Annotated in this window: 52 protein-coding genes and 2 pseudogenes (2 of these 54 running past the window's edge); 24 read left to right on the top strand and 30 right to left on the bottom strand. The window is 72.9% G+C overall.

Annotated elements, in window-relative coordinates; translation table 11 throughout:
* Positions 1 to 1,485, bottom strand: partial view of a glycogen debranching protein GlgX gene (gene glgX, locus ACZ4XJ_RS03765; protein ID WP_468495183.1) — the 5' portion only. The gene continues 639 nt to the left of window position 1, outside the view; 1,485 of the gene's 2,124 nt are visible here — the first part of the coding sequence; the start codon lies at positions 1,483 to 1,485; its stop codon lies off the left edge, out of view.
* Between the two features lie 133 nt (positions 1,486 to 1,618).
* Entirely contained in the window at positions 1,619 to 1,906 is a 288-nt protein-coding gene (locus tag ACZ4XJ_RS03760) for a hypothetical protein (protein WP_468495182.1), read from the bottom strand.
* On the opposite strand from ACZ4XJ_RS03760, the gene ACZ4XJ_RS03755 reads away from it, so the two are divergent.
* Positions 1,905 to 2,774 (top strand): S1 family peptidase, encoded by an 870-nt coding sequence (locus tag ACZ4XJ_RS03755; RefSeq protein ID WP_468495181.1) that lies wholly within the window; start codon positions 1,905 to 1,907, stop codon positions 2,772 to 2,774. The genes ACZ4XJ_RS03760 and ACZ4XJ_RS03755 overlap by 2 nt on opposite strands.
* Before the next feature lie 127 nt (positions 2,775 to 2,901).
* Here ACZ4XJ_RS03755 and ACZ4XJ_RS03750 read toward each other — a convergent pair whose 3' ends face one another.
* From ACZ4XJ_RS03750 to ACZ4XJ_RS03735, 4 genes are all read right to left on the bottom strand, one after another.
* Positions 2,902 to 3,702 carry a VOC family protein gene (locus ACZ4XJ_RS03750; RefSeq protein WP_468495180.1) on the bottom strand — a complete coding sequence of 267 codons (801 nt, stop codon included), beginning with the start codon at positions 3,700 to 3,702 and terminating at the stop codon, positions 2,902 to 2,904.
* Between the two features lie 112 nt (positions 3,703 to 3,814).
* Complete coding sequence (locus ACZ4XJ_RS03745; RefSeq protein ID WP_468495179.1) at positions 3,815 to 4,828, bottom strand: DNA topoisomerase IB; 1,014 nt, start codon at positions 4,826 to 4,828, stop codon at positions 3,815 to 3,817.
* Between the two features lie 68 nt (positions 4,829 to 4,896).
* Entirely contained in the window at positions 4,897 to 5,262 is a 366-nt protein-coding gene (locus ACZ4XJ_RS03740; protein ID WP_362877129.1) for an STAS domain-containing protein, read from the bottom strand.
* Between the two features lie 149 nt (positions 5,263 to 5,411).
* Entirely contained in the window at positions 5,412 to 5,639 is a 228-nt protein-coding gene (locus tag ACZ4XJ_RS03735; RefSeq protein WP_468495178.1) for a hypervirulence associated TUDOR domain-containing protein, read from the bottom strand.
* 251 nt (positions 5,640 to 5,890) lie between these two features.
* On the opposite strand from ACZ4XJ_RS03735, the gene ACZ4XJ_RS03730 reads away from it, so the two are divergent.
* Positions 5,891 to 6,202 carry a hypothetical protein gene (locus ACZ4XJ_RS03730; protein ID WP_468495177.1) on the top strand — a complete coding sequence of 104 codons (312 nt, stop codon included), beginning with the start codon at positions 5,891 to 5,893 and terminating at the stop codon, positions 6,200 to 6,202.
* 46 nt (positions 6,203 to 6,248) lie between these two features.
* Here the strand turns inward: ACZ4XJ_RS03730 and ACZ4XJ_RS03725 are convergent, their stop codons facing one another.
* Positions 6,249 to 7,490: a spore photoproduct lyase family protein gene (locus ACZ4XJ_RS03725; RefSeq protein WP_468495176.1), complete on the bottom strand. Its 1,242-nt coding sequence runs from the start codon at positions 7,488 to 7,490 to the stop codon at positions 6,249 to 6,251.
* A gap of 314 nt (positions 7,491 to 7,804) precedes the next feature.
* Here ACZ4XJ_RS03725 and ACZ4XJ_RS03720 point away from each other — a divergent pair, with 314 nt between their 5' ends.
* From ACZ4XJ_RS03720 to ACZ4XJ_RS03670, 11 genes are all read left to right on the top strand, one after another.
* Positions 7,805 to 9,586: an N-acetylglutaminylglutamine amidotransferase gene (locus ACZ4XJ_RS03720; protein WP_468495175.1), complete on the top strand. Its 1,782-nt coding sequence runs from the start codon at positions 7,805 to 7,807 to the stop codon at positions 9,584 to 9,586.
* Between the two features lie 56 nt (positions 9,587 to 9,642).
* Positions 9,643 to 11,694, top strand: coding sequence for a S9 family peptidase (locus ACZ4XJ_RS03715; RefSeq protein WP_468495174.1), 2,052 nt, complete (start codon positions 9,643 to 9,645; stop codon positions 11,692 to 11,694).
* A 112-nt stretch (positions 11,695 to 11,806) separates the two neighbouring features.
* Positions 11,807 to 12,700 (top strand): SDR family oxidoreductase, encoded by an 894-nt coding sequence (locus tag ACZ4XJ_RS03710; RefSeq protein ID WP_362883357.1) that lies wholly within the window; start codon positions 11,807 to 11,809, stop codon positions 12,698 to 12,700.
* 5 nt (positions 12,701 to 12,705) lie between these two features.
* On the top strand, positions 12,706 to 13,188 hold the full coding sequence (locus ACZ4XJ_RS03705) for an MSMEG_6728 family protein (RefSeq protein WP_384003666.1): 483 nt from the start codon (positions 12,706 to 12,708) through the stop codon (positions 13,186 to 13,188).
* A 141-nt stretch (positions 13,189 to 13,329) separates the two neighbouring features.
* Entirely contained in the window at positions 13,330 to 14,514 is a 1,185-nt protein-coding gene (locus ACZ4XJ_RS03700) for a zinc-dependent alcohol dehydrogenase (RefSeq protein ID WP_468495173.1), read from the top strand.
* Between the two features lie 144 nt (positions 14,515 to 14,658).
* Positions 14,659 to 16,899, top strand: a complete 2,241-nt coding sequence (locus ACZ4XJ_RS03695; protein ID WP_468495172.1) for a catalase — start codon at positions 14,659 to 14,661, stop codon at positions 16,897 to 16,899.
* A 158-nt stretch (positions 16,900 to 17,057) separates the two neighbouring features.
* Positions 17,058 to 18,170 carry a glutamate--cysteine ligase gene (locus tag ACZ4XJ_RS03690; protein ID WP_362883349.1) on the top strand — a complete coding sequence of 371 codons (1,113 nt, stop codon included), beginning with the start codon at positions 17,058 to 17,060 and terminating at the stop codon, positions 18,168 to 18,170.
* A 220-nt stretch (positions 18,171 to 18,390) separates the two neighbouring features.
* Positions 18,391 to 18,747 (top strand): hypothetical protein, encoded by a 357-nt coding sequence (locus ACZ4XJ_RS03685; RefSeq protein WP_468495171.1) that lies wholly within the window; start codon positions 18,391 to 18,393, stop codon positions 18,745 to 18,747.
* A gap of 143 nt (positions 18,748 to 18,890) precedes the next feature.
* Entirely contained in the window at positions 18,891 to 20,783 is a 1,893-nt protein-coding gene (locus ACZ4XJ_RS03680) for a bifunctional phosphatase PAP2/diacylglycerol kinase family protein (protein ID WP_468495170.1), read from the top strand.
* 55 nt (positions 20,784 to 20,838) lie between these two features.
* The gene (locus ACZ4XJ_RS03675; protein WP_468495169.1) at positions 20,839 to 21,792 is read left to right on the top strand and encodes a YihY/virulence factor BrkB family protein; all 954 of its coding nucleotides are present in this window, start codon (positions 20,839 to 20,841) and stop codon (positions 21,790 to 21,792) included.
* A 62-nt stretch (positions 21,793 to 21,854) separates the two neighbouring features.
* A complete protein-coding gene (locus ACZ4XJ_RS03670) occupies positions 21,855 to 22,700 on the top strand; it encodes a phosphatase PAP2 family protein (RefSeq protein ID WP_468495168.1) in 846 nt (281 codons plus the stop codon).
* A 128-nt stretch (positions 22,701 to 22,828) separates the two neighbouring features.
* Here the strand turns inward: ACZ4XJ_RS03670 and ACZ4XJ_RS03665 are convergent, their stop codons facing one another.
* Positions 22,829 to 23,281 (bottom strand): ATP-binding protein, encoded by a 453-nt coding sequence (locus ACZ4XJ_RS03665; protein WP_362883358.1) that lies wholly within the window; start codon positions 23,279 to 23,281, stop codon positions 22,829 to 22,831.
* Positions 23,282 to 23,853: 572 nt separating this feature from the next.
* Between ACZ4XJ_RS03665 and ACZ4XJ_RS03660 the strand changes: the two genes are divergently transcribed.
* Positions 23,854 to 24,465 carry a response regulator transcription factor gene (locus ACZ4XJ_RS03660; RefSeq protein ID WP_362883342.1) on the top strand — a complete coding sequence of 204 codons (612 nt, stop codon included), beginning with the start codon at positions 23,854 to 23,856 and terminating at the stop codon, positions 24,463 to 24,465.
* Positions 24,466 to 24,499: 34 nt separating this feature from the next.
* Here ACZ4XJ_RS03660 and ACZ4XJ_RS03655 read toward each other — a convergent pair whose 3' ends face one another.
* The 5 genes from ACZ4XJ_RS03655 to ACZ4XJ_RS03635 all read right to left on the bottom strand — a co-directional run bounded on the left by ACZ4XJ_RS03655 (position 24,500) and on the right by ACZ4XJ_RS03635 (position 32,516).
* Positions 24,500 to 26,281, bottom strand: coding sequence for an ATP-binding cassette domain-containing protein (locus ACZ4XJ_RS03655; RefSeq protein WP_468495167.1), 1,782 nt, complete (start codon positions 26,279 to 26,281; stop codon positions 24,500 to 24,502).
* A complete protein-coding gene (locus tag ACZ4XJ_RS03650) occupies positions 26,278 to 28,125 on the bottom strand; it encodes an ATP-binding cassette domain-containing protein (protein ID WP_468495166.1) in 1,848 nt (615 codons plus the stop codon). The genes ACZ4XJ_RS03655 and ACZ4XJ_RS03650 overlap by 4 nt, the downstream gene beginning before the upstream one ends.
* A gap of 66 nt (positions 28,126 to 28,191) precedes the next feature.
* The gene (locus ACZ4XJ_RS03645; protein ID WP_281204780.1) at positions 28,192 to 28,329 is read right to left on the bottom strand and encodes a SapB/AmfS family lanthipeptide; all 138 of its coding nucleotides are present in this window, start codon (positions 28,327 to 28,329) and stop codon (positions 28,192 to 28,194) included.
* Positions 28,326 to 30,989: a class III lanthionine synthetase LanKC gene (gene lanKC / locus ACZ4XJ_RS03640; RefSeq protein WP_468495165.1), complete on the bottom strand. Its 2,664-nt coding sequence runs from the start codon at positions 30,987 to 30,989 to the stop codon at positions 28,326 to 28,328. Before lanKC ends, ACZ4XJ_RS03645 begins: the two co-directional genes overlap by 4 nt.
* 204 nt (positions 30,990 to 31,193) lie before the next feature.
* Positions 31,194 to 32,516, bottom strand: coding sequence for a TerD family protein (locus ACZ4XJ_RS03635; protein ID WP_468495164.1), 1,323 nt, complete (start codon positions 32,514 to 32,516; stop codon positions 31,194 to 31,196).
* Positions 32,517 to 32,722: 206 nt separating this feature from the next.
* Here ACZ4XJ_RS03635 and ACZ4XJ_RS03630 point away from each other — a divergent pair, with 206 nt between their 5' ends.
* On the top strand, positions 32,723 to 33,037 hold the full coding sequence (locus ACZ4XJ_RS03630) for an NIPSNAP family protein (RefSeq protein ID WP_362883333.1): 315 nt from the start codon (positions 32,723 to 32,725) through the stop codon (positions 33,035 to 33,037).
* Between the two features lie 42 nt (positions 33,038 to 33,079).
* Here ACZ4XJ_RS03630 and ACZ4XJ_RS03625 read toward each other — a convergent pair whose 3' ends face one another.
* On the bottom strand, positions 33,080 to 33,292 hold the full coding sequence (locus ACZ4XJ_RS03625) for a hypothetical protein (RefSeq protein ID WP_362883332.1): 213 nt from the start codon (positions 33,290 to 33,292) through the stop codon (positions 33,080 to 33,082).
* A gap of 592 nt (positions 33,293 to 33,884) precedes the next feature.
* On the opposite strand from ACZ4XJ_RS03625, the gene ACZ4XJ_RS03620 reads away from it, so the two are divergent.
* From ACZ4XJ_RS03620 to ACZ4XJ_RS03610, 3 genes are all read left to right on the top strand, one after another.
* A complete protein-coding gene (locus ACZ4XJ_RS03620) occupies positions 33,885 to 34,304 on the top strand; it encodes a ribosome-inactivating family protein (protein ID WP_362883330.1) in 420 nt (139 codons plus the stop codon).
* A gap of 158 nt (positions 34,305 to 34,462) precedes the next feature.
* Positions 34,463 to 35,290: a hypothetical protein gene (locus ACZ4XJ_RS03615; protein WP_468495446.1), complete on the top strand. Its 828-nt coding sequence runs from the start codon at positions 34,463 to 34,465 to the stop codon at positions 35,288 to 35,290.
* Positions 35,287 to 36,009 (top strand): class F sortase, encoded by a 723-nt coding sequence (locus ACZ4XJ_RS03610; RefSeq protein WP_468495163.1) that lies wholly within the window; start codon positions 35,287 to 35,289, stop codon positions 36,007 to 36,009. The genes ACZ4XJ_RS03615 and ACZ4XJ_RS03610 overlap by 4 nt, the downstream gene beginning before the upstream one ends.
* Positions 36,010 to 36,055: 46 nt before the next feature.
* Here ACZ4XJ_RS03610 and ACZ4XJ_RS03605 read toward each other — a convergent pair whose 3' ends face one another.
* The 3 genes from ACZ4XJ_RS03605 to ACZ4XJ_RS03595 form a co-directional block, all read right to left on the bottom strand.
* Positions 36,056 to 36,274 (bottom strand): hypothetical protein, encoded by a 219-nt coding sequence (locus ACZ4XJ_RS03605; RefSeq protein ID WP_468495162.1) that lies wholly within the window; start codon positions 36,272 to 36,274, stop codon positions 36,056 to 36,058.
* Between the two features lie 42 nt (positions 36,275 to 36,316).
* Positions 36,317 to 36,979, bottom strand: coding sequence for a DedA family protein (locus ACZ4XJ_RS03600; protein ID WP_362883324.1), 663 nt, complete (start codon positions 36,977 to 36,979; stop codon positions 36,317 to 36,319).
* A 156-nt stretch (positions 36,980 to 37,135) separates the two neighbouring features.
* On the bottom strand, positions 37,136 to 37,381 hold the full coding sequence (locus ACZ4XJ_RS03595) for a hypothetical protein (RefSeq protein WP_468495161.1): 246 nt from the start codon (positions 37,379 to 37,381) through the stop codon (positions 37,136 to 37,138).
* Positions 37,382 to 37,414: 33 nt separating this feature from the next.
* Here ACZ4XJ_RS03595 and ACZ4XJ_RS03590 point away from each other — a divergent pair, with 33 nt between their 5' ends.
* Both ACZ4XJ_RS03590 and ACZ4XJ_RS03585 read left to right on the top strand, forming a co-directional pair.
* Entirely contained in the window at positions 37,415 to 38,896 is a 1,482-nt protein-coding gene (locus ACZ4XJ_RS03590; protein WP_468495160.1) for a peptide MFS transporter, read from the top strand.
* 88 nt (positions 38,897 to 38,984) lie between these two features.
* Positions 38,985 to 39,271 (top strand): annotated as a pseudogene (locus ACZ4XJ_RS03585) (endo alpha-1,4 polygalactosaminidase); the annotation flags it as partial.
* A gap of 223 nt (positions 39,272 to 39,494) precedes the next feature.
* On the opposite strand, the gene ACZ4XJ_RS03580 reads toward ACZ4XJ_RS03585, so the two are convergent.
* Together ACZ4XJ_RS03580 and ACZ4XJ_RS03575 are read right to left on the bottom strand one after the other, a co-directional pair.
* Positions 39,495 to 39,812: a hypothetical protein gene (locus ACZ4XJ_RS03580; RefSeq protein ID WP_468495159.1), complete on the bottom strand. Its 318-nt coding sequence runs from the start codon at positions 39,810 to 39,812 to the stop codon at positions 39,495 to 39,497.
* A gap of 154 nt (positions 39,813 to 39,966) precedes the next feature.
* Positions 39,967 to 40,746, bottom strand: a complete 780-nt coding sequence (locus ACZ4XJ_RS03575) for a hypothetical protein (protein ID WP_468495158.1) — start codon at positions 40,744 to 40,746, stop codon at positions 39,967 to 39,969.
* A gap of 361 nt (positions 40,747 to 41,107) precedes the next feature.
* Here ACZ4XJ_RS03575 and ACZ4XJ_RS03570 point away from each other — a divergent pair, with 361 nt between their 5' ends.
* Complete coding sequence (locus ACZ4XJ_RS03570) at positions 41,108 to 41,458, top strand: hypothetical protein (protein WP_468495157.1); 351 nt, start codon at positions 41,108 to 41,110, stop codon at positions 41,456 to 41,458.
* An 88-nt stretch (positions 41,459 to 41,546) separates the two neighbouring features.
* Here ACZ4XJ_RS03570 and ACZ4XJ_RS03565 read toward each other — a convergent pair whose 3' ends face one another.
* The 4 genes and pseudogenes from ACZ4XJ_RS03565 to ACZ4XJ_RS03550 form a co-directional block, all read right to left on the bottom strand.
* Positions 41,547 to 41,900, bottom strand: coding sequence for a UBP-type zinc finger domain-containing protein (locus ACZ4XJ_RS03565; protein WP_468495445.1), 354 nt, complete (start codon positions 41,898 to 41,900; stop codon positions 41,547 to 41,549).
* A 5-nt stretch (positions 41,901 to 41,905) separates the two neighbouring features.
* Positions 41,906 to 43,393 carry an ATP-binding protein gene (locus tag ACZ4XJ_RS03560; RefSeq protein ID WP_468495156.1) on the bottom strand — a complete coding sequence of 496 codons (1,488 nt, stop codon included), beginning with the start codon at positions 43,391 to 43,393 and terminating at the stop codon, positions 41,906 to 41,908.
* Positions 43,390 to 45,066 carry an NAD(P)/FAD-dependent oxidoreductase gene (locus ACZ4XJ_RS03555; RefSeq protein WP_468495155.1) on the bottom strand — a complete coding sequence of 559 codons (1,677 nt, stop codon included), beginning with the start codon at positions 45,064 to 45,066 and terminating at the stop codon, positions 43,390 to 43,392. Before ACZ4XJ_RS03555 ends, ACZ4XJ_RS03560 begins: the two co-directional genes overlap by 4 nt.
* Before the next feature lie 172 nt (positions 45,067 to 45,238).
* Positions 45,239 to 45,858 (bottom strand): annotated as a pseudogene (locus tag ACZ4XJ_RS03550) (transcriptional regulator); the annotation flags it as partial.
* Positions 45,859 to 45,975: 117 nt separating this feature from the next.
* Between ACZ4XJ_RS03550 and ACZ4XJ_RS03545 the strand changes: the two are divergent.
* Positions 45,976 to 47,064, top strand: a complete 1,089-nt coding sequence (locus tag ACZ4XJ_RS03545; RefSeq protein WP_468495154.1) for a carboxylate-amine ligase — start codon at positions 45,976 to 45,978, stop codon at positions 47,062 to 47,064.
* A gap of 157 nt (positions 47,065 to 47,221) precedes the next feature.
* Here ACZ4XJ_RS03545 and ACZ4XJ_RS03540 read toward each other — a convergent pair whose 3' ends face one another.
* The 3 genes from ACZ4XJ_RS03540 to ACZ4XJ_RS03530 form a co-directional block, all read right to left on the bottom strand.
* Positions 47,222 to 47,527: a DUF6479 family protein gene (locus tag ACZ4XJ_RS03540; RefSeq protein WP_468495153.1), complete on the bottom strand. Its 306-nt coding sequence runs from the start codon at positions 47,525 to 47,527 to the stop codon at positions 47,222 to 47,224.
* 56 nt (positions 47,528 to 47,583) lie between these two features.
* Positions 47,584 to 49,101, bottom strand: a complete 1,518-nt coding sequence (gene glpK, locus ACZ4XJ_RS03535) for a glycerol kinase GlpK (RefSeq protein WP_362884188.1) — start codon at positions 49,099 to 49,101, stop codon at positions 47,584 to 47,586.
* Positions 49,102 to 49,185: 84 nt separating this feature from the next.
* Positions 49,186 to 50,034, bottom strand: a complete 849-nt coding sequence (locus ACZ4XJ_RS03530; RefSeq protein WP_362884190.1) for an MIP/aquaporin family protein — start codon at positions 50,032 to 50,034, stop codon at positions 49,186 to 49,188.
* A 287-nt stretch (positions 50,035 to 50,321) separates the two neighbouring features.
* Here ACZ4XJ_RS03530 and dhaK point away from each other — a divergent pair, with 287 nt between their 5' ends.
* Positions 50,322 to 51,326: a dihydroxyacetone kinase subunit DhaK gene (gene dhaK / locus ACZ4XJ_RS03525; RefSeq protein WP_468495152.1), complete on the top strand. Its 1,005-nt coding sequence runs from the start codon at positions 50,322 to 50,324 to the stop codon at positions 51,324 to 51,326.
* 55 nt (positions 51,327 to 51,381) lie between these two features.
* Here the strand turns inward: dhaK and ACZ4XJ_RS03520 are convergent, their stop codons facing one another.
* The 3 genes from ACZ4XJ_RS03520 to ACZ4XJ_RS03510 form a co-directional block, all read right to left on the bottom strand.
* Positions 51,382 to 51,588, bottom strand: coding sequence for a hypothetical protein (locus ACZ4XJ_RS03520; protein ID WP_362884193.1), 207 nt, complete (start codon positions 51,586 to 51,588; stop codon positions 51,382 to 51,384).
* 37 nt (positions 51,589 to 51,625) lie between these two features.
* Positions 51,626 to 52,606, bottom strand: coding sequence for a TerC family protein (locus tag ACZ4XJ_RS03515; protein ID WP_468495151.1), 981 nt, complete (start codon positions 52,604 to 52,606; stop codon positions 51,626 to 51,628).
* A 169-nt stretch (positions 52,607 to 52,775) separates the two neighbouring features.
* Complete coding sequence (locus ACZ4XJ_RS03510) at positions 52,776 to 53,954, bottom strand: serine hydrolase domain-containing protein (protein WP_468495150.1); 1,179 nt, start codon at positions 53,952 to 53,954, stop codon at positions 52,776 to 52,778.
* Positions 53,955 to 54,236: 282 nt separating this feature from the next.
* Here ACZ4XJ_RS03510 and ACZ4XJ_RS03505 point away from each other — a divergent pair, with 282 nt between their 5' ends.
* Positions 54,237 to 54,581 (top strand): hypothetical protein, encoded by a 345-nt coding sequence (locus ACZ4XJ_RS03505; RefSeq protein WP_468495149.1) that lies wholly within the window; start codon positions 54,237 to 54,239, stop codon positions 54,579 to 54,581.
* 59 nt (positions 54,582 to 54,640) lie between these two features.
* On the opposite strand, the gene ACZ4XJ_RS03500 is transcribed toward ACZ4XJ_RS03505, so the two are convergent.
* A protein-coding gene (locus tag ACZ4XJ_RS03500; protein ID WP_468495148.1) for an FAD-binding oxidoreductase crosses the window boundary here: on the bottom strand, positions 54,641 to 55,915 show its 3' portion. 342 nt of this gene lie beyond the right edge of the window; only the last 1,275 of its 1,617 coding nucleotides appear in the window; the start codon falls outside the window, past its right edge; the stop codon is at positions 54,641 to 54,643.

Raw genomic sequence — 55,915 nt, 5'->3', positions numbered from 1 at the left:
CTCCTCGTCGTCACTGGGGCCCTCGACCCCGCAGTTCCAGGACCGGTTGTCCGCGTCGCCGTCGCGGCCCTCCTCGCCGTTCGCCTCGTTGTGGCGGTCGTTGTAGGAGACCAGGTCGCGCAGGGTGAAACCGTCGTGTGCGGTGATGAAGTTGATGCCGGCGCGGGGGCGCCTGCGGTCGGACTGGTAGAGGTCGGCCGAGCCGGCGATGCGGGCGGCGAACTCCGGCAGGGCCGCTTCGTCCCCCCGCCAGAAGGACCGTACGGCGTCGCGGTAGCGCCCGTTCCACTCGCTCCACAGAGCGGGGAAGTTGCCGACCTGGTAGCCGCCCTCGCCGATGTCCCAGGGCTCGGCGATGAGTTTGACCCGGCTGATGACCGGGTCCTGGTGGACTATGTCGAAGAAGGCGGACAGCTTGTCGACGTCGTGGAACTGACGGGCCAGGGTGGCCGCGAGGTCGAAGCGGAAGCCGTCCACGTGCATCTCGGTGACCCAGTACCGCAGCGAGTCCATGATCAGCTGGAGGACGGCGGGGTGCCGCATCAGGAGGCTGTTGCCGGTGCCGGTGGTGTCGAAGTAGTGGCCGGGGCTGTCGTCGACGAGACGGTAGTAGGACGGGTTGTCGATGCCTCGGAAGGACAGCGTGGGCCCTTGCTCGTTGCCCTCGGCGGTGTGGTTGTAGACCACGTCGAGGATGACTTCGATGCCCGCCCGGTGCAGTTCCCTCACCATGGACTTGAACTCGGAGACCTGGCCCCCGAGGCTGCCGCCGGCCGCGTAGGCGTGGTGGGGGGCGAAGAAGCCGATGGTGTTGTACCCCCAGTAGTTGGACAGGCCCCGGTCGATGAGGAAGCCGTCCTGGGTGAACTGGTGCACCGGCATGAGTTCGAGCGCGGTGACGCCGAGCGCCCGCAGGTGTGCGATGACGGCCGGGTGCGCGACCCCGGAGTACGTGCCCCGCAGCTCCTCGGGAACCTCCGGATGGCGGCGGGTCAGCCCCTTCACGTGGGCTTCGTAGATGACCGAGTCGTGGAACGCGTGGCCCGGTGGGCGGTCCCCCTCCCAGTCGAACTCCCCGCCCGTGACGACGCCCAGCGGGACGTGGCCCAGGCTGTCGCGGTCGTCGGGCCGGCCCGGGTCCTCGGTGCTGTGTCCGCTCAGCGAGGGGTCGCCGTCGATCTGACCGTCGACCGCCCGCGCGTACGGGTCGAGCAGCAGCTTGGCCGGGTTGCACCGCAGGCCCTCGTCGGGGTTCCACGGCCCGTGGACGCGGTAGCCGTACCGCTGCCCGGGACCCACATCCGCCACCCGGCCGTGCCACACACCGCCGTCCACCTCCGGCAGCGCGATCCGACGCTCGCCGCCGTCCTCGCCGATCAGGCAGAGCTCCACCGTGTGGGCACAGTCGGAGAAGAGGGCGAAGTTCGTTCCCGAGCCGTCGTGGGTCGCGCCGAGGGGGTACGGACGTCCTGCGGATATCTCCATGAAGGAAGGTAAACACGGGATACGACCATGTGCCCGGATCCGACTCGGCCGAACGTGCGGGACCGGCCCGGCCGTGCGGCCGGGCCGGTCGGTCGCGGACGCCGACCCGCCGGCGGCCGGGCGCGGACCGGACTCACGCGGACGGTTGCGCCGCTCCCGACGCGTGGGCCCGCACCAGGGCCAGGTAGTCCGCCGCCGGACGGTGGCAGTCGCCGGGCCGGCGGGCGCAGACGTAGTTGCCGTCGACGACGGTGAAACCGCGGCGCGGCCGGGATGCCGTGTCGCGTACGGGCAGCGGGTACGTACTGGCGGCCGTGACCTGCCGTCCGGAGGTGTAGCGCGCCGTGGACGGGGAACAGGGAACGGGACCGGAAGCACTCAATCCGATCATCCACCTGCCCCGTTCGAAAGTGCCCGTCATGGCTGGTTCCGCCCCACTGCCCGCTCAGCACCGACAGCGAGCCGCCCGGCCCCGACCGGGACGTCGGCTGCTGACCCGGGCGGTGGCCGTCGGAGCGGTCGCGGTGCTGTACACGGCGGCCACGGGGACCGGAGCGCAGGCCATCGTGCGCGGAACGGACTCCTCCGAGCCGTACCCGTTCATGGTGGCCATCCCGATGACCCCCGGGGACGGCGAGGGGTCCATGGACGCCATGTGCGGCGGGGCCCTGATCGCCCCCCAGTGGGTGGTGACGGCCGGGCACTGCGCGCAGGAGGTGATGCCGGCGCACCCCAGCGGGACGGTGCGGGTCGGTAGTGACCACCGCAAGGCGGGCGGCACCGTACGCAAGATCGTCGCCAAGATCGTCCACCCGGGGTTCGACGCCGCCGGTGACAGGCGCTCGAACGACGACATCGCCCTGCTGAAACTGGACCGTCCCGTCCGGGAGCGGCCGATCCGGATCGCGGGCAGCGCGCCCGAGGTGGGCGCGGACACCCGGGTGATCGGATTCGGCACGGTGGTCGACGACCCCGAACCGAGTCGGTGGGTGTTCCCCGACCGGCTCCAGGAACTGGACACGCGGCGTACCGCGACGTCGGACTGCATGGACATCAACGGCAAGGGCGAGCTCTGCACCAGCAGCAAGGTGCGGGGCGCGATGGCCTGCTCCGGGGATTCGGGCGGCCCGCAGGTCCAGCGGGTGGGCGGCCGCTGGGAGCTGGTCGGCGTGACCTCCGGCGACGGCGACTACGCCGTCGACCCGCACTGCGGGAGCGGTCCCGGCATCTGGACGTCGGTGTCCGCGTACAAGGGCTGGATCGACCGGACCATCGCCGCCCACCGCTGAGGCCGATCGGGCGGACGGGATTGGCGGCCGGCGTGCCTGCCCGTCCACCGGTACGGCCGTGATCAGGTCCGGTCAGGTCCGCGCGGGCCGGTCAGATCCGCCGTCCGGTCATTTCCGCGCTGTCCGGTCAGACCCGCGCGGTCCGGGCCGTCTTGCCGGGGGCGACCAGGGTGAACGGTGCCCCGTCGGGGTCGATGAGGACGACGCGCCGGCTCGCGGGGGAGGTCTCGACCGGGGAGCCGGCCCTGCCGCCCAGCCGTCCGGCGGCCTCCACCGCCGCCTCCAGGTCGTTCACCCGGAAGTGGACGTGCCAGCGGGCACGGACCGCGGGATCCGGCGCCGCTTCGAGCGCCCCGCCGCGGATGCGGGCGATGGTGTCCCGACCGTGGCGCAGGACGACGTGGTCGTGCTCGTAGGACACCGTGCAGCAGCCGGGCCGCTCGCCGGCCCATTCGAGCACTTCGCCGTAGAAGATCGCGGCGGCGAACGCGTCCCGCGTGCGCAGTTCGAGCCAGGCCGGGGCGCTGCCGCGGCCCACCGACCAGTCGGGGAGCACGTCGCCCTCCCAGAGCCCGAAGACGGCTCCCGCGGGGTCCGCGGCCAGCCCGGCCCGCCCGGTACCGAAGGCCAGGGGACCGACGGCCATGGTGGCGCCCCGCTCGCGGATCCGGGAGGCGGCCACGTCGGCGTCCTGGACGGCGAAGTACGGAGTCCACGCGGCCGGCACGTTGAACACGTCCGTCACGGCGCCGATGCTCGCCACGGGCGCACCGTCGCGGAACGCCACGCTGAAGCCGTCACCGAAGGGTGCGGGCCGGAACTCCCAGCCGAGCACGGCGCCGTAGAACTGCTGCGCGGAGCCGAGGTCCCGGACCAGCAGGCTGACCCAGCAGGGCGCCCCCGAGATGTCGTGGCTCGATGTCGACACGGTCACCAGCCCCATCTGCCGCTCACGGGTGACGGACGTTCCCACACTAGCCCGGCCGGTCGGCCGGGCCCGCGAAGCCCGGCCGCCCGCGCGGCTCCCGGGTGGCGGCGCGTCACCCCAGCAACCTTAGGACGGCCGCCTCCACCTCGCCGTGCGTGGCGGGATGGCCGTACAGGACGCCGGTTCCGATCCGGTCCAGGGCCGGTCCGATCGTGACGCCGTTCTCGTACAGCTCGAAGAGCCGCGGGTTGATGTAGGAGGCACGGCACACCGCCGGGGTGTTCCCCAGGTAGCCGCTCACCTCGCGGACCGCTCGGGTCATCGCCCGCCTGCGCTGGGTGGGGGAGCCCGATGCCACGTTGCTGGAGACACCCAGGGCCACCGCCGCCAGGACGGTCGCGTGCCAGGTCCGGAAGTCCTTCGCGGTGATGTCCGCGCCGGACCGGGCGCGCAGGTAGTCGTTGACGTCGCCCGCCCGGACGTCGTGCCACACCCGACCCTGGCGGTACACGAACAGCTGGGACTCGATGGCGCGCCGGCGCAGCAGGGCCCTGACGACCTCGTAGGCGGCCGGGTCCACGAGCGCCCGTACCTGGTCCTGGCCGGACTTGCCCGGGTAGCTGAACGCGACCTCTCCCCGACGGCAGGTGGCGTGCTCGTGCAGCAGCGTCGTCAGCCCGTAGGCCTCGTGGTCCCTGCGGTACGTCGTGCCGCCGACCCGGAAGAAGCCGAGGTCCAGCAGGCGGCCGGTGCAGGCCAACACCCGGTCCCGGCCGAGCCCGCTCGCGGCGAGGTCGGCGGCGATCTGCTTCCTCAGCCGCGGCAGCCGCGTCGCGACCTCCAGGACGTGCGCGTGCTTGGCGGTCTCCTGCCGTTCCCGGAAACCTTCGTGGTAGAGGTACTGGCGCCGGCCCGCGGCGTCGGTCCCCATGGCCTGGATGTGACCCGTCGGCCACGGGCAGATCCACACGTCGGCCCAGGCGGGCGGGATCGCCAGCCCCTGAAGCCGGGTCGTCTCGTCCGGGTCCCGCAGAGGGGCACCGGCCGTGTCCAGGTAGCGGAAGCCGCGTCCGTGGCGCACCCGTCCGTAGCCGGGTCGGTCGGGGCGACTCGTACGCAGCCGCATGGTCGTGCTCCCTGTTCAGGCGGCGGCTCCGGCCGGGTCGGCGCCGGCGCGCGATCACCGCACGGGTGCTAGGCGGCGACGGCGACCGCGGCGCAGCGGGCTTCCACGGCGGCGACGGCCTGCGCCGTGGTGGCGTGGACGTCCGGGGCGGGTACACCGACGCCGGCCTCCAGGGTGCGGCGCGCCTCGACACCCGGGGTGACCACGGCCAGCGGCACACCGAAGCCCAGGCAGGTGCGGTGCGCCCGTACGACGGTGCTCACGGCCGCGGGGCTGATCGCCTCACCGGACAGTTCCAGGACGACGGGCGCCGCGCGGTGAGCGGCGAGGAGGTCGTCGATGTCCCATGCGGCCGTGGCGCGGCCGCCGATGTCGAGGTCCGCTCGCAGACGGATGATCAGCACGCCACTGTCGGTCACCTTGCTGGGCAGCACGGGCACTCCTTCTCTACGCCAATCACACCTTGTGTGCACCGTGTGCCCGCCCGTGGCGTTCGTATGCGCGCGGGACGCGGGGCCATGTACGGGGCGGCCGCGATGGCCTACCCTGCGGCCCGGCGCCGGCGGGGGCGCGCCGGCAGTGGTCAGGCGTCGCCCTCGCGTCGCAGTGCGCCGGGCTTGTGGACGGCGGTGCGACCCGTCTTCTCGCTCTCCACCTCGTACTGGGGCTCCTCGGCCGAGGCGGCGACCGTCCGGCCGGAGGATCGCGTGCGCCGGGTGATCCGACGCTTGACCTCCCCCGCCACGCGCCGGCCGTGGCTCTTCCAGGTGACCTCGTCGCCCCGGTGCAGTTCGTCATCGTGTCCGGCCATGTGGTCCTCCTCGGCGTCGCGGGGGCCGCCTTCGCGGCCGTCGTGGGGCGCCTGCCCGGCTCCGGTCGCCGCACGCCGGCCGGAGACGTCGGCCACTGGTCGGCGCTGGGAACGGCGAGGGGACCGGCCCGGCGGGCTCTTCGCGGCCGCCTCTCCGTAAGGCGCGGCGGGGACACCCGTACGGGGGAGGGGACTGAGCCGTACGCCGGTCCGGGAGGGTTGATCCCGGGCGCCGGGGGCAGTCGCTCCCGGTGACCCGCAAGCCACCGCCGCCGCTGACCCCCGACGGGCGCTACATCATCGTCGGGGGCCGCCACTGGCGAGCCACCGATCCGGCCGTGCCCGAGGACGCCGGTGCCCGGCTGCGGGTGCACCTGATGGCGGCCCGCCGAGCGGTCGGCGTCGCGCTGCGGGCCGACGACCCCGGGGCGGAGCGAGCGGCCCGGGACCGGGTGCGGATCGCGAAGGTGGCCCTCGGAGAACGCGGCACCCCGTGGTGGGACCAGAGCGCGGCGGAGCGCGCCGCGCGGTGGCGGGACGGGCTGGCGGAGCTCGACGGCTGAGGCGCGGCAACCGGACCGGGATGCCGGGCCCGGGCGGCGGCCGGCGTCAGAAGGCGTAGCGGATCCGCAGCCACGGGGCGTGCGCGGCCACCAGACGGCGGACGGTGTCGACGGCCTCGGCCTTGGTGTCGTTGCGGTAGCGGACGTTCCAGCTGCCGTTCTCGGAACGCTTGGGCTGTTGCAGCTCGGGGCGCCACAGGGCGTCCTCCGCGCGCGGGTGCCAGCCGAGGTTCAGTTCGTGCAGGTCCTTGTTGTGCGTCAGCATGATCACCTCGGCCGCGGCCTGCTCCTTGACCGCCCGCGGCAGGACGTCGTCCATGTGTCGCAGGAGCAGGCTCCAGTCCGCCTCCCAGCCCGGCCGGACGACGACGGGCGAGAGGTTGAAGTGGACCTCGTACCCGGCCTCCAGGAAATCGCCGGCGGCCGCGATCCGCTGTTCGACGGGGCTGGTGCGGATGTCGAGCAGCCGGGAGTCCCGCGGCGGCATCACGGAGAACCGCACCCGGGTGCGGCCGCGCGGGTCGAGGAGCAGCAGGTCGGGGTTGACGAACTTGGTGGCGAAGGAGGCCTTGGCGGTGGGCCGGCGGGCGAAGGCGCGCACCAGGTCCGCGACGTTGTCGCTGATGAGGGCGTCCACCGAGCAGTCGCCGTTCTCGCCGATGTCGTAGACCCAGGCGCTCGGGTCGCACTGGTTCGGCTCCCGCTTGGGCCCTTGGCGCGTGATGTGCCGGTCCAGGTGGGCGATGATCCGCTCGATGTTGGTGAAGACGGTGATCGGGTTGGCGTAGCCCTTGCGGCGCGGCACGTAGCAGTAGGCGCAGGCCATCGCGCAGCCGTTCGACGGCCCCGGGGCGATCCAGTCGGCCGATCTGCCGTTCGGGCGTGTGGCGAGGGTCTTCTTCTCGCCCAGGACCAGGACCTCGCTCTTGACCCGGACCCAGCGTTCGAGGTTGCCCTCGTTGCCGTGGAGTTCGGGGATCTGCCAGTGCGAGTCCACGTCGATGACCCGGGCGTCGGGGAAGCGGGCCAGGATCGCCCGGCCGCGGGGCGACGCCGCGGCGGCGGGTTCCGCGTGGATCTCCCGTACGGACAGCAACCGGCGGGCGGCGGGGGAGTCGCGGTACGACGGCTCCCGCGCGGCCCGGTCGGCGGGGGTGTCCCCGGGCCCGGACCGCAGCTCCTCCAAGCCGAAGAGCGCGTCCGCGTCGTCCTCGGGGGCCCGCGACGCGCGGTCCCGGCCGGTCCCGTCCGGTGGCCGGGGGACGCCAGAGGCCGCAGGGTCGAACATGACCGCACTCCGTGATCCTCGCGCCGGCGACGTCGCGTCCCGAGGACTCGCGTCGGCGGCGGCCGACAGGGACTCACCACTGTAGGCGCGCCGCGCGCCGATCGGGTCCGCGCCCCGGCTGAGCAGGCCCGGGGCTTAAGGCGCGAGTGGGCGGGCAGGCGTCCGAGGAGTCGATCGCCCGTTCGGCCGGGCCGCACACGGCCCGGATCGAAGGGCACGGGAGCGAAGAACATGATGGACGTGGTGGGGCCCTCCGATGCGAGGGCCGTCGAAGGTTGTCCGCTGCCGCACGCCCACCGGTCGGGGGGCACTCCGTGTGCGGCCTGAGCGGTGAGGTGCGCTTTGACGGAGGCCGCCCCGATCTCGCCGCCGTCGAACGCATGACCGACATGCTGGAGCCGAGGGGACCCGACGGCCGCGGGGCCTGGTCGCAGGGGGCGGTCGCCCTGGGTCACCGACGGCTGAAGATCATCGACCTTTCGGAGCGCGGCGCCCAGCCCATGACCGATGCCCGGCTGGGTCTCACCGTCGTGTTCAACGGCTGCGTCTACAACCACCGCGAGGTGCGCCGCCGGCTCGAAGGCGTGGGGCACCGGTTCTTCTCCGAGTCCGACACCGAGGTCTTCATCAAGGCCTACGCCGAATGGGGTCGTGAGTGCGTCGACCACCTCATCGGCATGTTCGCCTTCGCGCTCGTCGAGCACCACACGGGCCGCGTCGTCCTGGGCCGGGACCGCCTCGGCATCAAGCCCCTGTACGTCACCCAGGACGCCGCCCGGCTGCGGTTCGCCTCCACCCTGCCGGCGCTGCTGGCCGGCGGGGGAGTCGACACCTCCCTCGACCCGGCGGCGCTGCACCAGTACCTGAGCTGGCACGGCACGGTGCCGGCCCCGCGCACCGTACTGGCCGGCGTACGCAAGATCCCGCCGGCCACCGTCCGCGTCATCGAGCCGGACGGCACCCACCGGGACCACTGCTACTGGCAGCCCTCCTACACCCGGCACTCCGCGCTCGGCGCGGACCCCGCGCTCTGGCGGGAAGCCGTGCACGACGCGCTGCGCACGGCGGTACGCCGGCGCACCGTCGCGGACGTCCCGGTGGGCGTGCTGCTGTCGGGTGGCCTGGACTCCAGCCTGATCGTGGCCCTGCTCGCCGAGGAGGGCCACGAGAAGGTGCCGACCTTCGCGATGGGCTTCGAATCCGAGAACGGCGAGGAGGGCGACGAGTTCCACTATTCGGACCTGGTCGCCCGCACCTTCTCGACCGACCACAGCCAGTTCATGATCCCCTCCGACCGGCTCCCCGCCGCGCTGGAGGGCGCCATCGCCGCGATGAGCGAACCCATGGTCAGTCATGACGCGGTGGCGTTCCACATGCTGTCCGAGCAGGTCGCCAAGGACGTCAAGGTGGTGCTCTGCGGCCAGGGGGCGGACGAGGTCTTCGCCGGCTACCACTGGTACCCGCCGATCGCCGCGGCGGCCCGCGAGGACGCGCCCGCCGCGTACGCCGACGCCTACTTCGACCGGACGCACGACGACCTCGCCGCCATGTTGGACCCGGGCACCGGCGCGGCCCGCGACGCCTCCACGGACTTCGTCCGCGCCCACATGGCCGCCCCGGGCGCCGAGACCGCCCTCGACGCGGCCCTGCGGATGGACGTCCACGCGCTCATGCCCGACGACCCGGTCAAGCGGGTCGACAACATGACGATGGCCTGGGGCCTGGAGGCCCGGGTGCCGTTCCTGGACCACGAGCTCGTCGAACTCGCCGCCGCGTGCCCGCCCGAACTCAAACTGGCGCAGGGCGGCAAGGCCGTCCTCAAGGACATCGGCCGCAAGATCCTGCCCCCGGAGGTCGTGGACCGCCCCAAGGGCTACTTCCCGGTGCCCGGGGTACGGCACATGGCCGAGCCGGTGCTGGCCCGGGTACGGGACGCCCTGACCGCGCCGGAGGCGCGCCGGCGCGGGGTCTTCGACCAGCGGTACGTGGCGCGGCTGCTGGCGGAACCCGACCGGCACCGCGCCAAGCGCGGAGCCAACACGCTGTGGCAGGTCGCCACCCTGGAGCTCTGGCTCCAGGCACACGGCATCCACTGACCGCGCGCCCGCGACGGCCGTCGCGGGCGCGCGGAACCCCTGACGGAAAGGCGACCATGCCCTTGGAGCGCACACGACCCACCACCGACCCGGGCGTGCCGGACGGGCCCGGGGAACCCGTGGCGCCTGAGGAACCCGTGGTGCCCGTGGTGCCCGTGGTGCAGACCCCCGTACGGGAACCGCCGGCGGCTACCGCGCCGGCGGTCCTCGTACCGGCGCCCGCGCCCGTACAGGTACCGGACGACCACCACGGCGACCCGCCGACGCTGCTCACCGCGCACGGCTGCTGGTACCCGTCGGCCGACCCCACCGGCGACCACGTCGCGTTCATCTGCGACCGCGCCGGGGTGCCGCAGCTGTGGAGCGGGCCCGCCCGCAGCGCCGAGGCGCACGTCCTCGACGCCGGCCCCGACCCGGTGACCGAGGTCGCGTGGTCCCCCGACGGACGGTGGATCGCGTACACCACCGCCCCCGGGGGCGGTGAACACACCCGGGTCCTTGTGGTGCGCCCCGACGGCACCGGCCGCCGCGTCCTCGCCGGCGCGGAGACCGGCGGCTCCGCGCACCTCGGGTGCTGGAGCCGCGACGGCTCCGCCCTCGCCGTCACCCTCGCCCGGTCGTCCGACGGCGGCGCCCTGGCCGCCTACCTCATCGACCCGGACGGTACGAACGCCCCGGCCCTGCTGTTCGCCGAGGCCGGAGCCGCCTCGCTGCGCGTCTGCGACCTGAGCGCCGACGGCCGGTTCGCGCTGCTGCGGCGCGGCCCGCGCGGCCACCGCGAGGCCCTCGTCCTCGACACGACGTCCGGCCGCACCACCTTCGCCCTGCGCGTCGCCGACGGGGACCCCTGGATCGGCCGCTTCTCGCCCGACGCCCGCACCCTGTGGCTGCGCAGCGACGCGGAACGGGAGCACGCCGCCCTGCTGAAGGTCCGGGTCGACGAGGACGGCGCGGGCCGGGACGTATTCGTCGCGGCGGCGCGCGAGGAGTCCGCCCTCGACCTGCTGGCCGTCCCCGACCACGGACGGTGGGCCCTGCTCGTGTGGAACGTCCACGGCGCCGGCGAGTTGGAGGGCGTCGTCCTGCCCGTCCCGGACGCCCCCGACGGGCAGGGCGACATCGACCCGCACCTGCTGCGCCCGGACCTGCCCCACGAGGTGGTGACCCGGCTGGCAGCCGCCGGCCGCGGCGCCGTGTTCGCGGCCCTGTCGGGCTCCGTGCGGCGCCCGGGCATCTGGGAACTGGACGGCGGCGCCACCCCCCTGCGCACCCCCTGGTCGGCGCGCGACGAGGACGCGGCCCCGCCCGGCCGGCCCCCCGTACGCCCCGTACCACTGCGCTGCCGGGCCCGTGACGGACTGATGCTGGGAGGCTGGTACCACCGGTCCCCGGAGCGCGACCCGGGCCGGCCCGGACCGTGCGTGATCCACCTGCACGGCGGGCCGGAGGAACAGGAACGCCCGGTGTTCAACCCGCTCTACCACGAGCTGCTCGGCCGCGGCCTGGACGTCTTCGCCCCCGACGTCCGCGGTTCGTCCGGCTGGGGACGCTCCTTCGTGGACGCGGACCTCGGCGCCGGCCGGTTCGCGGCCATGGACGACGTCGCCGACTGCGCCGCACACGTCGTCTCGCTCGGCTGGGCCGACCCGATGCGGCTGGGCGTCATGGGCCGCTCGTACGGCGGGTACCTCACCATGGCCGCGCTGGTCCGCCACCCCGAGCTGTTCCGCACCGGCGTCGCCGTCTGCGGGATGTCGGACTTCGCCACGTTCTTCGCCGGCACGGAACCGTGGATCGCCCGGTCCGCGGCCGCCAAGTACGGCCACCCCGAACACGACCGGGACCTGCTGCGGGACCTCTCCCCGATGAGCCTCGTCCACCAGCTGCGGGCCCCCGTCCTCGCGGTCCACGGGGAGCACGACACCAACGTCCCGCTGATCGAATCCGAGCAGTTCGTCCGGGCGGCCCGGGAACGGGGCCTAGCGGCCGAACTGCTGCTGCTGCGCAACGAGGGCCACGAGTTCCTGCGCGCGGACAACCGCCGCACCTACCGCCGCGCCGCCGCGGGCTGGCTGGAACGGCACCTGGGCGCCGGTGCGACGCCCTGACCTCGCCGAGCGCACCGGTTCCGCGGCCGGTCGGGGGTTGGGGAGGCCCGGGCGGGGGCAGGCGCCGGCGGAGCGAGAGCACCGGCAGTACCTCAGCCCCCCGGGAGGACCCATGGCGCACTCCACCCGTCGCACGCCCCTGAACGGGCGCGTCGCCGTCGTGACCGGCGCCGCTCGGGGGCTGGGAGCCGCCACGGCCCGTGAACTCGATCGGCGGGGCGCGCGGGTGGCCCTGCTGGGACTGGAAGCGGGACGCATGGCCGAGGTCGCCGACACGCTGCGCAACGACGCCGACTGCTGGGAGGCCGACGTCACCGACGACGCGGCGATGGCGGCCACCGCCGCGTCGATCGGGGCCCGTCTCGGACCCCCGTCCGTCGTCGTCGCGAACGCGGGCGTCGCCGAAGGCGGACCGTTCGCCACGTCCGACCCCGACAGCTGGCGCCGCGTCATCGAGGTCAACCTGGTCGGCAGCGCCGTCACCGCCCGCTGCTTCCTCCCCGCGCTGCTGGCCACCGGCGGCCACTTCCTCCAGATCACCTCGTTGGCCGCCATGGGCACCTCCCCCCTGATGAGCGCCTACTGCGCGTCCAAGGCCGGCGCCGAGTCCTTCGCGCACGCCCTGCGCGCCGAACTCGCCCACCAGGGGGTGGGCGTGGGCATCGCCTACGTCAACTGGATCGACACCGACATGATCCGCGACGCCGAGCAGCACGCCGTCCTGCACGAACTGCGCGCCCACATGCCCCGGCCGGCCCGCAGGATCTACCCGGCCGAGTACGTCGCCGCGCGCCTGGTCGCCGCCGTCGAGCGCCGCGCCGCGGCCGTCTACGTACCCGGGTGGCTGCGCGCCGTCCAACCGGTGAGGGCCCTGCTCCCGCCGATCGTGACGCGCGTGGCCCGCCACGAACTGCCCCGGCTCGAACGGTCGGCGCCGTTCGAGGCCACGGGCTTGCTGGGCGCCGGGGGCCGCGCGGACCGGGAGTCCGCCCGGCGCGCGGGGTAGGGGCCGTGCAGACGTTCCTGCCCTTCCCCTCGTTCGAGGGCTCGGCGGTCGCGCTGGACGTGCGACGGCTCGGCAAACAGCGGGTCGAGGCCGTACAGGTGCTGCGCGGCCTGATCGTTCCCGGGTATGGCTGGCGCCATCACCCCGCGGTGCGGATGTGGGTCGGCTACGAGGAGGCGCTCGTCCGGTACGGGCTCGACGTATGCCGGGCGTGGACGGACGAAGGCCGCGCCGACACCTGCGCCGCCACCCTCGTCCGGGACTTCCGGGCCTGGCTGCCGGGCGGCGCCGTACGCCCGCAGGAGCAGCTGGCGCTGGACGCCGACCTGCCCCCGTGGCTGGGGACACCGGAGTTCCACCGGAGCCACCGGTCCGCGCTGATCCGCAAGGACCCGGACTTCTACCGGGACCGCTTCCCCGACGTCCCGGACGACCTGCCCTACGTGTGGCCCGCCTCCGATCGGGACCCGCGGGCGCCCCGACCCTGACCGGCGCGCGCCCCCGATGGGCGGGGCCGCCGCGTGCGACGGGTGGAAAAGTTGCCGGGTCCTGGTTCGGCAGCGGCGCGAGGGGCAGGCGCGGGAACAAGAGGTACCAACCCGGGGCGCAACGGTCGACCAGGAGACGTGATGAGGGCACTTGCATGGCACGGCAAGCGGGACGTACGCGTGGACACCGTCCCCGATCCCACCCTGCGCGAGGCCGACGACATCATCGTCCGGGTGACGACGACCGGGCTCTGCGGATCGGACCTGCACCTCTACGAGGTGCTCGGCGCGTTCCTCGACCCCGGTGACATCCTGGGCCACGAACCCATGGGCATCGTGGAGGAGGTCGGCCCCGCCGTCACGGCCGTGAAGCCGGGCGACCGGGTCGTGATCCCCTTCAACGTCTCGTGCGGCACGTGCTTCATGTGCGACCGGGGCCTGCACTCGCAGTGCGAGACCACGCAGGTCCACGAGCACGGCACCGGAGCCTCGCTCTTCGGGTACACCAAGCTCTACGGCCAAGTCCCGGGCGGCCAGGCCCAGTACCTGCGCGTCCCCTTCGGCAACACCCTTCCCATCCCGGTCCCCGAGGGACCGCCGGACGACCGCTTCGTCTACCTGTCCGACGTCCTGCCCACGGCGTGGCAGGCCGTCGAGTACGCCGCCGTCCCGCCCGGCGGCAGCGTCGCCGTACTGGGCCTCGGACCCATCGGCGACATGAGCTGCCGCATCGCCGCGCACCGGGGAGCCGGCACGGTCATCGGCATCGACCTCGTCCCCGAACGACTGGAGCGGGCCCGCCGGCGCGGTGCGCACACCCTGGACCTCCGGGAATGCGGCGACGACCTGACCGACGCCGTCCGCGCGCTCACCGGCGGCCGGGGCCCGGACGCCGTCATCGACGCCGTGGGGATGGAGGCGCACGGCAGCCGGATCGCGGCGGCGGCCGTGGACATGACCACCCACCTGCCGGATGCCCTGGCCGGCGCCCTCATGAAGCGCGTCGGGGTCGACCGGCTCTCCGCGCTCCACACGGCGATCGACCTCGTCCGCCGCGGCGGCACCATCTCCGTGTCCGGGGTGTACGGCGGCGCGGCCGACCCGCTGCCCCTGCTCACCATGTTCGACAAGCAGCTGCAACTCCGCATGGGACAGGCCAACGTCCACCGCTGGGTCGGCGACATCCTCCCCCTGCTCACCGACGGCGATCCGCTCGGCGTGGACGACTTCGCCACGCACCGGATGCCGCTGGAGGAGGCCCCGGACGCCTACGAGATGTTCCAGAAGAAGCGGGACGGCGCCGTGAAGGTGCTCTTCGCTCCCTGACGCAGGCGCGGATGCAGGCGTAGGTCCTTGCACAACACTCAACACGCAACACGCATACCCGCAGAGGCAGACAGACGTACCCCCTTGGACGCGCATCGGCCACGGCCGGAGCGCGTCCACCATGACGTCCCGTTGGAGTAGACGATGACCAGCAAGAATTCCGAGCCGAACCGCGACGCCGGCGAAGACGGCGGCGTGCCGGGGAAGCCGGGACCGGTGTCCCCGACCGTGGCCGAGCCCACGCGACCCGCCGAGCCCCTTCCCCCGAAGCCAGACCAGACCGGTCCCGAGACCGTGAGCCCGACCGGGCAGGCCACCGGTGCGGACCAGGCCCGCAGGGCGCAGAGCGGCGCCCACCTGACGACGGCGCAGGGGACGCGGCTCCCCGACAGCGACCACTCGCTGAAGGCGGGAGCGCGCGGCCCGGTCCTGCTCCAGGACCACCACCTGCGCGAGAAGATCACGCACTTCGACCACGAGCGGATCCCGGAGCGGGTGGTGCACGCCCGCGGCGCCGCCGCGCACGGGGTGTTCCAGGGGTACGGCACCGCCGGCGAGGTGAGCAAGGCCGCGTTCCTCGCGAAGGACGTGGAGACCCCGGTGTTCGTCCGCTTCTCCACCGTCCTCGGGTCCCGGGGCTCCGCGGACACCGTGCGCGACACCCGCGGCTTCGCGACCAAGTTCTACACCGACGAGGGCACCTTCGACCTCGTCGGGAACAACATCCCGGTCTTCTTCATCCAGGACGCCATCAAGTTCCCCGACGTCATCCACGCGGGCAAGCCGCACCCCGACCGCGAGATCCCGCAGGCACAGAGCGCCCACGACACCTTCTGGGACTTCGTGTCCCTGCACACCGAGGCCACCCACCACACCCTGTGGAACATGTCCGACCGGGGCATCCCGCGGTCCTACCGGATGATGGAGGGCTTCGGGGTCCACACCTTCCGGCTGGTCAACACCGCCGGGGACACCGCGCTGGTGAAGTTCCACTGGAAGCCGAAGCTCGGCGTGCACTCCCTCGTCTGGGAGGAGGCCCAGCTGATCAACGGCATGGACCCGGACTTCCACCGACGGGACCTCTTCGACGCCATCGAGTCCGGCGCCTTCCCGCAGTGGGAGCTGGGCATCCAGGTCTTCCCCGACACCCCGGACCAGATGTTCGAGGGGATCGACCTGCTCGATCCCACCAAGATCGTCCCGGAGGAGTTGGCCCCCGTCCAACCCATCGGGCTGATGACCCTGAACGCCAACACCAAGAACTACTTCGCCGAAACCGAACAGGTCGCCTTCCACCCCGGCCACCTGGTCCCCGGCATCGACGTCACCGACGACCCGCTGCTCGCGGGCCGCCTCTTCTCCTACCTCGACACCCAGATCAGCCGGCTCGGCGGACCGAACTTCGGGCAGCTCCCCATCAACCGGCCGCACGCCCCCGTCAACGACATGCTCCGCGACGGCATGCACCAGAGCGCCGTCCACACCGGAGTGGCGCCGTACCGACCCAACAGCCTGGACGGTGGCTGTCCCTTCCTCGCCGGCGCCGACACGGGCGCCTTCATCGAGACGCCCGTCAAGGTGCCCGCCGCGAGCAAGGTCCGCGAGGCGCCCGCCTCCTTCTCCGACCACTTCACCCAACCCCGGATCTTCTGGCTGAGCATGACCCCGGCGGAACGCGAACACATCATCGCCGCCTACACCTTCGAGCTGAACAAGTGCTTCGAGCCGGCGATCAAGGAGCGCACCCTCAAGGTGCTCGCCAACATCGACCCGCAGCTCTGCGCAGAGGTCGCCGCCGGGCTGGGCCTGCCGGCGCCGGAGGCCACGGTGCCCCTCGGCACGGGGGACCCCAGCCCGGCCCTGTCCCAGTTGGGCGGGACCTGGCCGACGGACGGCCGGGTGATCGGGATCGTCGCCGACGGGGGCGCCGACCCGGAGGGCGTCCGCGCCGCCCGGCAGGCCGTGCTCGACGGGGGCATGGTGCCGCTCGTGATCGCGCCGACCGGCGGCACGCTCGGTACGGACGGCGATCCGGTGGCCGTCCAGCGGACGTTCGCCACCGCCCGGTCCGTCGAGTTCGACGCCCTGCTGTTCGCCGGCGCACCCGCACCGGCCTCCGACGCCCGCGGGGTACGGGACGCGAAGGCCGGGGACCCCGCACGGCAGGCAACCGACCCCCGCGTCCTGCTGCTGCTCACCGAGGCCTACCGGCACGGCAAGGCCGTCGGCGGTTGGAACGACGCCTCCGCGCTCTTCGAAGCCGTCGGCATCGCCCCCGACGGGCCCGGCATCGCCCTGGCCGACAGCGGTCCGGAGGCGGTGGCGACGGCCGTCCGGGCGCTGGGTGGACACCGGGCCTGGGACAGGTTCCCGCCCGCCCTCTGACCGGTCCGTACGCCGAACCACCCGACCCGAAGTCGGTCCTGCCCGTGCTGCCGGGCCGGACCGACCTCGGGTTTTTCCCCACCACGGCCTTCCGCACATGGGTGGGGGCGGGCCGGGCATGCGGAGGAGGACGTGACGGGCGACTTCGGGTGGCGGCAATGCGCAGCGTGGGTGTGGAAGAGGAACTTCTGTTGGTCGATGAGCGGACGGGTGCGCCCCTCGCCGTCTCGGGGGCCGTGCTGGCCGCCGCGGACCGGCTGGCGTGGCAGCAGCCGGGCGGAGCCGGCGAGAAGGCGCACGAGTTCGAGAAGGAGCTCCAGAAGGAGCAGCTGGAGTTCGCCACCAAGCCGGTGACGGAGATGGGCGAACTCCAGGACGAGATCACCCGCATCCGCGGCGAGGCGGCCCGCCACGCGGCGGACGCCGGAGCCGTGGTGGCCGCCGTCGCGACCTCCCCGCTGGCCGTGCGGCCGTCGATGAACGCGGGCAAGCGGTACGAGTGGCTGGGCGAACAGTTCGGGCTGACGGCGCAGGAACAGCTGACGTGCGGGATGCACGTCCACGTGTCGGTGGAATCGGACGAGGAGGGCGTCGCCGTCCTGGACCGGATCCGTCCGTGGCTGGCCGTGCTCACCGCGATGAGCGCCAACTCACCGTTCTGGCAGGGCGAGGACAGCGGGTACGGCAGCTACCGCAGCCGGGTGTGGAACCGTTGGCCCTCGGCGGGACCGGTGGACGTCTTCGGCTCCGCCGACCGCTACCACGAGCAGATCCGGAGCATGATCGGAACCGGGGTGCTGCGGGACGAGGGGATGGTCTACTACGACGCGCGGCTGGCCGCGAACTACCCGACGGTCGAGGTGCGGGTCGCGGACGTGTGCCTGCACGCGACGACCCCCGTCCTGCTGGCCGCGTTGATCCGGGGCCTCGTGGAGACCGCCGCCCGCGCCTGGCGCGACGGCGAACCGCCGGCCCGGATAGGGACCAGCCTGCTGCGCCTCGCCTCCTGGCGGGCCGGGCGCTCCGGTCTGGACGGCCCCCTGCTGCACCCGCAGACCATGCGGGAGGCACCCGCCGCCGAGGTGCTCGACGCCCTCCACCAGCACGTACGGGAAGCGCTGGTCGACCACGGTGACGACGAACGGGTGCGCGAGGGGATCGCGCGCCTGCACGAACAGGGCAACGGCGCCCGCGTCCAGCGCCAACTCCTGCGCGACGGGGGCGACCTCGCCCAGGTCGTCACCCGGTGCGCACTCCTGACGACGAGCTAGTGCTGTGACCGGAAAGGTCCACCGGGTCGCGGCGCCCGGCACGGCACCTCGCCGCGTTGTCGGACCACGGAAGTACGTCCAGTACGAGCCGCGGCCCTCCGCCTGGCGACGCACCGCACCGAACCCCGCGACCCGGCAAACCTTTCCGGCCACAGCACCAGGCGCGCTCTCACCCGGCCGGAGGCGCTCACCCCTCCGGAAACTGGGCATGCGGTAGGACATGACCGGACAACAGCAGCAGGACGAGACGCGGCCCGTGACCACTCCCTGGACCCAGCCGGACGCGGGCGTGCGCCTGGTCGGCTTCGCCACCGCGGGGCCCGGCGGCGCGATGACCGACGAGGTCGGCGTCATCACCGGCGACCTGACCCTCGCCACCGAGGACGACGGCGCCGGCCGCGCCGTCCTGACCGTCCAGTACACCGGGGCTTGGGAGTGGTACACCCTCACCGGCAGTCCCGTCCTGCTTCCGGAGGGCGGCCTGGCGTCCCTCCACGAGGAGGCCCTGGCCCGGATCCGGGCCGGCGGCGGAGCCGAAGCCCCCGCTCCGCTGCCGGGACCCCGTTCGGAAGGCTGAGCGGGGCCCGCCCCGCGGCCCGCTGCGCCGCGCGGCCGGGCCCCACCACGCTGTGACGACGGTCACCACCACGGGGGGCCGGTCGGCGGCGGTCGGCGGGATCGACGGCGCATCAACGGGCCGTCACGGGCAACAAGGCTGCCATGACGACGGATAGCGGCACGGCCGCGAGACGCGCACGGTTCCTGTGGCTCGTACCGGCCCAGTTCGCCGCGATGGTGGCGCTGGGCCTGTTCGTGACCGGAGCGCCGGCGGCCCGACTGCTGTCGGCGGAGGACCGCGTGACGGACGGCTTCGCCGCGCACCGCAACCCGTGGGCGAACACCGTGACGGAGTGGCTGTCGGTCATGGCCTCCACGGAGGTGATCATCGGGGTCACGCTGCTCTGCATCGTCGCCCTGTTGGTGTTGCCCGGCACCCCGCGCTGGGCCGACGCGGTCTTCCTGGGCGCGTCGGTCGCCGTCCAGTCGGCGGTCTTCCTGGCCGTGACGATGTGCGTGGAACGCCCCCGCCCCGACGTGCCCCGCCTGGACGGCGCGCCCCCCACGTCGAGCTTCCCCTCGGGTCACGTCGGTGCCTCCGTCGCCCTGTACGGCGGGCTCGCGGTGCTGGCGTGGACCCGGCTCCGCGGGCCGTGGCGGTACGTCGCGACGGCGTTCCTGATCCTCGTCGCGCCGGCGGTCGGAGTGTCCCGGATGTACCGGGGCATGCACCACCCGTCCGATGTGGCGGGCGGCCTCATCAACGGCTTCGCCACGCTGCTCGTCATCGGCGCGGTGTTCCTGGCCGGCCGCACCCGCGACACCGACGGCGAACCGCAGGAAGGCGCGGACACGGTCCTGCCGGACGTACCCGACCGGGGCCGCCCGCAGGCCCCCGCCCCCGCCGTCCCCGCCGCCCCCGCCGTCCCCGCCGCCCGGGGCGGCGCCGTCCGCCCGGATGCGGAGGCCGACGGGAGCCCGGGCCGGACGGTCGTCGTGGTCCGGCATCCGCTCGGGTGCCCCGACGAACTGGCCGAACAGGTACGGATCAGCCTCCACGACCACGGGTGGACCGAGCAGCGGTGGACCCACACCTCGGTCGAACGACCCGGCGGGACGCTGCCCGAGGAGTGCGCGGAGCCCGGAGTGGACCTCGTCGTCGCCTGCGGCGGGGACGGTACGGTCCGTGCCTGCGCCGACGTCCTGGCGGGCACCGGCATCCCGCTGGCGCTGGTGCCCTGCGGGACGGGCAACCTCCTCGCCCGCAACCTGGACCTCCCGCTGGACCCGCGCGCCGCCCTGGAAGATGCCCTGACCGGCGAGGACTTCCCGATCGACGTGGGGAGCGTGCGCGGCGACGGTCTCCCGTCGACGCGGTTCACGGTGATGACGGGCGCCGGCTTCGACGCCGCAACCGTCCGCGACACCTCGCCCGCCCTCAAGGCCCGCCTGGGGTGGGCCGCGTACGTCCTGTCCGGCGCCCGCCACCTCGCGGACCCCGGCATGCGGTTGACCGTACGGCTGGACGGCGGCCGGGTGCGCCGCCGGCGGGCCCGGATGGTCGTCGTCGGCAACGTCGGCGCACTCCAGGGCGGCCTCGAACTCCTGCCCCGGGCGCGGCCGGACAGCGGACGGCTGGAACTCGTGCTCTTCGACCCCCACGGCGCGGCGGGCTGGCTCGCCGCGGCCGGTCACCTGGTCTCCCGGGTCGTGCGCAAGGGCGCTCCCGCGCCGGACGGCCCCGCCCCCGCGCAGGCCGGCGGCCGCAGGGTGGCGGGCGGGTCCCTGGAGTACTTCACCGCACGCCGGATCGAGATCCGATTCACCGGAGCGCAACCCCGGGAGGTCGACGGCGACACCATGGCGGACGGTTCCCACCTGCTCGCCGAGGTGGAACCGGGCGCCCTGCGGATCCGGCTGCCCAGGGCCCCGGGCGGCGCTCCGCGCGACCGCGCGACGCACGCGGCGCACCCGCAGCACCCGGTGTCCGACACGCACGAGTACCACGACGAGCACGGCGACGAGCACGCGCGTCCCCGCCCCGCCCACCACTGAACCCGCCCCCGCCCCGCCGCACCGCGCGCCGGGACCACACAGAATCAGGAAGCCGATGGGAACCGCGACCCAGGTACCGCAAAGACGTGACGTAGTGGGCGAGGAGCTGTCCGGGGACGAAGCCTGGGCCGCCCTGCGCCGCTACGGGGGCTGGAGCCTGGCCCGTGACTCCTTCGTCCGCTTCCGCTACGCCGACGGGTTCAGCCACTCCCGCGCCCTGGCCCTCCAGACGGTCCTGTCCATCGTGCCGCTGTCCATCGCCGCCATCGGCCTGTCCAGCGTCCTGCACACCGAGGACATCGGTCGCGTCGCCGAACTCACCATCGGACGGATCACCAGCGGCCCCAGCCGGGAGGTGGTCGACGAGGCGTTGCGCGAGAGCCGCCGGCACGCCGGCGACGGAGGCCAGGTCGCGCTCTGGCTGGGCCTGATGTTCTCCCTGGTCAACGTCACCACGAGCCTGTGCCAGGTCGAGCGCGGCGCCAACCGGATATACGGCAACGAGCGCGACCGGCCCTTCCTGCGCAAGTACGCCCGCGGCGTCGTCATGGCGTTCCTCGCGGGCCTGCCCCTCGGCCTCAGCTTCGTCCTCACCGTCCTCGGCGCGGACCTCACCCACTCCTTCGCCGAGGTCTACCACCTCGGCCCGGACACCATCCGTGCCTGGGACATCCTGCGCTGGCCGGTCGGCGTCCTGCTGGCCGTACTCGCCACCAGCGCGATCTTCCGCCTCGCCCCCCGCCGCGACCAGCCGGGCTACACCTGGCTCGCCTTCGGCGCCGTCGTCTACCTGCTGCTGTGGATCACCGCGACCTGGGCACTCAGCCTGTACGTGGGCGCCAGCAGCACCTTCACCAGCGTGTACGGGCCGCTCAGCGCGCTCGTCGCGCTGCTGCTGTGGTCCTACCTGACCTCGATGGCCCTGTTCCTCGGCCTCGCCTTCTCCGCCCAACTGGAAGCCGTACGGGCCGGCGTGCGCGCGCCCGTCGCGAAGGACCCCGGGGTCTGAGCCCCGCCGCCCCACCCACCCGAAGGCCGCAACCGGCCGTTCCCGACCGAAAGTCGCTCACCATGGCACAGCTCCCGCCCCGTCCCGGAACCGGGTCCCGCCCCCGTCGCCACGCGATCCGCTCGTTCCTGAGCGGGCGATCCGGCCCCGACGCGGCCTTCGGGGCGAGGCTCGGGCTGACGGTGGTGGCGACGGCCGTGGTCAGCGTGCCGTTCGTCCTCGCGCTGGTGCTCGTCGAATCCCGGTGGTCGCCGCTGTACCGCCTCGACCGGGACACCGCCGAACGGCTCCACCGGGCCGCCCTGGAGGACCCGGACCGGGTGCGGGTGCTGGAGTTCCTCACCGGCGTGCTGTGGGACCCGGTGACCATGCGGCTGCTGGTGGCGCTCCTGGTGATCTGGCTGCTGCGGCGCCGCGCGTGGCGGCTGGCGATCTGGGCGGCCGTCACCGCCACGGCCGGCGCCCTCATCGGGTTCCTCACCAAGAACGTGGTGGAACGGGCCCGCCCGCACCTGCCCGACCCCGTCTCCCACGCGCCCGGGTTCTCCTTCCCCTCCGGGCACGCCATGACGGCCATGGTCTCCTGCGCGATCCTGCTCCTCGTCCTGCTCCCGCTGGTGCCGCGCGCCTGGCGGTTCCTGCCCTGGGCGGTGGCGGTGACGAGCGTGATCGGGGTCGGCTACACCCGGGTCGCGCTCGGCGTGCACTGGGTCAGCGACGTGGTGGGCGGCTGGCTCCTCGGGCTCGTGGTGGTCACCGCCACCACGCTCGTCTTCGAGGCCTGGCGGGCCGATGCCGGACGCCGGCGGACCGCTGTCGGGGAGGGACTGGAGCCCGAGATCGCCACGGACGACCCCGAGCCCGCCATCGGCGCGTCCCCCGGGTCGGAGCAGGCTCCGAGGGGCTGACCGCGCCGGCGGGGGACGGCGACGGCTGCGCGGCCGTACGAGGGGCAACGATCGCGGGTGGGTGAACGTGCGAAATCCCCGCCGCGGGGCGGGGATTCACCGGGCCGGGCCGTCGGGGGCCCGGCCCGTCACGCGCCGGTCGACCCGCCGGCGTGCGGGCCCGGTCGGCCGGCCCCGGCGTGCGGGGCGGGCGTCGCGTAGGGGTGGAAACAGGCGGTGATGGTCTTGCCGCCGTGGAAGGAATGGGCGTCCCACGCGTCGGCGAGGGCGTCGATGATGGCGAGCCCCCGACCCGAGGTCGCCTCCCGGGAGGCGTTGCGCGGGGCGGGCAGGCTCGGGTCGCTGTCGGCGACGCTGACGTGCAGGCACTGGCCGTCCCAGGTCAGCACCAGTCGGGCACTGCTGTGGGCGTGGACGTGCGCGTTGGTGACGAGTTCCGACACCGCCAACAGGACGGAGTGGGCGGTGTCCGGGGCATCCGCCGTCCACCGCAGGGAGTCCAAATGATCCTGGGTCCACCGGCGGGCCTCGCGCACCCCCTTGTGCACCGGGAAGGACTTCGCCCACCCCTTCGCACGCATGGACACCGCACTCACCTCGCTTCCGCTCGTGTGTGGCACCGGCCCGGACGGGTCGGTACGCCGCTCAGAACCGGCTCGCCCGGTGGCGGGCACGCTGTCCGCCCTTGCGGTGGACGAGCAGCAGGGCCAGCGCCATGGGCACGATCAACAGGGCCATCGTCGTCATGGTGGTGTTTCCTCTCCTCGTGGTCCGTCGCTCCCTGCCCATGTGGCCGCTGAGCGACGTCCGAAACCCGACACCTGCCCCGACACCCGCCCCGACGCCGGCCACCACACCCCGGACCGATCCCCCCGTCGGCCTCCCGCCAGGGGCCCGGAACCCCGTACCAGGCGCAAGGATCACGCCGAATGCACGCGGAATCAGCCCATCCGGATGTTGCCGTTCCGAGGCCCCGCACGGCGCTTCCCGGACACCCTCCGAGGTGGGACGGTCACCGGTCGCCGGGGGTGGCACTGGAGGAGCGCCCGACTTCGGCCACGCGCCCCCGTACGCCTCCCGCCGTGACGTTCCCTCATGCCGGTAGCTGGGCAGCCGCTTGATGCTGATCGCTCGTCACCTGAGGGGAACCCCGATGACCAAGGTCCTGGTGCTGCACGGCGTGTGCCTGGTGAGGTCCGCCCTGGCCGCGCTGCTGAGATCCGAAAGCGACTTCGAAGTCACCTCCTCCGGCTGGCGGGCCGCGGCGCGCCAGGCGGAGTTCTTACGACCCGACGTGGCGATCGTCGACTTCGACTGTCCGGAGGTGTCGGCCGCCCTCCTCGCCGACACCGACGCCGCCGCCCGCCTGCTGCCCCGTTCGTCCACCCCCCTGATCGTCCTCGCCCGGGCCGACACGCCCGGCACGCTGCGGCGCGCCTTCCGGACCCAGGCCCTCGGCTACGTCGACAAGGACGGCTCGCCCGCCCGGCTGGTCCGGGCCATCGAAAAGGTCGCCGCGGGAGAACGCTTCATCGACGCCACCCTCGCCTCCGCCTTCATGGAGGCCGACCCCATGCCGCTCAGCCCGCGCGAACTCAGCGTGCTGGCCCGGGCCGCCGAGGGCGACTCGGTCGCGGAGATCGCCCGCGCCCTGCACCTGGCCAGCGGAACCGTACGCAACTACATGGCCGCCGTGACGAGGAAGACCGGCGCCCGCAACCGGATAGACGCCATCCGGATATCCCGCCGGGCCGGCTGGGTCTGAGCCCCGGCCCGAGTTCCCCTCGGCCGTTCGCGCCTCACCGGCGCGCGTTCCACAAGCCCACCAGATCCCGGTACAGGGGTGACCTGGCCGGGAGCTCCGCATGCGTGCCGCACACCGCCCGGGTCCCGTCGAGGACGAGGACCCGGTCGGCCCTGACGGCGGAGGAGATCCGGTGGGCGACCACCACCAGGGTGCCGGGGCGCTCCGCGAGCGCCCGTTCGGCACGCTCCTCGGTCCGGGGGTCGAGGTGGCAGGTGGCCTCGTCGAGCAGCAGCAGCGGGGCGGGGGAGAGGTAGGCGGCGGTGAGGGCGAGATGTTGGCGCTCGCCCTGGGAGAGCCGGCCCGGGTCGAGCGCCGCGTCCAGTCCGCCGAGCCGGGCCACGAGGGCGTCCGCGCCGAGGGCGGCCGCGGCCCGGTCCAGCTCGACCCCGGACACCGGGCCGGGGCACAGGTGGGTCAGGTTCTCCCGGACCGTGCCCGTGAACACGTACGCCTGCTGGGGCAGCAGCGTCCGACGGACGTCGGGGCCGCGCCCCGGGGCACTTGGCGCGGGGGCCCCCGCGACCCGTACGGTGCCGCATCCGGGCGGTAGCAGGCCGGCGATCAGAGCGGTGAGGGTGGACTTGCCGATGCCGCTCGGTCCCACCACGGCCAGGTGCTCGCCCGGCCCGACCAGCAGGTCGAGCCCGTCGATCACGGGGTCCGCACGGGGTCCCCAGGCGAAGCTGACGCCACGGAGCTCGACGGCGGGCACGGGCGCGGGTGCGGGCGACGGCGCGGGCACGGGCGAGGGGGAGGGCGCGCGCGTCGGCCCCGGCACGGCGGCCGGCGCCGGGAGCGGGGGCTTCGCCCCCTCCGGCTCGCAGAACCGGTCCAGTACCACCAGCAGTCGGGTGCCCGCGGCCCCCAGGGCCGTCATCAGCGCGTCCAAGGCGGGGAGCAGGGACTGCACGAGGTAGGTGAGCGCCCCGGCCACCGCGCCCGCGCTCACCCCGCGCCGGAGCAACCAGGGCGTCGCGGCGAGCAGGACGACGACCGGCAGCCGACCCGCGACGCCCAGGGCGAGCGTGCGCAGCGCGGTCCACCGCGCGAGCCGCACGGTCAGCCGCTCCTGTTCGGCGATCAGCGACTCCACCCCGGCTCCGGCGCTCGCCGCGCCCCCGCAGGCGACGACGTCGCGCAGCCCCGACGCCAGTTCGGCGGCCCGCGCGGACAAGGCCTCGTCGGTGTCGAGGGCGGACCGTTGCACGCGCGCCATCGGGTGCAGCGTGGCCAGGAACCCGGCCGTGCCCAGCAGCAGCGCGGGCAGGACGAGGACCAGCAGTACGGGCGACAGCGCGGCCAGCCCGAGCAGCGCGCCCAGGGAGGTGAAGACGAACGACCGTGCGACCAGGACGAGGCCGGCGGCGGAGTCCCGGGCCATCTCGGTCTGTTGCGTCAGCCGGGAGACCGCGCCCGCGTCACCGGCCCGCCCGGGATCCGCGACGGCCCGCCCGATCGCCTGCCGCACCGAGCGCCGCACCAGCCCGTCCCGCAGCGGTTCGACGAGATCGGCGAGGCCGCCGAACACGCCGCGCAGGGCGAGCGCGCCCAGCAGGGCGCCCGCGCCGGCCACGGCGAGCCAGCCGAGGCCCGTCCCGGTCCGGCCGGCGAGGAAACCGTCGTCGAGGGCGCGGGCCACCGCGTAACCGCCGAGGAAGGTGTGCGCGGACTCCAGCAGGGACCAGAGGGCGAGCCGGCGCAGCGCCCCGGGTCGTTCGCGCAGGAAGCGGCGGCCCTCACGGGACACCCGCCGCCAGGTTCCGTACTCGCTCACCGGACCGCCTCCCGGCCGGGCGGTTCCGGAGCGGGCCGCAGGCCCGCTCCGTACGGGCCGTCGGTACCCGGGCCACCGCCCTCGTCGGCGGACGGCCCGGCCGGTTCCCCGGCCGCGTCCGTTCCGTCGCCGAACACCGCCCGGTAGGCGGGGTCGCGCCACAACTCGGCGTGGGGGCCGGTCGCCCGGACCCGTCCCGCGTCGAGCCAGACGACGAGGTCGGCGCGGGCGGCCGAGGAGATGCGGTGGGCGACGACGAGACGGGTGCCCGGTCGGACGTCGGCGGCCAGCGCGCGTTCCACCTCCCGGGCGGTCAGGGTGTCCAGGCTCGACGTCGCGTCGTCCAGGACGAGCAACCGCCCCGCTCGGCAGAACGCCCGCGCCAGGCCCAGCCGTTGCAGCTCCCCGCCGGACATCGGCGCGTCCGCGAGCGCCGTCGCGTAGCCCTCGGGCAGCCGCCGTACGAAGCCGTCGGCGCCGGCCGCCCGCGCGGCGGCGCGCACGGCCTCCGGGTCCGGCGCCGGGCCGCTGCCGAAGGCGAGGGCGGAGGCGACGTCCGTCCCGAAGAGGGCCGGTCGCTCGAAGGCGTGGCCGACCTCCCGGCGCAGCTCCTCGGCGGAAAGTTCGTCCAGCGGCACCCCGTCGAGCAGGACCCGGCCCTCGTCGCAGGGGGTGAGCCGGCCCGCCACGGCGGCCAGCGTCGTCTTGCCGGAGCCCGAGGAGCCGACGACGGCGGCGGTCGTCCCGCCGGCGATCCGCAGGTCGACGTCGCGCAGGACCACGGTGCCCGCGCGCACGACGCGTACGCCGCGCAGCTCCAGGGTGCCCGCGCCCTCTTCGGGCAATCGGGCAGTCCCCTGCGGGAGTTCGGGCAGATCGAAGAGGGCCGCCGTGCGGCGGGCGGCGGCCCGGCCGCGGACCACGGCCGCCAGCCGTCCCGTCACGGCGCCGGCCCCGGCCGCCAGGCCCGCGTAGCGGACCGCCGCGAGGAGGCCGCCGACACCGAGTGCGCCGTCGGCGAGGCGGACCCCGCCGACGCCGAGGACCACGTACAGCAGCAGCGGCATGAGGGCGCTGGTACGGGCCATGGTCGATCCGTAGATCCGCCAGGTCCGCCGCCCCTCGGCGCCGAGTTCGGGCAACCGGGCCAGGACACGGGCCTGTTCGCGCTCGGCGGTGCCGGCGGCGGCGATCGTACGGGCGCCGGCGAGTGCTTCCACGAGGCGGCCGGCCAGGGCGAGCTGCACCTCCTGGTAACGGCCGACGCTGGCACCCGAATCGCGCGCGAAGGCCCGCAACAGCAGCACGAGCAGCGGGAGTCCGGCGAGGAAGGCCAACCCGGTCCACACGTCGACCAGGAACAGGGCCACGAGTCCGCCGACCGGGGGCAGCAGGGCCACGGCCGCGCCGACGACGGCCGCCGGGGCGGCCCCGGCGGTGGTGGCGTGCGAGGTCAGCCGGGCGGAGAGTTCACCGGGGGAGTGGCGGGCGGCGTGGTGTGGCGCGGTGCGCAGCAGCCGGGCGAGGCCCGTACGGCGCAACCAGGAGGTGGAACGGGCGTCCACGCCGCCGTTGAGCCGGGCCGTCACGGCGTCGAGGAGGACCTCCGCGGCGATGATCGCCGCACACCAGGCGGTCCAGCGCGCGCCGGCGGGGTCCTGTCGCAGCAGCAGGTCGAGGGTGTGGCCGAGGACGGCCGGCTCGGCCAGGGCCGCGCCGGCGGCGGCCACCGAGCAGACGGCGCCGGCGGTGAGACGGCCGGCGCTGTGGTGAGCGGCCGCCCGCAGCGCCCGGTCGGCGCCGCGGGCGGCCGCCGCCTCACCGACGGGATCGGACGCTGTCATGGGCGGCGGCTCCAGGGGTGTGGTGCGGGCCCGGGCGGTGAACCGCCCGGGCCCTCAATGACCTGATCAGTTACAGGTCGTGATGCTCAGGCTGCTGTCGCCGCAGAGGAGCAGGCTGGCCCGGCTGCCACCGCCGGTCAGGTGCGCGGCCTCGGTGGTCTCTTCCTTCGGGGTGTCCATCGACTGCAGGTCCAGAAGCGTCATGTCTGATTCCTCTTCACTGTGGTGTTCCGATGGGTCACGGCCCCCAGGACGGGGACCGGCTCGTGGGCCGCGGCGGAGCGCGGCGGGGGGAGGAACGGCAGCTGGGCGCGCCCGCCGGGCGCGGCGCTGCCGAGGGCGAGGAGAGCGCCGGCCGTGCCCGTGGACAGGTCCATGGACAGGCGCATCATCTGCTCGCCGGGGAAGGCCAGGAAGCCTTGGTAGGGGACGGCGTGCCGGGCGAGGGCCTCCACCTGTCGGGCGATGTCCGCGGGGGCGGACCCCGGGCCCGGCGTGGTGGTGCGCGCCAGGTGGAGGATCATGCCGGCCGCGCCGCGGAACAGGCTGGGCTGCGCGTAGAACGTCGCCTGGGCGGCTCGGACGATCTCCGGCCGGGCCCGTTCGAAGCGCTCGTCCCGGGCGTGCCGCGACCAGTCGTCCAGCACCATCCCGATGCCCACGCTGCCACCGCCGAGGTAGGGCATCGTGCGCCATCCCTCGTCGACCTGGAGCGTGCCGAAGGCGCTGGTCACGCAGCGGTCGAGGTCGCGGTGCAGGGCTTCGCCCGCCCGGACCAACAACTCCTTCTCACCGGTGCGTTCGTGGAGCCGCAGCAGGAGCAGCGCGGGACCGCTGTGGCCGTGCAGGAGACCGGCCCGGTTCGGCCGGGCCGCGGGTTCGCAGAGGAGTTCGGCGCAGCGCAGGGCCGCGGTGTGGAGTTCGCCCTCACCGGTGGCCGAACCCAGGGAGTCCAGGGCCAGTCCGATGCCGGCGAGTCCGCCGTGCAGGTCCGGTCCCGCCGACTGCCAGGACTGGGAGAGGAGTTGCTCGGCGAGTACGAGGGCGCGCTCGCGGTGGCCGAGCCGCTCCAGGGTCCAGGCGAGACCGGCGAGGCCGTCGTAGAAGCCCAACGGCATGCCGGAGGCGGGCTCCTTCGTCCGGGCCAACAGCCATTCCTCGGCCTCGGGCCACGGTTCGGCGCCGGTCTCGGCGAGCGCGTACAGGACGCCGGCCGCTCCGTAGCCGAAGCCCGTCCCGCCACCGGCGGTCGCGAACTGGGCCGTGTCCCCGGGGAACAACCGGTCGTCGCGGTCGAAGGTGGCGCTCGCCCGCAGCGCGGCCGTCATCGAGGCGCGGGCCGCTTCCCAGTCGCCGGGCTCGACCGGCAAGTAGGGGCGCCGCACGGTGATCGTCCGACCGCCGGATCCCGGAGGATCCTCGGACCCGGCCGCGGGGCCGCCGTCCGGGCCGGCGAGTATCTCCCGTACCGCCTCGTCGAGGAACTCGCGCGGTACGGGGAACTGCTCGGCGGCGATGTCGGCCAGGTGCGCCGCCTTCGTCCGGTCCATCACCAGCAGGCTGGTCAGCGGCAGGAACAGGGCCAGCCGCAGACAGGCCAGGGCGTACCGGTCGACGGCGAAACCGCGCCGGTCGGCCGGGGCGACGAACGCCGGGTTGGCGACGGTCTGCCGCAGCCCCTCGTCGACGTGGGCGGCGGCCTCGAAGTCGAGCAGCGACACCGACGGCGCGCCGGTCGTCGGGTCCTCCGCGACCATCACGTTGAACAGGTGCAGGTCGTTGAAGACGATGCCGCGGGCGTGCACCGCCTCCACGGCCTCCGTCACCAGCCGGTGGACCTCCAGCGCCCACCGGGTGTACTCGGCGAGCTCCGCGGGGTCGGGGTCCGCCTCGATCAGCGGGTGCCGGCGGGCGAAGTAGGTGTTGAGGGGCTTGCCCTCCAAGTGCTGCATCACGAGGAAGTGGTGGTCCCCGACGGTGAAGGTGCCGTGCACCGAGGGCACGCAGTCCAGCCCGGCCAGCTGCTCCAGGGCCCGGCGTTCGCGGTGCAGCCGGGTCACGGCGTCGGCGCCGTCGGCCGCGAGGCCCGCGAAGGGACGCCCTTCCTTCAGGACGACCCGCTCGCCGGAGCGGACGTCCCGCCCCGCGTACACGCCGCCCCCGTTGGAGAAGTGCAGGGCCCGCTCGACGGCGTAGGGCAGGCCCGCCAGGGTCACGGAGGCCCGCTTCGCCAGGTGGGGCGCCAGGAACGCGGGCGGCTCCACCCACTCGGGCGGCTGGAACACCGGCCCCCGCGGATCCGGCACCAACCGGCCGTCCGGGGCCTCGATCGCCGGGACGAGCTCCCCGAGGTCGTCGTAGCAGTGCCGCAGGGTGAAGCTCCCGTACCGCAGGTGCACGGGACCGTCGTTCCAGCGCAGGTCGCTCAGGATGTACGGGCCCGGCTCGCAGGTCAGCAACGCGTCGAGGTCCGCCGCGACGCGCCCGCACTGCTCCTCGTCCGCCGGGTACACGGTCAGGAACTTGCCGCTCGCCGCACGGTCGGCGTACTTCGCGTTGCGCAGGTGCAGCAGGTAGCGGCTCGGCACGAACTTGAACGCGATCCGACGTTCCACGCAGTAGCGGTGCACCCGCTCCAGGACGGACTCGGCATTGTCCAGACACGCCGAGACGTGGATCTTCCAGCCCTGGGAGGGGAGTTGGGCGTCCAGGGGGCGCAGCGCCAGCCAGTCCCCGCTGCGGTGTGTCTGCCACCCCGCCGGTACGGGGGCGAGCGCGGCCGGGTAGTTCTCCTCGGCGCGGCGGTACGGCGCGTCGTAGAACCAGCGGTCGGCGTCGCAGAAGGCGGCGTACCCCTTGTTCACTCCTGCTCCCCTCGGTCGGTGATGTCCTCACGCTGTCACGCGGACCGAGGGCCGCGACAGTCACGGCTGTCATCGCCGGGGTGTGCAGTACGCACGAGTCACCTGCCCGCCGTACCCCGCCGGGGACGGCCGAACGCCCCGACGCGGGTCCTCGCGTCGGGGCGTTCGGGCAGGTCACGGGCCGGTTCGTGGCGGCCGGAGCGGTCAGTCCTTGCTGGCCGGCTCCCAGCCCATGCCCCAGCCGTACGCCAGGTCCACCGCCTGCTGCTTGAGGATGCCGGGCGGGAGCACGATGTACTTCGCCTCCCGTCGGACGATGAGCTCCCCGCCCACGTTCTCGATCAGCGCGATCGCGGCGACCGGCGCGGGCACGGTGCATTCGTCCAGGCGCACCTCGATCGGCGGACCGACGGGCGGGTACAGCGTGGCGACGCCCTGCAGCCCCGCGAAGTTGGTGGCCCCGGCGTAGATGGACACGAACACCAGGAGGCGTTTGATGTCGGCGGTGTGATCGAGGTTGATCATGAGGTTCTCGCCGTCGTCACTGCCCCCGGTCCGGTCGTCCTGGTCCAGCAGGACGTACGGGGGCTGGTCGAACGAGCCGAACTGGTTGTTGATGGGGTGGACGATCCCCATCGTGCCGTTCTGGAGCTCCCACAGACAGGAGAGGTCGAGGTCCACGTCCGCGAGTTGGACCGCCTCCCTCCCCTTGCGCATCCAGCCGCGCGCGGGTGTGGCGGCGCTCCACGTGAGGTTGACCCGCATGCCGCCGGAGGTGGCCCCCTGCTTGGCGAGCGATACGGCGGGCGCCGCTTTCGTCAAGGTGATCTTCGAGAGCCGTACGGGCTGGGTGTGCGCGGGCTGCGCGGGCTGGGGGACGTGCGGAGCCGGTGCCGCCGGCCGGTGGATCGGGGGCGGAGCCACCGGCTGCCGCACGGGCTCCGACCGCGGGGCGGGGGCCGGTTGCCGCACGGGCGCCTGCTGCGGCGGAGCCGGCGGGGCCGGATCGTCGACCGTGATGCCGAAGTCGGTGGCGAGCCCGGCCAGCCCGGAGGCGTACCCCTGGCCCACGGCCCGGAACTTCCACGCGCCGCCGCGCCGGTACAGCTCCCCGAGCACGAACGCCGTCTCCGAGGTGGCACCCGTGGCGTCGAACCGGGCCGTCTCCGCGCCGCCGTCCGCGTCCAGCACCCGCACGAACAGACCGGCCACCTGCCCGAACGTGCTGTCGGTGGAGGCGGCGATCACCACCGTCCCGATCTCCTGCTCCACCGCGGACAGCGTCACCGCGATGGTCTCCAGCGTGCCCGCTCCGTCCTGACGCCGGCCCTCGTGGCGCACGGCGCCACTGGCGTGCACGGGCTGGTTGTAGAACACGAAGTCGTCGTCCGACCTCACCTTGCCGGCAGCCGTCAGCAGCAGCGCCGACACGTCCACGTCCGGCGCTCCCGGACCGCCCCGCCAGCCCAGTTCCACCCGGACCCGGGCACTCGGCACCGGTACGTTGGCGCCCTTCTGCAAGGACATGTGAATCCCCCTCCACGACGTCTCCCAGTCCGTCGCAGCGTACGAGGTTTCGGTGCGATCGCCTCCCCGAAGGGGCCGATTGCCGCCACTGCGGCCCAACTTGCCGAACCCGGCCGCGCCGCCCGCCACGTCCGTCGTGGCCGATCCGCGGCCGGCCCGGGGCCGGGACCGCGATCCGCGGCGGGGCCACCCGGCATGATGGGCGGGTGATCACCATTCATCTGAAGTACGAGATCGACGTCGACAAGCTCGCGGACTTCGAGGAGTACGGGCGCCGTTGGGTGCACCTGGTCAACCGGTTCGGCGGCACCCACCACGGCTACTTCCTGCCCAGCGAGGGCGACAGCGACATCGCCTACGCCCTCTTCTCCTTCCCCGGCTTCGCGGCCTACGAGCAGTACCGCACGGACAGCATGTCCGACCCGGAGTGCCAGGCCGCCTTCGAGCTGGCGCGCGAGACCCGCTGCATCAAGCGGTACGAACGCCGCTTCCTGCGCCCGCTGGAAACCCCCGGCGACTGAACGGCCCGCCGGCCGCCCCGCCGGCCGCCCCGCCGGGCGCCCTCACGCCTCGCGGTCCATGACCCGCCGGGCCGCCTCGGCCTCCGCGGCGGGCGGGGACAGTTCGTCGAGGGTGTCGAGCTCGTCGTCCGACGCCAGCTCCCGCTCCCAGGCACCCGCGAGGCGCTCCTGATCGGCCCGCGGTCTGCCGGCGACGGCCTCCCGCTGCCGGGGTTCCAGCGCCGCGAGGAACCGCCCTACCGCGTCCGTGGACATCCCGTACTCCTTCTCGGTCGGGGCGGGCAGCGCCGGAACGCGCTGCCGTGCCCGGCCCAGGATGCAGAACCGCCCCACCCCCGCCACCCCGACACGTCGCCCGACCACCCGAATGCCCGACCCTCCCGCACCCGCGCGCGCGGCGGGGTGAGGCGGGTCGGGGCGCGGATGGTCATCGATCCTCGGTCGCGTGAGGAGTTCTTAGCATCAGAGGCCAAGTATTCGTTTCCGCCCCGGACGGACGACTACAAAGAACCGGACCGAACCAGGCCCGGCGACAAGGGCGATGTGAACCCGTCGTCGACCGGGGTGATGTCAAGGCGGTGGATGTGGCGTGCGCGAATGCGGCAGGATCGAACCGGCTGCGACGGGATTTCCGGTGGGGAACGCGAGTTCCGATCTCCTCCAGCTGACGGATGCCGTCGTGCTGAAACCCGTTTCGTTTTCCGTGGAGGACGCCCCGGTGGCGGAATATCGGCTCCTCGTGTCGGCCGTCCGGTCCAGTACGGCGGAGGCGTTGTGGTTTCCCCGAAGAGCGGGGAGCGGGGCGGAAACCGTGCGGTACCTGCCCCTGAACATTCGGTTGAGGGGCTTGTCCATCGAGTTGTACATCGAGTTCCTCGCACGGAATTCGGACGTTCGGATCGTCGGCTTCCGCAACACCTTCGAGAACGGGCAGGCCCCGCCGGAGGCCTACTTCCGGCACGTACGGGACTCGGCCGCGCCCCCGGGCATGCTCCGTACGGCAGCCCTCCCGTTCGGCGGTGGCCCGGCCGCCCTGGAGGCGGTGGCCGGCGTCGGGCGTACGGCCTTGCCCGTGGGGCGCCGCCCCATGATCAACGCGGTGATCTGGTTGCACCGCAACAGCGACCCCAGGTGCACGGCGCGCGGAATCCTCGTGCTGTCGGAAATGCTGTGCGCGGCGGCCCGTTCCCCTCGATTGGCGGACGACGTCTCACGTATCTGGATGACCGGTGGTCCTTTGTCGATCGCGCCGTGGGCAGCCGCGTGACCGGCGTGCGATGAATTCTTCCAAGAATTCCTCGAAGGAGCACCCATCCGAGGGTGTCGTGGCTTCGAAGAAGGGGCGGAAAGCCTCTCCTTCCGTTCATCCCACCCGCGCGACCCGTGATTCCCGTCCCGGGAATCCGAGGAACAGGAGCGAATGTGATAGTCAAGCGTGCCGGCAGCCGCCTCGCGGTCATTTCCGTCGTACCCGCCGCGGTGTTCCTGACCCTGGGCCTTTCCGGTCCGGCCGTCGCCGATGAGGGCAAGGCGTACCAGATCGACCTGGCGCAGTTGAACGACTCCGGGTCCCGTGGCACGGTCATGCTCAGCCTCAAGGGCAAACTGCTGACCGTCCGGATCGAGTCCGAGGGCATGGTGCCCGGGCAACCCTCGGCCCAGCACCTGCACGGTTCGACCAAGGGGCACGACTTCCACTGCCCCGACGCCGGTGACGACACGAACGGCGACGGCATCCTCAACAACACCGAGGCGACCGTCGACTACGGCGACATCAACATCTCGCTCACCACGTCCGGTGAGACCAAGGCGACCAGCGGTCTCGCCGTGGACCGCATGCCCGTCGCCGACAAGCAGGGCAAGCTCTCCTACCAGCGGACCATCACCGTCGGTCAGGACGTGGTCGACCACATCAAGGACCTGCACGTCGTGCAACACGGCATCGATCGCAACGACAACGACAAGTACGACTTCGACGGCGCCGGCAAGAGCGAACTCGATCCGAAGCTGCCCCAGGAGGCCACCGCTCCGACCAACTGCGGTGAGGTCAAGGGCGCTGCCGTGGGGTCCATCCCGGTCGGGGCCATCGAAACCGGTGGTGGGGACCCGGCGGCGGACGCGGCGGTGCCGCTGGCGACGACGGCCGGAGCGGCGGTCCTCGCGTACGTGGCGATGGCGGGCGCGATGACGCTCGCGCGCAAGCGGGTCACCGTGCACCCGGGCCGCACGAAGACCGAGGACGGCGCCGCGTGACGGGCGTCGGAGCCCGCGAACCGCGGCCCCGGACCCGCCGGATCGCGGGACCCGTCGTCGGGGCGGCCCTCGGCGCGTTGCTGCTGGCCGGATGCGCCGGCCAGGACCCGGCGCCCCCGAACCCGCAGGGGCAGGCGGCGGGGAGCGGAGCACCGGCCGACGGGGCGGCGAAGCCGCCCAACGGGGAGCCGTCCGCCGGCCACGGGGCGTCCCCCGGGGCCGGATCCCCGGACGGGACGGGCGCGGGCCGGACCGAACCCGTCCTCGCCCGGTCGGAACCGCAGAAGATCTCGATCCCGTCGCTCGGCCTGTCCAGTTCCCTGGAAACGCTGAGGCTGAACGGGGACGGAACGATGCAGACCCCGAAGGACCCCGCTCTCGCGGGCTGGTACGAGCCGGGGCCGACGCCCGGCTCCCAGGGCCCCGCCGTGATCGCCGGGCACGTCACGTGGAACGGCGCCTCGGCCGTCTTCGAGAAGCTGCGGACGATGAAGGCGGGCGACACCATCAAGGTGACGCGGCGCGACAACAAGACCGTCACGTTCACGGTGAACAAGGTCGCCGAGTACCCGAAGGCCCAATTCCCCACGCTGGAGGTGTACAAGAACCTCGACCACGCGGGTCTGCGACTGGTCACCTGCGGCGGCGACTTCGACCCGAAGAAGCACTACTACGACAGCAACGTCGTGGTCTACGCCAGCATGACGGGGACCGCGTGACCGCAGGCGTCCAACGACCGCGGACCTGACGGGACCTGTGGACCCGTCAGGCCGGCTGTCGCGTGCGGGACGTGAAGGGTCCGCGCGCTCCGGGGAGGTGCATGGACACGACGGCTGCCGCGGCCGTCAGGTCGGGCAGCGCCGAGAACAGCGTCCAACCGTCCGGCCACGGCCCGTTCACGCCCGAGTCGGCGAACGTGAACAGCAGCCTCAACAGGGTGAGGACGGTCAGGACGGTCCGGGCCCACCCGTGGCCGGCCCTCATGTACCGGCCCCCGGCCGGCCCGGCCGGATCGGGCGGGGGCGGTCACGGGGTGTGGCGGTGCCGCGCTCGGTCGCGGCCGCGGAGCCGGACCGTCACGAAGGCGACCAGGCCCACGACGGCCAGCACCAGGACCGCCTTGGACAGGACGCCGACGTACGTCTCCACCACGTCCCACTGGTCGCCCAGCCAGTAACCGGCCATGACGAGGACGCTGTTCCAGATCAGGCTGCCCAGCGTCGTCAGCATCAGGAACGTGGACAGCGGCATCCGCTCCACGCCCGCCGGTACCGACACGAGGCTGCGGAAGACGGGCACCATCCGGCCGAAGAAGACGGCCTTCGTACCGTGCTTGGCGAACCACTTCTCGGTGCGCTCCAGATCGGAGGCCTTCACCAGCGGCAGCTTCGCCCAGATCGCGTGCATCCGCTCGCGCCCGAGGAGCATGCCGATCCAGTAGAGGGCCGCGGCGCCCACGACCGAGCCCAGGGTGGTCCAGAACAGCGCCGAGGGCAGGCTGAGGACGCCCTGCCCGGCGGCGAAGCCGGTCAGCGGCAGGATCACCTCACTGGGCAGCGGCGGGAAGAGGTTCTCCAGCGCGATCGCCAGGCCGGCGCCCGGGCCGCCGAGCGTCTCCACGAGGCCGGTGGCCCAGCCCGCGAAGCCGTCGGTGGGTTTGTGGGGTATCGCCGCGGTCGTGAGGGTCATGGGGAATCTCCAGAAGGCGGGTCCGGTCGACCGGGGCGGTTGCCCCGGCTCCCGTTCATGCTGGAAACCGCAGCTCAGTGCCGGTATGAGGCTGTCCGTCCGACCCGGTGGGATTTACCACGGTACCCACCCTGCGGAAATCCGCAGGATGCCGGGTCACCGCCCGACCGGTCGGGCGGCGAGCTGCGCGAGCGGCAGGGGCGCGATCCGCTCGGCGAGGGCGTCGGGGAGCCGGTGCCCGACGCCTTCGAGCACCCCGGCCGTCGGCCGGCAGCCCCGCCCCGGCGACGTCGCCGGGCGGCCGGACGCCACCGAACGGCGGAACTCGGCCGGACCCGCGCGTCCCGCCGGGCCGGGCCGCCGCCCCCGCGCACCCGCCCCGACGTACGTTGCAGCTGTCATCGCGCAGGCCGGAACCAGGAGTACGGGGGCACCGTGGGCACAGAGGTCCGGGAGATCGAACCGCGGACGTTCTTCGGACACCCCCGAGGACTCGCGACGCTGTTCCTCACCGAGATGTGGGAGCGGTTCAGCTACTACGGAATGCGCGCCCTGCTGGCCGTCTACCTGGCGGCTCCGGTCGCCGAGGGCGGCCTCGGCTACTCCACCGGCACCGCGGTGGCGATCTACAGCGTGTACGTCTCCATGGTGTACCTGCTGACGCTGCCCGGAGGGTGGGTCTCCGACCGCTTCCTCGGGCCCCGGCGGTCCGTCACGACCGCCTGCGTGATCATCATGATCGGGCACTTCCTGCTGGCCGTGCCCACCACCGCGTTCTTCTTCGCCGGCCTGTTCTTCGTCGCGGTCGGCTCGGGCCTGGTCAAGGCCAACATCTCGACGATGGTCGGCCACCTCTACCAGGGCCCGCTGGAGGAGCACCGGGACAGCGCCTTCACGATCTTCTACATGGGCATCAACCTCGGTGCCTTCTTCGCCCCGCTGGTCATCGGCACGATCGGCCAGAAGGTCAGCTACCACCTCGGGTTCGCGGTCGCCGGCGTCGGCATGGCGCTCGGGCTGGCCCAGTACCTGTTGGGCCGGCGTTCGCTGAGCCCGCACAGCGACCTCGTCCCCTCCCCGATGGGTGCGGCCGACCGGCGATCCATGGTGCGCAAGGGGCTGCTCTGGCTGCTCGTGCCGGTCGTCTTCTACCTCGTCGTCGGCCTGTCCGGGCACTACACCCTCAACTGGGTGATGGTCCCGCTCACCGTGCTGGGACTGGTCTTCCCCGCGTGGACGCTCACCCGGATCCGGCGCGATCCGGAACTGACCGAGGCCGAGAAGTCCCGGGTGTCGGGCTACATCTGGTTGTTCGTCGCGGCCGCCATCTTCTGGATGGTCTACGACCAGGGGGGCTCCACCCTCAACATCTTCGCCGACGAGAACACCGACACCACGCTGTTCGGCTACGACTTCCCCTCCAGCTGGTTCCAGTCGCTGAACCCGCTGTTCATCATGGCGCTCGGCCCGGTCTTCGCCTGGCTGTGGCAGTGGCTGGCCCGCCGCGACCGCGAGCCGTCCACCCCGGCCAAGTTCGGCCTGGGACTCGTCCTGGTGGGCCTGTCCTTCGCCGTGTTCCTGCTGGCCCTGGCGGCCGCGGAGGGCGGCGCACAGGTCACACCGCTCTGGCTGGCCCTGATCTTCCTGATCCAGACCCTGGGCGAGCTGTGCCTGTCGCCGGTGGGCCTGTCGGCGACGACGAAACTCGCGCCGGAGAAGTACGGGAGTCAGATGATGGGCGTCTGGTTCCTCGCGGTGACCGCCGGTGACTGCGCCACCTCGCTCGCCGCCATCGCCGGGGCCAACCTGAACGCCCTCCCGGTCGTGGCGGTGGAGGTGCTGGTTGCCATCGGGGTGGGCGTGGCCGTGCTGCTGTCCCGCAAGGCCGTGGCCGCCCGCTTCCTCGGCCACCACTGACGGCCCCGGCCGCGTCCGGTCGGCAGCGACCGGCATCACCCGGTGCGGGGCGGGTGAACGGATACGGGCCTCTGCGCGCGGCGATCCCCACCGTCATCGGCCAGGTCGCCGCCTGACCGCCGACCACCAACTCGCCTACAACCGCATGATCGCGGAGACCGCGCACGTGCGCGGACTGTCCGTCGGACTCAAGAACGACCTGCCGCAGATCCCGCAACTGGTGAACGACTTCGACTTCGCGGTCAACGAGGAGTGCGGGCCGTGTTCCACGTCGAATACGTGGGATCGACCTCGGGATTCTGCGGCGAGGCCCGACGCCTCAAACTGTCCTCGATGCTGAAGAAATTGGAGCTGGACACCTGGCGCGAACCCTGCTGGGGGCCCCAGCGGGTTCTCCCCACGGCGGCCCGGCCGCCGAGGAGGGCGCACCCGATCGGCTCGACGGGCACGCCCGCGGTCGCGCTCCGGGGTCGGCGGTGGTGGCGGGTGGACGGCGACGCGGGGACTGACCGGCCACCGCCGCCGGGATCCTTTCGCGGCCCCTCTCCGCACCAGGCCCGCCCGCACCCCGCCGTCCCGCGCGCGGTGGACGCGGTACTCACTCGGTGTCCTCGGCCGCCAGGCTCAGGGCAAGGGTCTGCAGGAGGTCTTCGGTGGACGTGTCGAGGCCGGCGGCGTCGAGCGCCGTGGCGACGACGTCGAACGCCAGGATGAAGCCGTTGACCAGGGCGTTGAGCGGCTGCGAGACCTGCCGCAACACCGCGAGCCCCGTCTCCTCCAAACCGGCGTCGACCGGCACCACGAACTCCGCGGGGATCACCTCTCCCAGCAAGTCGGAGACGAACTGGCTGTCGGCGCCGGACCTGATGGCCGTGAGCGCGGCGATCGCTTTGAGCTGGATCTCATTCTCCGTCATCGGGCCGAGCCTAATCCGCGCTGCGCCCGCCGCAGTTGAAGCCGGTCGGCGCGCTGGCACCGAATTCGCCATTCGGCGGGTTTCACCGACCCCCGGTGACCGACGACGTGTGGATCCGGCCGGCGGCCATGACGCCACCTGGAGTGACGGCGTATCAGCGGCCCAGGGCGTTGCGGAGGGTGATGCCGTGGCGTAGGCGTAGCCGGCGCACCTCCCAGACGGAGAGCGCGGTCACCGACAGGGGGCCGCCGAGCATGAAGGTGTACAGGACCAGCGGTGGCGCGGCGACGTCCGGGCCGATGAAGAGTTGGAAGGCGAGCAGCGACCAGACCAGCAGCGGCGAGATCAGCGCGGGGAGCATCTGGTGCACGTCCCCGGCCCGGAGGCAGGTGAAGACGCACATGCAGGCGGAGAACAGGGTGAAGGGGATCGAGCACAGCAGTACGGCGATGGACAACAGCCACCCGACGACCAGCAGGAGGAAGGCCACCACCTTGGCGAGGAACCCCTCGCCGAAGATCGGGGTGATGACGGCTCTGAAGCTGTCGATCGTGATGAGCTCGCCCTTGAGCGACCGGATCGATCCCCACGTGCCCAGTGGGCCCGCGACGAGCAACAGGACCAGCGTGATCGGCCTGCGCAGCCGCTCGGCGAAGTCCCGGCGTCGGTCCCGGGTGCTCGCGATGAGGAAGGCGGTGATGCCGACCACGCTTCCGGCGGCCAGGATGGCGCAGGCGAAGCCCAGTTCGACGATCTTGCCGAGGACGAATTCCGCTCCGCCGTTGCTCAGCGGATACGACACGATCAGCCAGATGCCGGCGCCCAGGCCCAGCGCCATCCGCAGGTGCTGCACCTTGCGGATCACCTGATCGTGCACGCGTCCGGCGATGGGGGCTTCGTCGAAGCTCATCCACCAGGCTCGCAGGAACGCCATCGGCGCACCGCCGCGCGCCGACCGGTCCCCGTATATCGCTCTGGTCCCACTCACTTCGTGCCTCCGGGCAACGGGCTTGCTGTACAGGCTCCGTGGGGCGCGGGGCACGCGCCACCATGAGGCATCGAACACCCTATCGGGCCGTAGGTGGGGTGCCGTGCCCCGCGCTCGCGCCCGGTCGACGGCGACGGCGACGGGAACGGTACGGTCGCCCGCGATCGTGAGGGGCCATCCGGAGGAGGGCGGGCGTGTCCGAGCGCCGGGGCGGTCGTCCGCGCGGATAGTCGTGTGGGGCGCTGAAGGCGCTGAGCGCCCGCCGGTCATTCGGTGCCGGTACGGATTCGTGGAGAGCGGTGCAAGGATGAAGAGAACGGTACTCGTGTGCACGGTGGGGGCCGCCGTGCTGTTCGGCCCCGGAGCCGCCACGGCGGGGGCCGCCGGTCAGTACGCGGACGTCCCCGCGCTCAGCGCGCCGAGGGCCGCCCACCCCGTCGGGGAGGTGGTGTCCGACGCCGCGCTCTACGTCCGGCAGAAGCCGACCGTGTACTCGGACGTCGTGAAGGTGCTGCGTCCGCACCAGCGCATCCTGCTCAACTGCCAGAAGCGGGGCGGCTGGGTGGACGGCAACCCCGTCTGGTACCGGATCCAGGGCTTCAACGGTTGGGTCTCGGCCCGCTTCGTGCACAACCTCCAGCCGGTCCGCTCCTGCTGAACCCGGCCCGTCGCGCTCCCGGCGGTACGTGTCCGCCGTTGCCGTCGGCCCGTTTCCGCGGTCCTACGGCAGCGGCGGGGGCGTCGCCTCAGCGACGCAACTGGTTCGCCCAGTCCTGCGGGACCCGGTCGGCGGGTCCCGGCGATGGTTGGTCCGACGGGTGGCCGCCCGGCGGCTTCAGCTCCGGCCCCGACTCGAACATGGCGTCGGTGGCGTAGTTCCAGAACCATTCCTCGCCCGGCTCGAAGCTCTGCACCAGCGGATGGCCGCTCGACTTCCAGTGCGCGGTGGCGTGTTGGCCCGGTGAGGAGTCGCAGCAGCCGACGTGGCCGCACTGGGCGCAGCGCCGCAGGTGGAACCACCAGCCGCCCGCCTCGTCGCAGTCGGCGCAGCCGGGGCCGGTGGGCGGGACGCTCGGGTCGATGCCCTCGATGCCGTCGATGCCGGTCATACGGAGTCCTCCTCGGTGGTGTCGGTTTCGGAAGCCTCGGGGAACACCTCGGCTTCCGGGGCGGTCAGTGGGAGCAGCACCTGGAAACGGGTGTCGCCCGGCACCGATTCGACCTGGAGGCTGCCGTGGTGCTTGCTGACGACGATCCGCCAGGAGATGTCAAGGCCGAGACCGGTGCCCTCGCCGACCGGTTTGGTGGTGAAGAACGGATCGAAGATGCGGTTGCGGACGTCCGCCGGGATACCGGGCCCCGTGTCGCGGAACTCCACCAGCAGCCGGTCCCCCTCCCGTGCCGTGCGGACCGTCAACACGCCCTCGCGGCCGGTGCTCCCGATGGCGAAGACGGCGTTGTCGATGAGGTTGGTCCACACTTGGTTGAGCTCCGCCGGGTAGGCCGGTACGTCGGGTAGGGAGCGGTCGTAGTCCTTGACCACCCGCACGCCGGAGCCGATCTTGCCGGACAACATCAACAGGGTGCTGTCGAGCAGTTCGTGGACGTCGACCACGCGGTGCGGGGCGCGGTCGAGTTGCGAGTACTGCTTGGCCGCGTCCACTAGGTGGGAGATGCGGGTGGTGGAGTCGTTGATCTCGTCCATCAACAGCTCTGTTTCGACCGTGTAGTTGAGCCAGCCGATCGCCCCCGGCAGGATGTCCTCGTCCACGGCTGCCGCGACCTGCTCCAGCCAGTCCGTGTCCAAGCCGGCCTGCACGAAGGTCGGCGCGACCCGCCAGCTGTCCGTGACGCCGTGGTCGTCGAGCCAGTCGGCGAGCTCGTCCTCCCGGTCGGACGCCTCCAGCGGGCTCAACGACGGCGCCTTCGCGACGCGTTCGGCGGTCCGCTCCTGGATGTCGATCAGGCCGGCGAGCACCTCGCGCGGATAGGGTCCCTGGGCGATGACGCCCAGCTTGTGCCGCATCTTGCCCACCCGCTCGCGCAGCGCCGCGGTGGCCCGTACCGCCGCCGCGGCCGGGTTGTTCAGCTCGTGGGTGAGACCTGCGGACAACGATCCGAGTGCCAGCAGCCGTTCGCGCTGTCCGATCGCCCGTTGGGTGTTCTTCGATCCGAAGAACAGACCTTCCAGCAGGTGCGCGGCCATCGGGAACCACTCCCGCATGACGTCCGCGAACGACTGCGCGGGCAGCACGAAGAACCGCGTGGGCTCGGTCACCCGCATCGAGTTGGTGTACGTCTGCGGCACTCGGTCGCCCAAGTACGCCTGCATGGCGCCCGCGTACACCCCGCGCTGCGAGGTGCGGCTCACCTCGACGTCGTCGCCGCCCACCCGGCGGGCCAGTACGACGGTGCCCTCGATCATCACGTAGAAACAGGTGGCCGGGTCGCCCTCGGTGTACACCGGTCCCACCTCGAACCGTTCCACCCGCCCCTGCGCACACAGCCAGCCGAGCTGCTCCGGCGAGAGCTTCTCGAACAGGAACAGCGAGCTGATCTCCTGCGGCGCGCAGGGCATGACCTGCCCGCTCACGACTGCTCCAGGTACCGGTGGACGAGCATCACGGCCATGGCTCCCTCTCCGACGGCTGACGCGACGCGCTTCGCGGACTGGGCGCGCGCGTCACCCGCCACGAACACGCCCGGCACGTTGGTCTCCAAGTGGTAGGGCGCGCGGTCCAGTTCCCACTCGGCCGGCGGCCGCCCGTCCGGCGTGAGGTCCGGGCCCGCCAGGATGAAACCGTGTTCGTCGCGCAGCACCGTCCCGTCCAGCCAGTCCGTCAGCGGGGCCGCGCCGATGAACACGAACATCCACTGGGCATCGACGAGTTCGGTCGCCCCGCTGTCCACGTCCCGCAACGTCAACTGCTCCAGGTGTCCCTCGCCGTGCGCCTCGTCCACGACGGTCCGGGGGCGCACCGTGATGTTCGGCGCCTCCTCGATCTGCTGGATCAAGTAGTACGACATCGAGGCGGCCAGGGACTCCCCGCGCACCAGCAGCGTCACCGACTTCGCGCCCCGCGACAGGTACATCGCCGCCTGCCCGGCGGAATTGGCACCACCCACGACGTACACGTCCTGCCCCTGGCAGGAGGCGGCCTCGGTGAGCGAGGAGCCGTAGTACACCCCGCAGCCGGTCAGGGAGTCGCAACCCGGTGCGTGGAGCTGCCGGTACGAGACGCCGGTCGCCAGGATCACGCTGTGCGCGGCGACCGCGGAGCCGTCGGAGAAGCGGACGACGCGGGCCGCACCGTTGACCTCCAGCCCCGTGACCTCGCGCGCCGTCAGGATCTCGGCGCCGAACCGGCCGGCCTGCCGGCGGGCCCGCTCGGTGAGCTGCGCGCCCGATACGCCGTCCGGGAAGCCGAGGTAGTTCTCGATGCGGGAGCTCTGCCCGGCCTGCCCTCCGGTGGCCGACCGCTCGATCAGGACCGTGCGCAACCCCTCCGACGCCCCGTACACGGCCGAACCGAGCCCGGCCGGGCCGCCGCCGATCACGACGAGGTCGTAGAACTCGGCGGTCGGGGTCGTCGCGAGCCCCACGCGGGCGGCCAGCTCGGCCGGCTCCGGTTCGACCAGCACGCCACCGTCGGGCGTCACCACCAGCGGCAGCCGCTGCCCGTCGACCCCGGCCGCCTCCAGCAGCCGGCGGCCCTCCGGCTCGTCGGAGGAGTACCAGCGGTACGGCACCTGGTTGCGGGCCAGGAACTCCCGGACCGCCGAGGAGGGCGCCGACCAGCGGTGCCCGACCACCTTCGTGGCGGGTACCGGCCGGTGGTCGCCGGCGCGCCAGACCGCGAGCAGGTCGTCCAGGACCGGATAGAGCTTCTCCTCCGGCGGGTCCCAGGGCTTGAGCAGGTAGTGGTCGAGGTCGACCACGTTGATCGCGTCGATCGCCGCGTTGGTGTCGGCGTACGCGGTGAGCAGCACCCGCCGGGCGCCCGGGTACACGAGCATGGCCTCTTCGAGGAACGCGATGCCGTTCATCTGCGGCATGCGGTAGTCGGCGAGGATGACCGCCACCAGATCGCCGCGCAGCTTCAGCTCGCGCAGCGCCTCCATCGCGGACTCCCCGGACTCGGCGCGCACGATCCGGTACTCGGCGCCGAAGCGGCGCCGCAGGTCACGGGCGATGGCGCGGGATACCCCCGGGTCGTCGTCCACGGTAAGGATGACGGTCCGCGCCGTTTCGGCGGCCTGTGCCATACGTCGTCTCCACCCCGAGTGCTGTGGGCGGGCGGCACGGCGTGCCGCCCGCGCCGGTTCCCGCCCATCGTATGTTCGATCGTCCGGAACCGCTCCGGGACGCCCGGGCCGTGCGCTCCCGGTACAGCCGCGGTCGCTGGCGGTCAGCCGCGCAGCCGGCCGGGGCGCCGGGTCAGGAGGCCGACCCCGCCGGTGCCCGTCCCTCACCACCGAGCGGGAACTCGAAACCGGGGCGTCCGTTGTGGCCGCTGGTACGGAACGGCTTGCCGTTGTGGTCGATCGTGACGGTGCCGTGCCGTGCCGGGAACCGCTGGACCAGGCCAGCTCCAGGTACCAGCTGACGTCGTACGCGGAGGCGTCCGCCTTGACGTAGCACACCTCGGGCGTGGACTCGCTCACCATGAACGGGAAGTTCCGCTCCCCGGCCGCGGGCGCGAAGGTCGGCCGCGCGGCGTCGAGGGCCACGGTGAAGGAACGCGTCGGCACACCGGCGCCGCAGCCGACGCCCGGATAACCCATGGCGTAGTCGTTCCAGGGCAGCGGCGTCCGCTTGCCGGCCGTACGGACCGTCATGCTGTCCAGGACCACCGTCTCCTTGCCCGTGCCCTGAAGGGTGAGCGTGACGTACTGCTCGCCCGCGGGCACCGCTCCGGACGCCGCCACCCACGCGGGCGCGTCCCGCTCCAGGGGCGGCGGGCCCACTTCGGTCGGGGGCTTGTCGATCAGGTAGTGCCCGGAGGGGTGCGGCGGGGGCGGATCAGGAGCCGAGGGCGTCCTCGACGCTCCGCTGCCAGTAACCGACGGTCAGCGAGCTGTCGTAGTGGACGCACGGGGCCGCCCCGTCGGCGCCCTCTCGGGTACGCCGTCCCCCGCAGGGGTGATCATGACGCTTGCGGGTAGCCGCAGGGCGTGATCACCGTCGGTGTGGAAGAGGAATACCTGCTGGTCGACCCCGCTACGGGGCTCCCGGCGCCGTACGTGGAGGACGTACGCCGTACGGCCGGACTCGGGCTCGTCGCGGAACGCGGCGAGGTTCAGGACGAGCTGCTCCAGGCGCAGATCGAGGTGGCCACACCCGTGTGCACCCGGTTGGAGGAGGTGGGCGGTCACCTGCTGCGCCTGCGCCACGCTCTGACCTCGGCCGCCGAGGCGAACGACTGCCGGATCGCCGCCACGGGCGCCGCACCCCTGCGGGGGGCCGTCCCCATCCCCGTGACCGCGAACGCCCGGTACCGGCGGATGGAGGGGACGGCCCGGCAACTGGTCGGAGAACAGCTGATCAGCGGGATGCACGTGCACGTGGGGGTACCCGACCGAGAGACCGGTACGGCCGTGCTGAACCGGATCCGACCGTGGCTCGCCACCATCCTCGCCATGTCCGGGAACTCGCCCCTGTGGAACGGCGAGGACACCGGGTTCGCGAGCTGGCGCACCATCGTGTTCGGCCGCTGGCCGGTCAGTGGACCCCTACCGCACTTCGACGGCCAAGCCGACTACGAACGCCGCCTCGACGCCCTGCTGGAGTCGGGGGTGATCGAGGACCGGGGCCAGGTGTACTGGCAGGCGAGGCTTTCCGAGCGCTACCCGACCGTCGAGATCCGCTGCGCGGACGTACAGCTCCAGGCCGACGAGGCGGTGATGCTGGCCGGGATCATCCGCGCTCTGGTCGCCACCGCGATGACGGAGGAGAAAGCCGGGGTCCCCCTCGCCGTCACCGCGCCGGAGCTGGTCCAGGCCGGCAACTGGCACGCCGCCCGGTACGGCCTGAGCGGCACCCTCCTCGATCCGGCGGGCCGCCCGCACAGCGGCGGCGACGTGATGTGCGCCCTACTGCGCCACATCGGGCCCGCACTGGAGGAGGCGGGCGATCACCGGGAGGTGAGCGCCCTCGTCACCCGGCTCCTGCGCGAGGGCACGCCCGCCGACCGCCAGCGCCGCGCGCTCGCCGAGGGCGGGCTGCCCGGACTCCTCGCCCTGATCACGGGCGGCTCCGCCTGATCACCGGGAGCTCCGCCCGATCACGGACGGCTCTCCCTGATCACGAGCGGCCCTCCATGGTCAGCGCCGGGCCGGCCCGATCACGGACGGCCTGCGCCGTTGAGGGCCCGCACCCCCGGGGGTGCGGGCCCTCAACGGCGTCGAGCCGTCGGGACGGTCAGGCGTCGCGCTTCTCGCCGCCGTCGCCGATGTTCCCGTATCCGGGGAAGTCGTGCGGCCCGCGGTGTCCCTGGTCACCGGCGAAGTCACCGGGGTCAGCCGGCGGCGGCGTCGCGGTGGTGCCCGGTGCGGAGTCGCCCGGCACCGTACGGCCGGTGCGCATCGTCCGACGCCGCTTGATCCCCCACCAGACGGCGGCGATCAGCATCGCCGCGATGACGATGCCGATCAGGGGGAGCAGCCAGGCGCCGCCCGACGTCTCGGCGGCCGTGGTGAGGAGCGAGGGTTCGAGCGTCGTGTTCATGGGCCGCGCCTACCCGCCGCGGCGCGGCCCATGTGCGCGAGCGGAACCCGCCGGGCCTACTCGACCTTGGCCCAGTCGAGGGTGCGTTCCACCGCCTTCTTCCAGCCCTCGTAGCCCTGCGCGCGCTGCTCCTCGGACCACTGCGGTGCCCAGCGCTCGGACTCCTGCCAGTGGGTGCGCAGTTCGTCCGTGTCCCGCCAGAAGCCGGTGGCCAGACCGGCGGCGTAGGCGGCACCCAGCGCGGTGGTTTCGGCGACGACCGGCCGGCTGACCGGTACGCCCAGGACGTCGGCCTGGATCTGCATGCACAGGTCGTTCGCGGTCACACCGCCGTCGACCTTGAGCACGTCGAGGTGGACGCCGGAGTCCTGTTCCATGGCCTCCACCACGTCGCGGCTCTGGTAACAGATGGCTTCCAGGGCGGCGCGGGCCAAGTGGCCGTTGTTGTGGTAGCGGGCGAGTCCGACGATGGCGCCGCGGGCGTCGGAGCGCCAGTACGGCGCGAACAGGCCGGAGAAGGCGGGGACGAAGTAGATGCCGCCGCTGTCCTCGACGGTGCGGGCCAGTCGTTCGCTGTCCGCCGCGTCATTGATGATCTTCAGCTGGTCGCGCAGCCACTGGATCGCGGAGCCGGTCACGGCGATGGATCCCTCCAGCGCGTACACGGCGGGCTCGTCACCGAACTGGTAGGCCACGGTGGTGAGCAGCCCGTGCTGCGAGCGGACCAGCTCGGTACCGGTGTTGAGGACGAGGAAGTTGCCGGTGCCGTACGTGTTCTTGGCCTCGCCCGGCGCGTAGCAGACCTGCCCGACGGTGGCCGCCTGCTGGTCGCCCAGGACCCCGGTGATGGGGATGGCGGCGCGCAGCGGGCGGGACGTGCGGGTCTGTCCGTAGGCCTGTGGGTGCGAGGACGGGTTGATGCTCGGGAGCATCGCCCGGGGTATGTCGAAGAAGCCGAGGAGTTCGTCGTCCCAGTCGAGGGTTTCCAGGTCCATCAGCATGGTGCGGCTGGCGTTGGTCACGTCGGTGGCGTGGATGCCGCCGTCGGGGCCGCCGGTGAGGTTCCACAGCACCCAGCAGTCGGTGTTGCCGAAGAGGGCGTGGCCCTCCTCGGCCGCCGCGCGGACCCCGTCCACGTTCTCCAGGATCCATTGGATCTTGCCGCCGGAGAAGTACGTGGCCGGTGGCAGGCCGGCCTTGCGCCGGATGACGTCGCCCTGCCCCGACCGTTCCAGGGCCGCCGCGATCGAGTCGGTCCGGGTGTCCTGCCAGACGATGGCGTTGTAGTAGGGGCGCCCGGTGCGCGGGTCCCACACCACGGTCGTCTCACGCTGGTTGGTGACGCCGATGGCCGCCAGGTCGGAAGCCGAGAGGTTCCCGTGCCGCAGGGCGTTCTGCATCACCGAGTTGGTGCGTTCCCAGATCTCGACGGGGTCGTGCTCCACCCAGCCCGCACGGGGCAGGATCTGCGAGTGCTCCAACTGGTGCTTCGCCACCTCGTTGCCCGCGTGGTCGAAGATCATGAAACGGGTGCTGGTGGTCCCCTGGTCCACCGCGCCGACGAAGTCAGCCATGGGAGGGCCTCCTCTCGGGTCGGTCACTCTCTCGGTCCGGTCGGCTCCCGCGCGGATCCGCGCCGGCCCCTGTCGGCTCCGGGGTCAACTCTCGTCCGGACTCGGTACTCGGCCGGGGGGTTCCGGTTCCGCGGTCGGCAGGAACCGGCCGATGAAGACCTTGTACAGGCCCGCGCCCAGCACGCCGCCGATGAGCGGTCCGATGATCGGGACCCAGTAGTAGAAGTGCCCGTACTGATCGCGCCACGCCCCGCCGTATCCGGTGAGGAAGCTGGCCAGTCGGGGGCCGAAGTCGCGTGCGGGGTTGATGGCGTAGCCGGCGTTGGTGCCCCAGGCCATGCCGATCGCGACCACGATCAGGCCGACGATGAACGGGGCCAGGTTGGCGCCCGGGGGCGTGCCCAGCAGGTCCGTGACCGCCAGGATCAGCAGCAGCAGGATCGCCGTGCCGATGATCTGGTCCCGCAGCGCACCCCACTCGGTGACCGGCAGGTTCGTGTTTCCGTTGGCCGGCAGCGTGGAGAACACGCCCTGGGTCTTGATCGTGTGACCCGGGTCGACCTTCGCCAGGGCCTCGGTGTAGTTCCATCGCACGATCAGCGCCGCCACGAAGGCGCCGGCCGTCTGGGCCAGCGCGTACGGTGCCACCTTGCTCCAGGGGAAGCCCTTGAAGGCGGCGAGGGCGACGGTGACCGCCGGGTTGAGGTGGGCGCCGCTGAGTCGGGCCGCGACGTAGACGCCGAGGGTGACGGCGAGGCCCCACGCCCAGGCGATGCTGTCGTGGTTGCCGAGCCCGCCCGCGGGGTCCGTCAGGCCTCCGCCGGCGACCACTTGGGCCACCACGCCGCAACCGAAGAGGATGAGGATCATGGTGCCGGCGAATTCGGCGGAGAGTTCGCCGACCAGCCCTGATTCCTTGAGTCGCTTGACCATGGGGGTCCCTTTCCCGACGGCCGGGAACCGGTCGTCTCACGCCCCTGCGCTCTGCGCAAACAGTCCAATAATCAGCATTTTCCCCGCTCATCCGCACATGTGCCACCTTTACGTAGAGCCCGTACTCACGCCGCCGGAAGGCGGTGGACGGCGGTGGACGGCGGGTCGGCGGGCGTGGCACCCTCGCGGATCTCCCCGGCGCGGCGGCACACTTGGGGGGTACGGCGGGGCCCGGCGGCCGGCCGGGACCGACCGCCGACCGCCATCGGCCACCCGGGAGGTACTCCATGAACATGCTGATCAACAGTGCGGAAACGGTGGTCGCCGACGCCCTGCGGGGGATGGCCGCCGCCCACCCCGACCTCGACGTGGACGTGGAGCGCCGGGTGGTCGTGCGGCGCGGTGCCCGGGAGGGCGGCCGGGTCGGCCTGGTGTCCGGCGGTGGCTCCGGCCACGAACCCCTGCACGCCGGGTTCGTGGGTTACGGGATGCTGTCCGCCGCCTGCCCCGGCGAGGTGTTCACCTCGCCGGTGCCCGACCAGATGGTGCGGGCGGCCATGGACGTCGACTCGGGGCAGGGCGTGCTGTTCGTCGTCAAGAACTACACCGGTGACGTGCTCAACTTCGACATGGCGGCCGAACTCGCCGAGGAGGACGGGATCCGCGTCGAGCGGGTGCTGGTCGACGACGACGTCGCGGTGACCGACAGCCTGTACACAGCCGGTCGGCGCGGCACCGGGGCCACGCTCTTCGTGGAGAAGATCGCCGGAGCCGCCGCGGAGACGGGAGCCCCGTTGGAGCGGGTCGCCGCATTGGCCCGCCGGGTCAACGCGTCCTCCCGGAGCTTCGGTGTGGCGCTCGGCGCCTGCACCACCCCCGCGAAGGGCAGCCCGACCTTCGACCTGCCGGACGGTGAACTCGAACTCGGCGTCGGCATCCACGGGGAACCGGGCCGCGAGCGGCGCCCCATGATGCCCGCGCGGGAGATCGCCGAGGTGACGGTGGCCGCCGTACTGGAGGACCTGGCGGCGGTCGCCCCCGCCGACGGGCCGGTGCTCGCCCTGGTCAACGGCATGGGAGCGACGCCGCTGCTGGAGCTGTACGGGTTCCATGCCGAGGTGGCACGGATCCTGGCCGCCCGGGGCGTACCGGTGGCGCGCACCCTCGTGGGGAACTACGTCACCTCGTTGGACATGGCGGGCTGCTCGGTGACGCTGTGCCGGGCCGATGACGAACTGCTGCGCCTGTGGGACGCCCCCGTGCAGACGGCCGCCCTGCGCTGGGGCCGCTGACGCGACCGGGTCCGGCGGGGCGGGCCCGGTTGTCGCGCCGTACGGGGAGGGTCGTTCAGCGGGCCTCGTGGCCGTGCTCGGCGCGACGCGGGTCCTCCAGGTACTCGCGGCACTCGGGGTTGTGGCAGGGGCCGGGGACCCACACGGGTACGAAGACCCCCAGCGTCTTGTGCCGCTTCTTGACGGTGGTGCCCACGGACTGCTTGCAGGCCGGGCACGCGAGCGCGCCTTGGGGACCGGTCTCATGCTCGGTTTTACTCATTTTTTAACAATAAACCCGTATGTCCCGTAATGGGAGGTCAGTCCTGCGACCCGTCCGATGACCGCGGGGGGTCGGCCTCCTCCGCCTTGGGTGGTCGGCGGATGCTCAGGACGACGGAACAGGCCAGGACGACCACGATGACGGCCAGGCTGACCGGCGAGGGGATCTCGGGAATGCTCGGGCTGATCATCTTGTGGGAGGCCTGGAGGATCAGCTTCACGCCGATGAAGGCGAGGATGAGGGCCAGGCCCTTGCTGAGGTAGTGGAACCGGTCCAACAGCCCGGCCAGTAGGAAGTACAGGGCGCGCAGGCCCAGGATCGCGAACGCGTTGCTCGTGTAGACGACGAACGCGTCGTCGCTGACCGCGAGGACGGCGGGAACGCTGTCGACGGCGAAGACCAGGTCGGCCGCCTCGATCGCCGCGACCACCGCGAGCAGCGGCGTCGCCACGAGCTTGCCGGCCTCCTTCACGAAGAACTTCGTGCCCGCGTACTCGTCCCGGACCGGCACGACCTTGCGGAGGAGCCGCACGGCGAAGCTCCTGCCCGGGTCGAAGGTGTCCTGCGCGTCCTTGACGAGCTTGTAGGCGCTGTAGAAGAGGACCGCGGCGAAGACGAACAGCACGGCCGTGAAGCGGGTGACGACGGCGACGCCGAGGGACAGGAAGACGCCGCGGAACACGAGGGCCCCGATCACCCCGAAGAACAGCACCCGGTGCTGATAGGCGCGGGGCACCTTGAAGTAGCTGAAGATCACCGCGAAGACGAACAGGTTGTCGACCGACAGGCTCTTCTCCAGCAGCCACGCGGTCGTGTACTCCGTACCTGCCGTCGTGCCGAGGACGAGGAAGACCAGCCCGCCGAAGGCCAGGGCGAGACTCACCCACAGGCCGCTCCACAGGGCGGCCTCCTTGAAGCCGATCACATGAGCGGTGCGGTGGGCCAGCAGGTCGATCGCCAGCGACACCACCACGATCACGGCGAACGTTCCCCACAGCCACAACGGGACTTCGAGCACGCCGAACACACCCTTACGGCGACCCGCACGCGACGTACGGGCGCCAGCCGGTCGAGCCTCTTACACGGAGTCTGCGGCATTCCACCCCCCGGCGCACCGGGAGGCGGCGACAACCCCTGACACACCCGTCGGGCCGGACGCGACGCGCGGCCTCCGGTCGGCCCGCGGGTCATTCCGCCTTCAGCGCGGCCTCGGGGGCGAGGTGGTTGGCGATGTCCGCGAGGAAGGACGCGGCCGCGTTCTGCACGGTGCTGCCCGGTCCCTGCGTGGCCACCGTCGCGATCGCGATCTTCTTCGAGGGCAGGTAGGCGACGGCTCCCGCATACCCGGCGAAGGACGGGTTCTGCAGGATCCAGCCGTTCTGCAGGGCCAGACCGAGGGAGAAGGACGTGTTCGGATTGATCTGCGAGACCGGCGCCAGCTGCTTGCGGTGCGACTCGGCCGACAGCAACTCGCCCTCGCCGATCGCGGTGAACGACTTCGCCATGTCGCCCAGGGTGCCCGTCATCACGGCGCCCGGCGCCAGCGTCCACGAGGGGTTCCAGTACGTGGCGTCCTCGAACACGCCGCGCTCGTTGTCGAATCCGTGCAGGACGGGCGCGGGTATCTCCGCCGTCGTCGGGATGTCGGTCGCGGTCAACCCCATCGGCTCCAGGACGTCCGTCTCCATCACCTCGGCCAACGGGCGGCCCTTGAGGCGGGAGATCACGTCGCCCAGGAGCACCCAGTTGGCGTGGGAGTAGGCGAAACCCGAACCGGGCTCGCGCACCAGCGGTGTGGACACCGAGATGTTCACCAGCTCGGGCCCCGTCCAGTTCCGGAACGGATTCTTGTACAGGTCCGCGATGAACTTGGGGTCCCGGACGTAGTCCGCGTAGCCGGAGGTGGTCGAGGCCAGCATGCCCACCGTGATCTCGTTGGCGTGCGGCACGTCGGGCCGCCAGCGGGAGAGCTTGTCGTCGAGGGAGACCTTGCCCGCGTCGACGAGTTGCAGCAGCGCGGTCGTCAGGTAGGGGATCGAGACCGCGCCGATCCGAAAGCGCATGTCGGTGGTGGCGGGTACGCCCGTCATCGCCTGACCGGAGGCCGCCTCCGTGACGCGCTCGCCGTCGATCCACACCTCGGCCATGGCCGCCGTCAACTTGTACCGGGCGAGCGCGTCGCGCACCCGCTCGCGCACGAACGCCGCCGTATCGGACGGTACGCAGGTGCCGCGCACGGCGGACCGGCCGGTCGGGCACGCCGCGGCGGGCGCCGCCTCGGCCCGGGCGACGGCCGGCGCACCGGCCAACGAGGCGCCCAGGAGCAGGGGCAGACAGGCGAACGTGAGGGGCTTGGAACGGCGCACGACGGCACCTCCGGGGAGGTCGGGACGGGCGGGGGCGGAGGCCGGTCACTCCTGGGGCGGATGCTCCTTCCAGTGGCCGATCTGCCCGGCGTTCCACGGGACACGATCCGACAGGACTGCCGTACGGGCGATTCCGCTGGGCCGAACGGGTGAGGCCGGCGCTGAGCGGTTGCGCGGTGGGACGAAACGCGGTGGACGCCCCCGAGGCATCCGGGGAATCATGGCGCCGCACATCGAGTACAGGGCGTCGAGAAGGGACCGGTGCGGTCGGTGGCCACACGCATGATGAGGTTCAGCCTGTACGCGGACGCCGAGGGGTTGGCCCGGGTCGGGGAGATCATCGACCGGGAGGTGGCCTTCCGCGCTGCCCGCGTCGCGGACAGGACCGTCGTCCGCGAGACCTCCGACGGTGACCCGCCGATGGCCGAGGCGAACGCGTTCCTCGTCGATCAGTGGGCCATCGAGCACCCCGGCGCGGACGCCGGTGAACGACAGGCCGTTGACCTGCACGTCCGTCTGGACTGCTCGCTGCGCACCTACCGCGCGGTCCGCAAGGCGGTGATCAGGGGGCTGTGCCCGGAGGGCGCCGCCCCGCACACCTGCCTCGTGCCCTGGTCGGCGTGGTGACGCGCCGCTGACGCCGGATCCACGTCGCCGCACGGGCCCCTCGGACTTGTGGGACCCGCTCAGTCCACCAGCACGCCCGGGTTCAGGATGCCCCGCGGGTCCAGCACTCCCTTCGCGGCCCGCAGCGCGAGGGCGAAGGGTTCGGGGCGCTGGAGGTCGTAGCCGGAGCGGTGGTCACGGCCCACGGCGTGGTGGTGGGTGATGGTCGCCCGGTGGCGGTGCAGGACCTCGCCCGCCACGGCCTTGAGGTCGTCCCACAGGGCCACCTCGTCACCGGCGCGGCCGGCGGCGAGCACGGTGAAGTAGGGGGCCGCGCCGTCCGGATACACGTGTGTCAGGCGGCAGTTGACGGTCGCGGGGTGACCCGTGGCCTTGAGCGCCGCCGCGCCGACCTCGGTGCGCACGGCGTCGATCAGGCCCGGTATCCGGTCCCAGGTCGCGGCCGTCTCGAACGTTTCCGCGACGGCGCCCATCCGGGCCAGGCCGTCGCGCAGGTAGGGCATCCGCAGGAACGCGGACCGCCAGGCGCGCACGGCCGCGTCGCCGACCGGGGCCGTGGCCGGCGTGCCGCCGCCGGTGGTGGCGCCGTCGCGCCGGCCACCGTACGAGAGGGCGAGGCGCACGGCCCGCTCCAGCCTCCTGGCCACCGGTTCGTCCGCCGACTCGAAGCCCAGCACCAACACGGCGCGATCACCCCGGCCCGCGCCGGCCAACGCCGCCTCGCCGGCGTCGAGCAACCGGCAGTTCGCGGGGGAGAGGTCGCCCTGGGCGAGGGCGCGCACCGCCCGCAGCGCGTCCTGGAAGTCGGTGAACGTCACCGCGGCGGACGCCTTGTGGCGGGGCCGCTCCTGGAGGCGCACCCAGGCCTCGGTGATGACGCCGAGCGCCCCTTCGGAGCCCAGGAACAGGCGGTCGGGGGACGGGCCGGCCCCGGAGGCGGGCAGTCGCCAGGAGCTGCTGGTGCCGGCCGGGGTGACGACGCGCAGCGACTGGACGAAGTCGTCGATGTGCGTGTGCCCGGTGGCGTAGTGCCCGCCCGCCCGGGTGGCGAGCCAGCCGCCGAGGGTGGAGAACTCGAAGCTCTGCGGGAAGTGCCGCAGGGTCAGCAGGTGGGGCCGCAACTGGTCCTCCAGGGCCGGCCCGAGCGCGCCGGCCTGGATGCGGGCCGACCGGCCCTCGGTGTCGACCTCCAGGACCCGGCCCATGGCCGTCAGGTCCAGGGACAGCACCGCCCGGTGGGCGTCACCGCGGTACTCCACGCCCCCACTGACGGAGGAGCCCCCGCCGTACGGGACGACGGCGACCTGCCGGTCACCGGCCCAGTCCAGCAGGTC

The organism is Streptomyces sp. NPDC029836 (assembly GCF_055574495.1).
This window is presented reverse-complemented; position numbering and strand designations above follow the sequence as displayed.

Bases quoted from the DNA above. Each gene is read 5' to 3' on its own strand.
- ACZ4XJ_RS03505 (WP_468495149.1), top strand. From the start codon at position 54,237: ATGATGAGGTTCAGCCTGTACGCGGACGCCGAGGGGTTGGCCCGGGTC.
- ACZ4XJ_RS03650 (WP_468495166.1), bottom strand. From the start codon at position 28,125: ATGACAGCGTCCGATCCCGTCGGTGAGGCGGCGGCCGCCCGCGGCGCC.
- glpK (WP_362884188.1), bottom strand. From the start codon at position 49,101: ATGGCTGACTTCGTCGGCGCGGTGGACCAGGGGACCACCAGCACCCGT.
- ACZ4XJ_RS03570 (WP_468495157.1), top strand. From the start codon at position 41,108: ATGAAGAGAACGGTACTCGTGTGCACGGTGGGGGCCGCCGTGCTGTTC.
- ACZ4XJ_RS03555 (WP_468495155.1), bottom strand. From the start codon at position 45,066: ATGGCACAGGCCGCCGAAACGGCGCGGACCGTCATCCTTACCGTGGAC.
- ACZ4XJ_RS03625 (WP_362883332.1), bottom strand. From the start codon at position 33,292: ATGTCCACGGACGCGGTAGGGCGGTTCCTCGCGGCGCTGGAACCCCGG.
- ACZ4XJ_RS03530 (WP_362884190.1), bottom strand. From the start codon at position 50,034: ATGGTCAAGCGACTCAAGGAATCAGGGCTGGTCGGCGAACTCTCCGCC.
- ACZ4XJ_RS03710 (WP_362883357.1), top strand. From the start codon at position 11,807: ATGGCGCACTCCACCCGTCGCACGCCCCTGAACGGGCGCGTCGCCGTC.
- ACZ4XJ_RS03600 (WP_362883324.1), bottom strand. From the start codon at position 36,979: ATGACCCTCACGACCGCGGCGATACCCCACAAACCCACCGACGGCTTC.
- ACZ4XJ_RS03675 (WP_468495169.1), top strand. From the start codon at position 20,839: ATGGGAACCGCGACCCAGGTACCGCAAAGACGTGACGTAGTGGGCGAG.
- ACZ4XJ_RS03665 (WP_362883358.1), bottom strand. From the start codon at position 23,281: ATGCGTGCGAAGGGGTGGGCGAAGTCCTTCCCGGTGCACAAGGGGGTG.
- ACZ4XJ_RS03690 (WP_362883349.1), top strand. From the start codon at position 17,058: ATGCGCAGCGTGGGTGTGGAAGAGGAACTTCTGTTGGTCGATGAGCGG.
- ACZ4XJ_RS03540 (WP_468495153.1), bottom strand. From the start codon at position 47,527: ATGAACACGACGCTCGAACCCTCGCTCCTCACCACGGCCGCCGAGACG.
- ACZ4XJ_RS03660 (WP_362883342.1), top strand. From the start codon at position 23,854: ATGACCAAGGTCCTGGTGCTGCACGGCGTGTGCCTGGTGAGGTCCGCC.
- ACZ4XJ_RS03760 (WP_468495182.1), bottom strand. From the start codon at position 1,906: ATGACGGGCACTTTCGAACGGGGCAGGTGGATGATCGGATTGAGTGCT.
- ACZ4XJ_RS03645 (WP_281204780.1), bottom strand. From the start codon at position 28,329: ATGACGCTTCTGGACCTGCAGTCGATGGACACCCCGAAGGAAGAGACC.
- dhaK (WP_468495152.1), top strand. From the start codon at position 50,322: ATGAACATGCTGATCAACAGTGCGGAAACGGTGGTCGCCGACGCCCTG.
- ACZ4XJ_RS03715 (WP_468495174.1), top strand. From the start codon at position 9,643: ATGCCCTTGGAGCGCACACGACCCACCACCGACCCGGGCGTGCCGGAC.
- ACZ4XJ_RS03575 (WP_468495158.1), bottom strand. From the start codon at position 40,746: ATGGCGTTCCTGCGAGCCTGGTGGATGAGCTTCGACGAAGCCCCCATC.
- ACZ4XJ_RS03605 (WP_468495162.1), bottom strand. From the start codon at position 36,274: ATGAGGGCCGGCCACGGGTGGGCCCGGACCGTCCTGACCGTCCTCACC.
- ACZ4XJ_RS03520 (WP_362884193.1), bottom strand. From the start codon at position 51,588: ATGAGTAAAACCGAGCATGAGACCGGTCCCCAAGGCGCGCTCGCGTGC.
- ACZ4XJ_RS03680 (WP_468495170.1), top strand. From the start codon at position 18,891: ATGACGACGGATAGCGGCACGGCCGCGAGACGCGCACGGTTCCTGTGG.
- ACZ4XJ_RS03755 (WP_468495181.1), top strand. From the start codon at position 1,905: ATGGCTGGTTCCGCCCCACTGCCCGCTCAGCACCGACAGCGAGCCGCC.
- ACZ4XJ_RS03745 (WP_468495179.1), bottom strand. From the start codon at position 4,828: ATGCGGCTGCGTACGAGTCGCCCCGACCGACCCGGCTACGGACGGGTG.
- ACZ4XJ_RS03700 (WP_468495173.1), top strand. From the start codon at position 13,330: ATGAGGGCACTTGCATGGCACGGCAAGCGGGACGTACGCGTGGACACC.
- ACZ4XJ_RS03725 (WP_468495176.1), bottom strand. From the start codon at position 7,490: ATGTTCGACCCTGCGGCCTCTGGCGTCCCCCGGCCACCGGACGGGACC.
- ACZ4XJ_RS03580 (WP_468495159.1), bottom strand. From the start codon at position 39,812: ATGACGGAGAATGAGATCCAGCTCAAAGCGATCGCCGCGCTCACGGCC.
- ACZ4XJ_RS03735 (WP_468495178.1), bottom strand. From the start codon at position 5,639: ATGGCCGGACACGATGACGAACTGCACCGGGGCGACGAGGTCACCTGG.
- ACZ4XJ_RS03635 (WP_468495164.1), bottom strand. From the start codon at position 32,516: ATGTCCTTGCAGAAGGGCGCCAACGTACCGGTGCCGAGTGCCCGGGTC.
- ACZ4XJ_RS03685 (WP_468495171.1), top strand. From the start codon at position 18,391: ATGACCGGACAACAGCAGCAGGACGAGACGCGGCCCGTGACCACTCCC.
- ACZ4XJ_RS03670 (WP_468495168.1), top strand. From the start codon at position 21,855: ATGGCACAGCTCCCGCCCCGTCCCGGAACCGGGTCCCGCCCCCGTCGC.
- ACZ4XJ_RS03695 (WP_468495172.1), top strand. From the start codon at position 14,659: ATGACCAGCAAGAATTCCGAGCCGAACCGCGACGCCGGCGAAGACGGC.
- ACZ4XJ_RS03595 (WP_468495161.1), bottom strand. From the start codon at position 37,381: ATGACAGCTGCAACGTACGTCGGGGCGGGTGCGCGGGGGCGGCGGCCC.